Below are 52,620 nucleotides of genomic sequence, written 5' to 3'. Positions count from 1 at the left end.
CGTGTTCCGCGCGCGGTGCGCGGGCGCCCCCGCGCCCCCCCCCCGGCGCCCCCCCGACGCCCTCCCGCCAGGGAAAAGAGGTCGGAGCTCCGCCCAGGTAATAGGCTGGAGGCAGTCAGCCCGTTACCGAACCTGGAAGGACCCCTGTGGAGCTCGCCGCCTACGCCGATCTCGCCGTTCGGCTGGTGAACACCGAGGAGCCCGAGCGCGGCACCGACACGCTGACCTCCGTGGAGGCCGTGCGCGGCCTGTTCTCCGACTCCGCGCGGGCCGCCGCGCTCGCCGACGAGTCCGACCTGCCCCGGCTGCGGGCGGTGCGGACCCGGCTGCGCGGGGTCTTCGAGGCCGCCGCGGAGGGGGACGAGATCCGCGGCGTCGACCTGCTGAACAGCCTGCTGATGGAGTACCCGGTCAGCCCGCTGGTCTCCGGGCACGACTACCTGGACGACGCCGGACGGCCGCGCTGGCACCTGCACCTGGCCGACAACTCCCCCACCGCCACCGCGCACTTCACCGCGGTCGCCTGCATGGGCCTGGCCGTCCACCTGACCGAGCTGGGCGCCGACCGGCTCGGCATCTGCCAGGCCGCGCCCTGCCGCAACGCCTACCTGGACACCTCGACCAACCGCTCCCGCCGCTACTGCTCGGACCGCTGCGCGACCCGCGCCAACGTGGCCGCCTACCGCGCCCGCAAGCGCCAGGAGGCGGAGGCGGCGGCCCGGGGCGACGCGCCCTAAACGTCCTCCACCCAGGCACCGAGCCGGCGGGCGAGGCCCGGCACCCGGGCCAGCCGCGGGGTGAGCAGCAGCCGCTCCAGCCGGCGCCCCGGCGCCAGCCAGACCGGGCTCGGGCGCAGCCGCAGCAGCACCCGGCCGAGCACCAGCTCGTCCGGCACGGCGCCGTAGCTGCGGCTGTCGCTGTCCACCGGGCGGTTGTCGGAGAGCAGCCACCAGCCCGTGGCCCGGCGCTCGGCGACCCGCTTCACCACCAGCAGGTCCTGCTGGAAGGGGTGCCGGAAGACCACCACCGCGCCCGGCCGGATCGGCGCGCCGTAGCGGACCAGCAGCTGGTCGCCCTCGCGCAGGGTCGGGACCATCGACGGCCCCGCCACGTCGACCAGTCCGAACGGCAGCGCGCCGCCCCGGTCCGGCCCCCCGGCCCCGGCGCCCTGCGGTCGCGTGCTCCGCGCCACGACTCCTCCTCCTGCTCCGCCCGCCCCCAGTCTGCCGTACGGACCGTCACCGGTCCGATGTCCGGATTACCCCGGTTCCTGGTCCGTCTTTTGCCCTAGGCCCGCCGCCCGATCGCGAAACGGCGAGGCCGGAAGGGTAATCTCGGGCGCGGGAAGACGATCTAAGGAAGGACTCCCATGTTCTCTCGTCTGTTTGCACCTCGCGCCACCGCCCACGCCCACTGCGACCTGCCCTGCGGCGTGTACGACCCGGCTCAGGCCAAGCTGGAGGCCGAGTCGGTCAAGGCCACCCAGGAGAAGTACCAGGCCAACGAGGACCCGCACTTCCGCGCCCGCGCCATCATCATCAAGGAGCAGCGCGCCGAGGCCGTCAAGCACCACATCTCGGTGCTGTGGAGCGACTACTTCAAGGCCCCGCACTTCGAGAAGTACCCGCAGCTGCACCAGCTGATCAACGACACCCTGAAGGCCGCCTCGGCCGCCAAGGCGTCCACCGACCCGGCCACCGGCCAGGCCCTGCTGGACCTGATCGCCGAGGTCGACAAGATCTTCTGGGAGACCAAGCAGGCCTGAGCCTGACGCGTCGCCACCCGACCGCCCCCGTCCGCACCGCCGGACGGGGGCGGTCGCGCGTTCCCGGCCCCACCCAGGGCCGGTAAGGGTTGCCTGCCCTGAGTGGCTGTTATGCTGCCAGGGCGTCCGAGGGGGAAGTCCGGTGTGAATCCGGCGCTGACCCGCAACGGTGAGCACGGCCCGTACCAGCCCGTACGGCCCGCGCCAGCCCGATCGCCCCCGGCCGCTGAACTCCCGACAACTCGCCGCGGACTGCGAGGGGAACGGCGCCGCGGCACGCCTTCGGCCGGCGCCCGCCCCGGCGCACCCGCGGCCCGAGGCAAGGCGCACCCGTGGACCGTGCAGTCGTGGACCGTGCAGTCGGCCCGCCCACCCGTCGAATACCCGTCGTCCCGCTCGCCGCCGGCCTCGTCGCCGCCCTGCTGCTGTCGCTGCTCTGCGGGGTCGCCCTCGGCTCCTCCGGACTCGGCCTGCCCCGGGTGCTGCGGCTGCTGGGCGCCGGGCTGACGGGCGGACGGCTGGACGCGGGCGAGGCGGCCGCGTACGCGATCGTCTGGGAGATCCGGCTGCCGCGCACCGTGCTGGCCGCCGTCGTCGGCGCCGGACTCGCCGCCTGCGGGGTCGCCGTCCAGGCCCTGGTGCGCAACGCGCTGGCCGACCCCTTCGTGCTCGGCATCTCCTCCGGCGCGGCCGTCGGCGCCAACGCCGTCCTGCTCTTCGGCGCCTTCGCCTCGCTCGGGGTGTGGGCGATCTCCGCCTCCGCCTTCGGCTCCGCGCTGGCCGCCATGACGCTCGTCTACCTCGCCGCCCGCACCGCGTACGGACTCACCCCGCTGCGCCTGGTGCTCACCGGCACCGCCCTGTCCTACGGCTTCTCCGCCGCCACCACCCTGATGGTCTTCGCCGCCGACCGCGGCGAGGCCGCCCGGGGCGCCATGATGTGGCTGCTCGGCAGCCTCGGCGGCGCCACCTGGGGCAAGGTGCCGATCGCCGCCGTCACGGTGGTGGCCGGGCTCGCGTACCTGGCCTGCGCCGCCGGGCGGCTGGACGCGCTCGCCATGGGCGACGAGACCTCCGCCTCGCTCGGCGTGGACCCGGACCGGCTGCGCCGCGAGCTGTTCGTGGTGACGGCCGCCGTCACCGGCACCGTGGTCGCGGTCAGCGGGGCGATCGGCTTCGTCGGGCTGCTGATGCCGCACCTGGCGCGGATGCTGGTCGGCGCCGGGCACCGCCGGGTGCTGGTGATCGCGCCGCTCGCCGGGGCACTGCTGCTGGTCTGGGTGGACATCGCCTCGCGCACCCTGCTGGCACCCGCCGAACTGCCCGTCGGGGTGTTCACCGCGGTGCTCGGCGTGCCCGCCTTCCTGCTGATGATGCGCCGCCGCGGCCAGGCCCTCGGAGGAACCCGGTGACCGACGTGACCACGGCGACCGGCCCGGCCGACCCGACCGACCCGGCCGCGCCCACCCCGGCGCGGGCCCAGGACCTCGCCGTCGACGCCGTCTCGGTGGAGCTGGCCGGCACCCGGCTGGTCCACGAGGTGAACCTGGCGGCCGCCGCCGGGCAGGTGGTCGGGCTGGTCGGCCCGAACGGCAGCGGCAAGTCGACCCTGCTGCGCTGCGTCTACCGGGTGCTGAAACCGGCCGGCGGCGTGGTCCGGCTGGCCGGCGACGACCTGCACGCCCTGAGCGCCCGCGACACGGCCCGCCGGGTGGCCGCGCTGACCCAGGAGCACTCCGCCGAGTTCGACTTCACCGTCGCCGAGGTGGTCGCCATGGGCCGGCTGCCGCACCGCCGCGGCTTCGGCTCCCCGGCCGACGGGGACGCGGAGCGCTGCGCCGGGGCACTGCGCAAGGTCCGGGCCGGGCACCTCGCCGAGCGCGGCTTCCTGAGCCTGTCCGGGGGCGAGAAGCAGCGGGTGCTGTTCGCCCGCGCGCTGGTCCAGGAACCGCGCCTGCTGGTGCTGGACGAACCCACCAACCACCTCGACATCGCCCACCAGTTGGAGGTGCTGGCGCTCGCCCGCGAGGCCGGCCCGACGGTGCTCACCGCGCTGCACGACCTCAACCTGGCGGCCGGCCACTGCGACCTGGTCTACGTGCTGCGGGCCGGGCGGATCGTCGCCTCCGGCCCGCCCCACGAGGTGCTCCGCCCCGCCCTGCTGGCCGAGGTGTTCGGCGTCCGCGCCACCCCGGTGCGGCACCCGGAGACCGGCGCCCTCCAGCTGCTGTTCGACCGGCTCGCCCCCGCCTCCTCCTGACCCGTCCCGTCTGCCCAGAGGAACCACCTTGCGCACCAAGGCCGTTGCCACCGCCGCCCTGCTCGTCCTCGGACTCACCGCCTGCGGCGCCGAGATCGCCCCGAAGGAGGCCGCCACCGCCTCCGCCCACTACCCGGTGACGGTGGACAACTGCGGGCAGAAGCTCACCTTCGCGCAGAAGCCCGCCCGGGTGGTGACCAACGACGTCAACATCACCGAGCTGATGCTCTCCCTCGGCCTCGCCGACCGGATGGCCGGCTACGTGATGCCCGACGACAAGGGCCGGATCGACAAGGTGGCCTGGAAGGACGGCTACCAGCAGACCACCTGGCTCTCCAAGAAGGTGCTCACCAAGGAGATCGCCCTGGACGCCCGGGCCGACCTGGTCCTCGCCGGCTGGCACTACGGCTTCGACGAGGGCTCCGGCGTCACCCCGCAGGCGTTCAAGGCGCTCGGCGTCGACTCGTACGTGCTCAGCGAGTCCTGCCGCAGCGGCAAGGGCACCGAGCGCGGCGTGATGGACCCGCTGGAGGCCCTCTACACCGACCTGGCCAACCTCGGCGAGATCTTCGACGTCAAGGACCGCTCCGACAAACTGATCGCGGACTTCAAGGCGCAGATCGCCGCCGTCCCGCAGCCCGAGCGCCGCCCGTCCGTCTTCCTGTACGACAGCGGGCAGGACAAGCCGTACACCGCCGGGAAGTTCGCCGCCGCCAACGAGATCATCGCCAAGGCCGGCGGGAGCAACATCATGGGCGACCTTGCCGACACCTGGGTCACGGCCGGCTGGGAGGGCGTGGTGCAGCGCGACCCGGAGGTGATCGTGATCAACGACTACGCGACGCCCGGGGCCGAGGAGAAGCGGAAGTTCCTGAAGTCCTTCCCGCCGCTGGCCAACGTCTCCGCGGTCAGGAACGACCGGATCTTCGTCATGGACTACGTCGACCTGGTGGAGAGCCCGCGCAACCCGGCCGCGATCGGCGCGCTGGCCGAGTACCTGCGCACCGTGCCGGCCCGCTGACGGCCCCGGTCCGCTCCTCCGGGGCGGTGGCCGCGGGCGTACGCTCAAGGTACGAGCCGACGGAACCCGACCGGAGGAGCGAGATCATGACCACGATGGCGGCCCCCGGCGCCTTCGACACCCGCGCCCTGCGCGAGGGCATCGAGCGCTGCGACGCCGAGACCCTCCTCGCGCTCTACGCGCAGGACGCCGAACTGCGCATGGTCGATCGCAGGACCCAGCCCAGCCACCCCCTGGTGATGCACGGCCGGGAGGAGATCGGCGCCATGCTGGACGACGTCTACGGCCGCGAGATGACCCACAAGCTGGAACAGGTGGTGGTCCAGGGCGACCACGCCGCATTCCTGGAGTCCTGCCGGTACCCCGACGGCGTCCGGGTGCTGATGTCCTCGATGGCCGTGCTGCGGGACGGCCGGATCGTCGACCAGACCTCCGTCCAGGCCTGGGACGAGACGGGTCCCGAGCAGTAGGCTCACAGGCATGATCCGCACCGCCGTCGCCACCGACGTCCCCGTCATCCATGCCATGATCCGCGAACTCGCGGACTACGAGCAGGCCCTGCACGAGGCGAAGGCCACCGAGGAGCAGCTGCACGACGCCCTGTTCGGCGAGAACCCGGCCCTGTTCGGGCTGATCGCCGAGGACGACGCCACCGGCGAGCCGGTCGGCTTCGCGGTGTGGTTCCGCAACTTCTCGACCTGGCGCGGCACCCACGGGATCTACCTGGAGGACCTGTACGTCCGTCCGCAGGCACGCGGCGGCGGCCACGGCAAGGCGCTGCTGCTGGAGCTCGCCCGGATCGCCGTCGAGCGCGGCTACTCCCGGGTCGAGTGGTCGGTCCTGGACTGGAACCAGCCCTCGATCGACTTCTACAAGGCGATCGGCGCGGTGCCGATGGACGAGTGGACGGTCTACCGGCTCACCGGCGAGGCCCTGGCCGAAGCCGGGCGGCGCTGAACGGCCGTCCGGAGACCGGCGAAAGGGTCTGCCACCCTGCGTCGCAATGCCTTACCATGAGTAACTCCCGAACCGGGGTGCGGAAGGCAGAGCGATGGTGGATGCGTGACGCCGGGCCCCCAACGGGGGTAGCAAGCGGTAACAAGCGGGGTACCAAGAAAGCACAGCGCGCCACCCAGGAGGCAAGGGTGTCCCAGATCGACGGCGATCTCGGTGTTCAGGACTTCGTGGAGGTCCGGCTGCCCGCAGCGGGGGCCTACCTCTCCGTCCTGCGAACAGCGACGGCCGGGTTGGCGGCCCGGCTGGACTTCACGCTCGACGAGATCGAGGATCTGCGGATCGCGGTCGACGAGGCCTGCGCCATCCTGCTCCAGCAGGCGGTGCCCGGGTCCGTACTGTCCTGCGAGTTCCGGCTGGTCGGCGACTCGTTGAAGGTCACCGTCTCGGCCCCGACCACCGACGGCAAGGCCCCCGAGCGGGACACCTTCGCCTGGACGGTGCTCTCCGCCCTGGCCGGCGAGGTCGACTCCTCGGTCGGCGCGGACAAGACCGTGTCGATCAGCCTGAACAAGAAGCGCGGCGGGTCCCCCGTCCACTAGCCGGGCGCCGGACCGAACCGCACGACCGAGCAGCACCGAGCACCACCCGCGCAAGGGCCGTCCGCCGCTCCCCCGACCGGGGTTCCGACGGACGGCTCCCGGTACCGCCACCCACGCGGTACGACCAACGAGACGATTCCGGGGCCACCGGCCCCGGTGCTCCCGGAACGGAACGGGGGAATGGCCGTGAGTGATCTGGACCGTACCGGCCTCGCGACGGCGGGACCCGCCGTACCGACCCAGGCGAGCGTTCCCGGCCTCGCCGCCAACGACGAAGCGCACCCGAAGGACGCCCAGCGGATGAGCCACCCCACCGAGCCGACGTCCGAGCCGACGCCTGCCTCCGTGCCCCCGCCGGACCCGGCGGGCGAGACGGACCCGGCGGTCGAGGCCGAGCCGCACAGCGCCGTGCCCGCCCAGGGCTCGCACCGCACCGGCGCCCCGGACCGGGAGGCCGCCCGCGCGCTGTTCGTCCGGCTGTCCGCACTGCCCGAGGGCTCCCCGGAGCGGGTCGAGCTGCGCAACCAGCTGGTGCGGATGCACATCCCGCTGGTCGAGCACCTGGCCCGGCGCTTCCGCAACCGGGGCGAGCCGCTGGACGACCTGACCCAGGTCGCCACCATCGGCCTGATCAAGTCCGTGGACCGCTTCGACCACGAGCGCGGGGTCGAGTTCTCCACCTACGCGACGCCGACCATCGTCGGGGAGATCAAGCGGCACTTCCGCGACAAGGGCTGGGCGGTGCGGGTCCCGCGCCGTCTCCAGGAGCTGCGGCTGTCGCTCACCACGGCGACCAGCGAGCTCTCCCAGCGGCACGGCCGCTCCCCCACGGTGCACGAGCTGGCCGAGCACCTGGGGATCTCGGAGGAGGACGTCCTGGAGGGCCTGGAGTCCGCCAACGCGTACTCCACGCTCTCGCTGGACGTGCCGGACAGCGACGACGAGTCGCCGGCCGTGGCGGACACCCTGGGCGCGACCGACGAGGCGCTGGAGGGCGTCGAGTACCGCGAGTCGCTCAAGCCGCTACTGGCCCAACTGCCGCCCCGGGAGCAGAAGATCCTGGTGCTGCGGTTCTTCCGGAACATGACCCAGTCGCAGATCGCCGCCGAGGTGGGGATCTCCCAGATGCACGTGTCCCGGCTGCTCGCCCGGACCCTGGCCCAGCTGCGGGAGAAGCTCCTGGTGGAGGAGTAGGACTGACGGCCGCTCAGCTCCGGCTCGGCGGCCGTCCGATCCCCTGCCCCGGCCCTGTACGCCCTACTTTTCGGAGGGGGCGTACAGGGCCGCCGTCGACTTCGGGTTCAGCAGGCAACCGATGCCCACCAGGCCGAGCACGCCGATCAGCACGCCGAACGCGATCGCCGTGCCGCCGCTCTCGAACATGTAGTAGGCGACCGGCAGGCAGATCGAGTTGGTCAGCACCGCCGGGCTGCGGCCCCAGCGGCGCTCCTTGAGCAGTGCGAGGGCGGCCAGCACCGGCAGCACGCCGAGCAGCACGATGACCGCTCCGCCGAACTCGTTGAGGGCCAGCTGCTTGGACTGGCCGGACAGGGCGGCCACCATGTCCAGGACGCCGACGACGGCCAGCGCGATGCCCTCCAGGGCCGTGATGGCGGCGCCCAGGGTCAGGGAGGCCGGGCGGCCGGCGCCGGCCGTGGGTGCGGGTGCGGAGGTTTCTGCGGTCACTCCAGCAGGGTAGCCGCCGGTCGGTCCGTACCGACCCGTAGGCTTTCCCCATGCGCGCTCTCCTGGTCGTGAACCACAAGGCCACCACCACCAGTGGCCGGACCAGGGACGTCCTGATCCACGCCCTGCGCAGCGATCTGAAGCTGGAGGTCGCCGAGACCCAGTACCGGGGCCACGCGCGCGACCTGGCCCGCGGGGCGGCGGAGGACGGCACGGTCGACCTCGTGGTGGCGCTGGGCGGGGACGGCACCGTCAACGAGGTGGTGAACGGGCTGCTGGCGCACGGCCCGGGCGAGAAGGTCCCGCGACTGGCCGTGGTGCCGGGCGGTTCGACCAATGTGTTCGCCCGCGCGCTGGGCCTGCCCAACGATCCGGTCGAGGCGACCGGCGCCCTGCTGGACGCGCTGGAGCACGGCCGGGAGCGGCCGGTCGGGCTGGGCAAGGCGATGACCGACGGTCTGCCGGACCGCTGGTTCACCTTCACCGCCGGCCTCGGCTTCGACGCGGGCGTGGTCGGCCGGGTCGAGGAGCAGCGCCGGGCCGGGCGCAAGTCCACCCACGCCCTGTACGTCGGCCAGGCCCTGCGGCACTACTTCACCCAGCGTGAGCAGCGCCGCTCCGGCCCGATCTCCCTGGAAATGCCGGGCCACGAGCGGGTTCCGGGCCTGGTGCTGTCGATAGTCAGCAACACCTCGCCCTGGACCTTCCTCGGCAACCGGCCGGTCTACCCCTCACCACTCGCCTCCTTCGACACGGATCTGGACGTCTTCGGCATCACCCGGATGACGGCGTTCGGCACGGCTCGAACGGTCCGTCAGATCCTGCGGTCGTACGCGCCTTCGGGTGACGGCGCCCCTCCGATGGGCCCTTCCGGGAAGCACGTCGTCTCCTATCACGACGTCAGACACTTCACCTTGGTTTCGGAGGAACCGGCGCCGTTCCAGGTCGACGGGGACCATCTTGGAGACAGGAGTCGCGTCAGTTTCACAGGCGTACGGCGGGCACTGCGTGTGATTGTGTGACTGGAAGGGGGGTTCCTCCTTCTTCTCGAACGCACAAGCCCCCTTCACTCCATAGAAGTACTGGCTGTGAGCTAGGCGACACCGAAGAATCCAAAATTCCTCCCCGAAGGGGGTTGTATCCGAGCCCGAGGTTTGCGAACCTCTACATGGCGATCGGGACACATCGCAGCGACGGCAACTCCGGAACCACAGGAGCGCCGACCGCGGGGTGTCCCTCGAATCGCCGAATCCCCCCCAGCACAGACCACCCGGGCCCGACGGGCCTTTGGTCTCTTTTGCTGTTGCGGGATTCGTGAAAGCGTTCACATTCACAAGCCATTCGATTGTGCCGATCGGGCCACCCCCCGCGGCAGGAGGAGTTGGACGACCATGGACTGGCGCCACCGCGCTGTCTGCCGCGAAGAGGACCCGGAGCTGTTCTTCCCGATCGGGAACACCGGTCCTGCTCTGCTGCAGATCGAGGAAGCCAAGGCCGTGTGCCGCCGTTGTCCGGTGATGGAGCAGTGCCTCCAGTGGGCGCTCGAGACCGGCCAGGACGCCGGCGTCTGGGGCGGCATGAGCGAGGACGAGCGTCGCGCGATGAAGCGCCGCGCCGCCCGCAACCGGGCCCGCACCGCCTGATCGCGCAGCGATCACACGCCGTAGCACCAGCAGTGACCGCAGTACCGATCGACACATGATCAAAGGCTTCCCTGCACCTCCTGGTGAAGCCTTCCGCACAAAGGACCTTGCCCTGCCGGGTCCCGCGACACCGGACCCGCCCAGACACTTGATACTGTTCACTGAGAGCAATATCGTGGAGCTGTGGCGCTCACCGTGTGCAACGCACCGGCGAGGTGTCGCACCACCCAGAGCCCCCGCTCCGGCCGACTCCCCCCGACGGCCGGAACGGGTTGAGAGGCCCTGTCGACCCACCCCCCCCGGTCGACAGGGCCTCGTTTCTGTTTCCGCACCCGGTCGCGCGCTCTGGTTCCGCACTCCGGAGTGCGGAGCGCGGACCCGGCGCTTGATCCGAGCACGCGCCCCCGCCACACACCTTCGCGCGTGTCCGTACGCCTTCGCGCCACGGATTCCCGGCGGGATCCCGCCGGACCGGGCCACAGCGGACCGGGCCCCGCGGACCGGGCCTCAGCGGACCGGGCCCCGCGGACCGGGCCTCAGCGGACCGGGATCTCCAGGATCACCTTGGTCCCGCCGTCCGGGCCGGCCACCATGTCGAAGGTGCCGCCCAGCTCACCGGTGGCCAGCGTCCGGACGATCTGCAGCCCGAGGTTGCCCGCCGTCTTCGGGTCGAAGCCCTCCGGCATGCCGCGGCCGTCGTCCTGCACCGTGATCAGCAGGTACTCCTCCGGCCGGGCGCCGCCGTTCCAGCTTTCCGACCAGCCCGCGCCGGTCGCCGGCGCGCGCCCGCGCAGGGCACTGACCTCCAGGTTCCCGGAGGCGGTCGGTCCGAACGCGTGTTCCAGGGCGTTCTGGAGCAGCTCGGTCAGCACCATCGACAGCGGGGTGGCCACCTCGGCGGACAGGATGCCGAAGCTGCCGGTGCGCCGGGTCGCCACCCGGCCGTCCTGGGACAGCTCCATCGCCATCGCCAGCACCCGGTCGGCGATCTCGTCGAAGGCCACCTTCTCGTCCAGCGCCTGGGAGAGCGTCTCGTGCACGATCGCGATCGAGCCGACCCGGCGCACCGCCTCGTCCAGTGCGGCCCGGCCGGACTCCGACTCCATCCGGCGGGACTGCAGCCGCAGCAGGGCCGCGACGGTCTGGAGGTTGTTCTTCACCCGGTGGTGGATCTCCCGGATGGTGGCGTCCTTGGTCATCAGCTCGCGGTCGCGGCGGCGCAGCTCGGTGACGTCCCGGCAGAGCACCAGCGAACCGGTCAGGGTGCCCTTGGGCTTGAGCGGGATCGCCCGCAGGGTCACCACTCCCCCCTGCGCCTCCACCTCGGTCTGCCGGGGCGCCCAGCCGCTCGCCAGCTTCACCAGCGCCTCGTGGACGGCCGAGCGGGACGGCGGGGCGAGATCGGCGGTGGCCCGGCCGAGGTGGCTGCCGACCAGGTCGGTGGTGAGGCCGAGGCGGTGGTAGGCGGAGAGGGCGTTGGGGCTGGCGTAGGTGACGATTCCGTCCGCGTCCAGCCGGATCAGGCCGTCGCCGACCCGGGGGGCGGCGTCCATGTCGGCCTGCTCGATGCCGGGGTAGGGGAAGGAGCCGGCCGCGATCATCTGGGCCAGGTCGGAGGCGCTCTGGAGGTAGGTGAGCTCCAGCCGGCTCGGGGTCCGCACGGTCAGCAGGTTGGTGTTGCGCGCGATCACGCCCAGCACCTTGCCCTCGCGCCGGACCGGGATCGACTCGACCCGGACCGGGACCTCCTCGCGCCACTCCGGGTCGCCCTCGCGCACGATCCGGCCCTCGTCGAAGGCGGCGTCCAGCAGCGGACGGCGGCCGCGCGGGACGAGGTGGCCGACCATGTCGTCCTGGTAGGAGGTGGGCCCGGTGTTGGGCCGCATCTGCGCCACCGAGACGTAGCGGATGCCGTCCCAGGTGGGGATCCACAGCACCAGGTCGGCGAAGGAGAGGTCGGAGAGCAGCTGCCACTCCGAGACCAGGTGGTGGAGCCATTCCACATCGGCCCCGGTGAGGGTGGTGTGGCGGCGGACGAGTTCGTTCAGCGAGGGCACATGGCGAGGGTAGCGCCGCTGGTCCGGGCGGGGCGCGGCGGACCGGTGGGCGGGCCCCGCGGGACCCTGCCGCACGTCCTCCTGCGAGCCCTCCCGCGAGCCCTGCCGCACGCCCTTCCGAGCACCCTTCCGGGCACCCTCCGGAGTTGTTTAGACCAATTTTCCGAGAGGCCTGGACAACCGAGATTGGTCTAGTCCACAATGAAAGAGCACCAAGGAGAGGCCCCCGCGCAACTGCCCTGACCGCGCGCGGCCCCTCCTCGGTCGGACGCCGACGATCGAGGACCCCGCACAGTTCTCGACCGGATCCGGTGCCCGACGACAGCTCCGGGCTGCGGTGCCGCATGGGTTGAGGGTCCCGTGTCGGCGCCGTGGCCCGTAGTGTTTTCGGCCCCCTTGAGCCACGTCCGGCCGCTCAGCGATCCGGCCCCGGTCCACAGCCTGTGGACCGGGGCCGGATCGCGTCCGCGGGGCCCTACCTCGTCTCGGTGACCTTCGCCAGGGCGCGCGGGGCGTCCGGGTCCTGGCCGCGGGCGATGGTGACCTCGTAGGCCAGCAGCTGCAGCGGCAGGATCTCCAGGATCGGCTGCACCTCCTCCGGCACGCCGGCCGGCAGCGCGAAGCCCGCCGAGGCGGCCTCCACCTGCGCCTGCTGGCCGATCACCACCAGGTCCGCGCCGCGCCCGCGCAGCCGGTCCAGCACCGGCTGGAGGGCCTCGCCGCCCTTGCCGTCCGGGACGATCGCGATGACCGGCGAGACGTTGTCCACCATGGCCAGCGGGCCGTGCAGCAGGTCGGCTCCGGAGAACGGGGTGGCCGGGATGTAGGTGGTCTCCATCAGCTTGAGCGCCGCCTCGCGGGCGGTCGGGTAGCCGTAGCCGCGCGAGGTGATGACCAGGCGCTGCGCGAAGCGGTAGCGCTCGGCCAGCGCCTTCACCTCCGCCTTGCGGGCCAGCACCCCGGCGGCCAGGTCCGGCAGCTCCTCGGCGGCCGAGCCTCCTCCGGCCCTCGGCCGGGGGTACCCCCACGCCTCCGCGAGGCCCTCGACCAGCAGGTAGAGCGCCAGCAGTTCGGCGGTGTAGGTCTTGGTGGCCGGCAGCGCCTTCTCCGGGCCGGCCAGCACGTCGATGTGGAACTCGGAGACCTCGGCCAGCGGCGAGGCGGCGTTGTTGGTCACCGCGAGCGTGACGGCGCCGGCCTCGCGGGCGGCCTTGGTGGAGGCCACCAGGTCGGGCGAGCCGCCGGACTGGCTGACGGTGACGACCAGGACGTCGGTGAGGTCCGGCTTGGCGCCGTACGCGGTGGTGGTGGACATCGAGGTCAGGCCGGCCGGCTTGCCGAGCAGGATCTCGATCAGGTACTTGGCGTACAGCGCGGCGTTGTCGGACGTGCCGCGCGCGGTGAGCAGGACGAAGCGCGGGTTGCGGGCGGCGATCTGCGCGGCGACCTCGCGGATCTTCGGGGCGCCCTCGTCGAGGATGCGCCGGAGGACGGCCGGCTGCTCGGCCATCTCCGCCGCCATGATCCGGCCGGGGACGGAAACAGTCTGCGGGTCGGACATCTGGGTCTGCCTCCGATGAGACGGTTCGACCCCGTGCGGGCGGCTGCCCGGCGGGGACCTCCACGGCGGCGAGTCCGCACACTCGCTGCGGTCCTTCGTGCGGCAATCCTACGGTCGCGCCTTCCGCCGGGCACCTCCGTCCGCACGCCCGCGCGCACCCGGCGTGCCCCGGCGGCGCACGCCCGCGGCACGCGCCCGCACGGTCGGGAGGGGCGCGTGGCCGCGGGCGCGACGGAAGGTCAGGACGCCTTGTTGATCAGCTGGTCGATCGCGGCGTCGGCCTCCTTGGTGGCCTGGTCCACCGACTTGCCCTTGAGGATCGCGGTCAGCATGTCCGGGATGACCTTCTGCTTCTCGACCGCGGCCCAGCCGGGGGCCAGCGGGGTGAACCAGGCGTCCGGGACGGCGTTGGCCGCGGCGGCAGTGGTCGGCTTGTTCTTCAGCGGGTTCAGCTGGGTCAGGTTGTTCGGCAGGATGTCCTTGTCGGCCAGCGCCTGCTCGGACTTGGTGCTGGTGAACATCCGGATCCAGTCGGTGGCCAGCGCCACCTGCTGGGACTTGGCGGTGACGGCGAGGTCGGAGCCGCCGATGAAGGTCGGCAGCGGCTTGCCGTCGGGGCCGGGCATGGTGGCCACCTTGACGGCGTCCTTGAGGCTCGGGTCGCCGGTGACCGGGGCGGTGACGCTGGCCGCCTCGTAGCCGTTGCCGTAGAAGGACGCGGCGTGCCCGCGGGCCATCGACTCGAACTGGTTCTGCTCGTTCACCGTCAGGTCGCCCTTGTTGTACTTGCGCACCAGGTCGACGAAGTGGCTGACGCCCTGCTGGGACTTGGGGTCGTGCAGGGTGCCGTGCCAGTTGCCGGAGCTGTCGAACTTGGCGATGCTGCCGCCGTACGCGGCCACGTAGCTCATCGCGGCGTACCAGTACGGGCCGGGCAGGTAGAGCGGGGAGTAGGTCTTGTCGGCCTTGTTGCGGTCCGCGACCTTGTCCAGCGCGGCCAGCAGGTCCGCCTCGGTCTTCGGGAAGTCGGCGCTGCCGGTGGCCTGCTGGAAGGCGGCGGAGTTGTAGATGGCGACCCGGGAGCCGGCGTAGTAGGGCACGCACCAGAGCTTGTCCTGGTAGGTGCAGGTGTTGGCGAGCGCCTTGATCCAGCTGTCGGAGTTGTCGAAGGTGCTGCGGTCCACCGGGGCCAGCGCGCCGGAGAGCACGTACTTCATGGTCTCGGTGTTGCCCAGCTCGACCACGTCGGGGGCGCTGCCGTCGGCGATGGCCTTGTCGAGCTTGCCCACCTTGTCGGCCCAGCCCTGGTACACGAGCTTGAGGCTGGCGTTCGGGTACTTCGCCGCGAACTCGTCGTTGACCCGCTGGACCAGGTCCGGCCAGTTCTTCTGGGCGTCGTCCATCAGCCAGACGGTGACGGTGCCCCCGGCGGCCTTCGGGTCCGCGGAGCCGCCCGCGCCGCTGTCGCCCGCCGGCTTCGCGGTCGAGGAACAGGCCGTCAGGCCGACTGCCAGTGCCATGGTCCCGAGCGTCGAGATGAGTTGACGCTTCTTCACGCCGTCCTCCGAGGGTTGTAGAGCCGTCTTGCCCGCCGGCAGCGTGATTGGCGCCCGCGGCGGAGAGTCCGGACAGGGGGCGGCGAAGAGCTTCGGGGTGGGCCGATACCACATCCGGCAAGGTTGAATCTCGAACCGGATGACTGGACTCTGGCCTAGACCATAGGTGGTGTCAACGACCGAAAGCCCTCCTTGGGACGGCCGTTGCAGAGCTGTTGTACCGCGTGGCCGCCAGTTGTCGTTCCGTCACCCTAAGTGGGCCTTAAGGTGGATTTAAGGCCCACTTGAGGGAACACGGTCACTCGACGAACCCGCAGGTCAACGCCGGGGAAACGGAACGGGCCCGCCATGCGACATGCGCATGACGGGCCCGTCGGCCGACGCCCACCGGACACGGCCGGTGACGTCTCGTCGAACGGTTCAGCCGATCGCTCCCGGCTGCCCGGTGAGGACCTCCACGGCCGCCAGTCCGCAGACCCGGGCGGCGCCGTGGGTGGCGATGTGGAGCGCCCCGACCGGCTCGGACTGGGGCAGGCCCATCTCGACCACGGCGGCGTCCGGCCGGGCCGCCACCAGACGGCCCAGCGCCGCGGCCATCCACCCGTGCCGGTGCGCGTCGCGGACCACCAGCACCAGGCGGCGGCCCTCTGCGGCGGCCAGCAGCTCGTCGACCAGCGCGTCCAGCAGCTCCGGCGCGGCGTCGGCCGCCGACACCTCGCGGGTGCGGGTGCCGGGGAAGCGGTCGGCCAGCATGCCCGCCACACCCCACGGGGTGACGTCGCCGACGGCGATGTTCGGCTCGTCCGAGAACGAGGCCACGTACGGGCGCTCGCTCACCGGCGGCACGGTCAGGCCCGGCGCCCGGACCACCCTGAGCGCCCGGCGCGCGGCCCGCAGACCGACCGCCAGGTCCGGCTCGACCCGCTCGCCCTGGGCCGCGATCCGGCCCCAGCTGCCCAGCGCCCGCACCCGCGCGGCCGCGTCCGCCAGCCGCTCCTCGGCGAGCCGGCCGGAGCGCACGCCCGCCACGATGGCGTCGCGCAGCATCAGCACGGTCTCCTCGTCGGCGAGCCCGCCGCCGACGCAGATCGCGTCCGCGCCGGCCGCCAGGGCCAGCACGGTGCCCTCGCCCATCCCGAAGGTGTCGGCGATGGCGCCCATCTCGATCGCGTCGCTGACGATCAGGCCCTGGTAGCCGAGGCCGCCGTCGGCCGGGGCCGCGCGCAGCAGGTCGCGCAGCACGGCCGGGCTCAGGGTGGCGGGCAGCTTCGGGTCCAGCGCCGGGATCATGATGTGGGCGGTCATCACGGCCTTGGTGCCGGCCGCGATCGCCGCCTGGAACGGGATCAGGTCACGGGCCCGCAGCACGTCCAGGTCGACGTCGATGACGGGCAGCCCGTGGTGCGAGTCCACCGCGGTGTCGCCGTGGCCGGGGAAGTGCTTGGAGCAGGCGGCCACGCCGGCCGACTGCAGGCCCTCCACCCAGGCGGCGGTGTGCCGGGCGCACAGCTCGGGGTCGGCGCCGAAGGAGCGGACGCCGATGACCGGGTTGCGCGGGTTGGAGTTGACGTCCGCGGTGGGCGCCCAGTTGTAGTTGACGCCGGCCGCGGCCAGCGCCCGGCCCAGCTCGCGGGCGACGTCCCGGGTCAGCGCCGGGTCGTCGATCGCGCCGAGCGCGAGGTTGCCGGGCCAGGACGAGCCGGAGCCCGCCTCCAGCCGGGTGACGTCGCCGCTCTCCTCGTCGATGGCGATCAGCAGGTCGGGGTTCTCGGCGCGCAGCGCACCGGTGAGCGCGGACAGCTGGTCGAGGTCGACCACGTTGCGGTCGAACAGCGCGACCGAGCCGAGGCCCGCGGCGAGGTGGCGGCGCAGCCACTCCGGCGGCTCGGTGCCGACGAAGCCGGGCTGGAGGACGGTCAGGGCGTCACGGTGCAGCTGGTCGCTGTCCGGCACGGTGGGAACGAGGATGCTCACGTTGACTCAGCCCTTCACTGCGCCGTCGGTCAGTCCGTTGACCGCCTTGCGCTGCAGGAAGATGAACAGGATCAGGATCGGCACGGCGAAGAGGGTGGACGCGGCCATGGTCGCGCCCCAGTCGGTGCCGAACGCGGTCTGGAACGAGGAGAGCCAGACCGGGAGGGTCTGCGCCGTCTCGTTCTTGTTCAACATGTTGACCAGCGGGAACTCGTTCCACGCGGTGATGAAGCCGAACAGCGAGGTCGACATCAGGCCGGGGGCGAGCAGCGGGAAGATCACCTTCACGAAGGCCTGGGTGCGGGTGCAGCCGTCCACCATGGCCGACTCCTCCAGCTCCTTGGGCACGGCGGCGATGAAGCCGCGCAGCGTCCAGATCGTGAAGGGCAGCACCATCATCAGGTAGAAGGCGGTCAGCGGCACCAGGCTGTTGAGCATCTCGCTGTCGCGGACGATCAGGTAGGCCGCGATGATCATGACCTCCCAGGGCGCCATCTGGGCGGCCATCACGACCAGGACGAAGCCCTTGCGGCCGCGGAAGCGCATCCGGGCGATCGCGAAGGCGGCCAGGGTGGCGATCACCAGCGAGCCGAGCACCGCGCCGACGGTGACGATCAGGCTGTTGCCGACGTACGTCCAGAAGTTCGGGACGTGCACGGCCCGGTCGAAGTGCTCGAACGTGCCGTTCAGCGGCAGGAAGACGGGGTCCCGGCTGACGATGTCCTTGTTCTGCTTGAACGCGGTCGAGAACATCCAGTAGACGGGGAAGATGAAGAAGACGAAGAGGACGACCGCGATCAGGTTCGGCCAGGTGCGTCCGATGAGCGAGCGCCTCACAGCTCGTCCTCCTGCTTGAGAATGATGCGGAAGTAGTAGGCCATCAGCGCGCCCAGCATCACGATGGTGAGCACCGCGATCGCGGAGCCGACACCGAAGTGCTGCGACCCGATGCCTTCGAGGAAGGCGTGCACCGGCAGGGTGCGAGTCAGGCCGTCCGGTCCGCCCTTGTTGATCAGGTAGACCTGGGTGAAGGCCTTGAACACCCAGATGACCTCCAGGAAGGTCGTGGCCAGGAGGAAGGGCTTCATGATCGGGAAGATCACCGAGCTCCAGATCTTGCCCGAGCCGGCGCCGTCCATGCGGGCGGCCTCGTAGAGCTCCTTGGGGATCGTGGTCAGGCCCGCGTACATGTTGAACGCCACGAACGGGACCGACTGCCACACGATCAGCAGGATGATCACGAAGAAGGTGGAGTACTGGCCGCTGGTCCAGTTGAAGTGGGCCATGGCGTGCCAGCCCAGCTTGTCCAGGAACCAGTTGACGACACCGAAGTTCTGGTCGAAGAGCCAGGTGTAGACGGTGGTCGCGGCGACCACCGGCATCGCCCAGGCCAGCAGCAGGCCGACCGAGAGCAGCAGCCGCATCCGCTTGCCGAGGGTGTTGAGCAGCAGGCCGACCAGCGTGCCGAACACCATGATCAGCACGACGTTGACCACCGTGAAGACCACCGTGCGCAGGGTGATCGCCCAGAACTCCGAACTACCCAGCTGATCGGTGTAGTTGGAGAAGCCCGTCCACTCGGTCAGGTGCTGGATGAACTGCCGCCTGTTGAGGTTCTGGGCCGAGACCACCACCGTCTCGATCAGCGGCCAGACCAGCAGGACGAGGGTCGCCGCGATGGCCGGCAGCAGCAGGAGGTAGGGGGCGAACCTGGAGGCCGCACTGGGCCCGTCCGACGGTCTGCCGCTCCTCCTCGGGGTGCGCTCGGCACCGGGGGTGGTGGACTTGTCTGTCGACGCCACCACGGAATTCGTTGGTTCCGGGGACTGTGTCTGCACCCGTTCCGACTGCGCAGCCATCGTTCTCTCTTCCTTGCAAACCCGACCACGACGGAAGGCGTCGCTCACCGACCCCCCGCCGGGAGCCGGTGAGCGACGCCGCTCGACTGCCTTACTGCTTCTGGTTGAGACGCTTCGCGATCTCGTCGTCGGCCTTCTTGGCCGCGGCGGCGTAGTCGCCGTTCAGCGCCGAGGTCAGGAAGTCCTTGATCGGGTTCGGCTCGTTCTCGACGTTGGTCCAGGTCGGAACGTTCGGGGTGGTCGCACCGTTGAGCGAGGCCGGCAGGGCGGCCTTGGCGAAGTCGCCGGTGACCTTGCTGTTGAGCGCGACCTTGTTCGGGATGAGACCCGAGGAGGCGATCAGGCCCTCGTTCTTGTCGTTCATGGCGATCTTCAGGAAGCCCTTGGCGAGCTCCGGGTTCTTGCTCTGCTGGGCGATCGCCAGGTTCGAGCCGCCGAGGAAGACGCTGGAGGGCTTGTCCGCGGTCGCGCCGGGGAGCGGGAAGTAGCCGATCTTGTCGGCGGCCAGCTCCTCGGGCTTCGGGACCTCCCAGCCGAGACCGATGATGGTGCCGATGTCACCCTTGGCGAAGACGTCCTTCTGCTGCGGGGTGGCCTCGTCCTTGTCCTTCGGCGCGGTGGTCGAGTGGCTCTGCAGCTTCTTGTAGGTGTCGAAGGCCTTCTGGGCCTCGGGGCTCGACAGGCCGCCGACCCACTTGTCGCCGTCCTTCTTGGCGAGCTTGCCGCCCTCGCTGGTCAGCAGGCCGAAGTAGGCGTACCACTCCTGGCCGGGCATGTAGAGGGCGTCGGTGACGCCCGGGACGGCCTTGACCTTGTCCAGGTCGGTGTAGAACTCGTCCAGGGTCTTCGGCGGGGTGGTGATGCCGGCCTTGGTCCAGATGTCCTTGTTGTAGGTCACCACGCGGTTGGTGAAGTACCACGGGGCGGCGTACTGCTTGCCGTCGATGATCGAGGACTCGTTCAGGTTGGCGGCCCAGTCGGCGCCACCCAGGTCGGCCTTGTCCTTGGTGATGTCGAGCAGACCACCGGTGGCCGCGTAACCCGCGGTCTGGGTGTTGCCGATCTCCAGGACGTCCACCGAACCCTCGGAGAGGGCGGCGGTGACCTTCTGGCCGATGCCGTTCCACTTCTGGGTCTGGATGTCGAGCTTGGCACCCGGGTAGGCGGCGGCGAAGTCGGCCTTGACGCTGTCCTCCCAGCCCTTGGGGGCCGAGCCGTCCATCAGCCACACGGTCAGGGTCTTGCCGTCGTAGTTCTTGGCCGCCGCGGACGAGCCGCCCTCGGTCTTCTTGCCGTCCGAGCTGCAAGCCGCCAGGCCGACGACCATTGCTGCGACGCCGACCGCCGCGATGAGCTGACGCTTCACGCCATCCTCCTGAGGGATGCCTGGGTTGCCCCCGTCGGGCGGCAGCGGCAGACCCACACAAAGCGGGGGGAAAGGTGCCGCGGACCCCATCGAACGGGTGGGGGGATTCATAGTTACCGGTCTAGTGGTGTAGACCAGCTGCCTGGAGCTTGGCCTAGACCAATGGGCCTGTCAACGGCTGTTCGACCGATCTCGACCACCCGTTATCAAGCCGACACCGCACATCGTTCATCGCGTGATGAGGTATTCGTTCCGTAGCCATACATGCAACGATGTGAGCCGTTAACGATGTGGCGGGGTCGCTGGAGGCCTCGCGAGAAGCGGGAGAACAGGTCCGATGAGCAGCGACGGGGGATCCACCGCCCAGGTCAACGACCCCGAGGTGAACAACCTCCCGACGCAGGCCGGCACCGACCCGACCGCGCGCGTCCCCAAGTACTACGGCCTGAAGCGGCACCTGCTGCAGCTCACCGAGACCCAGCCCGCCGGCACCCCGGTGCCGCCCGAGCGCGCGCTGGCCGCCCAGTTCGACACCTCGCGCACCACCGTGCGCCAGGCCCTCCAGGAGCTGGTCGTCGAGGGCCGGCTGGAGCGCATCCAGGGCAAGGGCACCTTCGTCGCCAAGCCCAAGGTCGCCCAGGCCCTCCAGCTCACCTCCTACACCGAGGACATGCGGGCGCAGGGCCTGGAGCCCGCCTCCCGGCTGATCGAGATCGGCTACATCACCGCCGACGACCGGCTCGCCCCGCTGCTCGACATCAAGCCCGGCGGCCGGGTGCTGCGGATCGAGCGCCTGCGGCTGGCCAACGGCGATCCGATGGCCATCGAGGTCGCCCACCTGTCCGCCAAGCGCTTCCCGGCCCTGCGCCGCAACCTGGCCAAGCACAACTCGCTGTACGCGGCGCTGCGCGAGGTGTACGGGGTCACCGTGGCCGAGGCCGAGGAGACCATCGAGACCACCCTGGCCAACCCCCGCGAGGCCGGCCTGCTCGGCTCCGACCTCGGTCTGCCGATGCTCCAGCTGTCCCGGCACTCCTTCGACGCCGAGGGCGATCCGGTCGAGTGGGTCCGCTCGATCTACCGCGGCGACCGCTACAAGTTCATCACCCGGCTGAAGCGTCCGGAGTAGCCGGAGCATCCGGGCCGGCCGCAGCGCCCGGAACAGCCGCACTCCCCCGCCGCACCTCGGGCGCCGGCGCGCAAGACCCGCGCGCCGGCGCCTTTCGCGTTCCGCACCCGCATGTACGGTGACAGCGCCTCACGTCCCGTCGCAGCGTCTTTCCCGGCCACCGCTCCCCGGCCACCGCCCCCGGCCACCGCCCCCGGCCACCGCCCCCGGCCGCAGCGTGCCCGCCCGCACCTTCCCCGGACCGCCTCGACCGCTCGCCCGCCGGCCGCCGGCCGCGGCAGCGCGTTTCCGTCGCCCGGCGGTGAACAATCGGTCGGTTGCGTCCGACTGGCGGGAAGTTACGTCAATTCCGGTGACATGGATCACTCCATGCTCTAGATTGCGCAGCCGTACTGACCTGACTGCCGATCACCGATGGTGCTGCTCGGCGGGCCCGTGCGGCGCTCGGCGCCGACCGGGCTGCGGCGCCGACGGGGAACCCTCCGGAGCGGAGCCGAAGATGCCGTCTGATCCCCTCACCCTCGAAGATGTCATGCCCGAGCCAGCCGGGAGGCCCGTCCCGGCCGTGACGCCCGAGCGGGTGCTGGCCGGCCTCGCCCTGCTGGTGCCGATCGTCGCGATGCTCTGGGTGTCCTCGTACAACAAGAGCGAACCGGCGGTGGCCGGGGTGCCCTTCTTCTACTGGTACCAGCTGCTCTGGGTGCCGGTGTCGGCCGTGTTCACGGTCGCCGCCTACCTGCTGATCACCCGGGACGAGAAGGCCCGCAAGGCGGCCCGGACGGGCGGTGCGCGATGAAGGACGTCAACGTGCCGGCCCTCGTGGTCTTCGTGCTGTTCTTCGCCCTGGTCACCGTGATGGGCTTCCTCGCCTCGCGCTGGCGCCGCGCCGACAACGCCGCACACCTGGACGAGTGGGGCCTGGGCGGGCGCAGCTTCGGGACCTGGGTGACCTGGTTCCTGCTCGGCGGCGACCTCTACACCGCGTACACCTTCGTCGCCGTCCCCGCGGCGGTGTACGCCACCGGCGCGGCGGGCTTCTTCGCGGTGCCGTACACGATCGTCGCCTACCCGCTGGTCTTCCTCTTCCTGCCCCGGCTCTGGTCGGTCTCCCGGGTGCACGGCTACGTGACCCCGGCCGACTTCGTGCGCGGCCGGTACGGCTCGCGGCCGCTGTCGCTGGTCGTCGCGCTGACCGGGATCCTGGCCACCATGCCGTACATCGCCCTGCAACTCGTCGGCATCCAGGCCGTGCTGGACGTGCTGGGGGTCGGCGGCGGGGAGAACGCCAACTGGTTCGTCAAGGACCTGCCGCTGTTCATCGCCTTCGGCGTGCTGGCCGCCTACACCTACTCCTCCGGCCTGCGCGCCCCGGCGCTGATCGCCTTCGTCAAGGACGCCCTCGTCTACATCGTGATCATCGTCGCGGTGATCTACATCCCGATCCGGCTCGGCGGCTACGGGCACATCTTCGACGCCGCCGCGCACAAGTTCAGCGCGCCGGGCGCCAAGGGATCGCTGACCGTCCCGCACGGCAGCCAGTGGACGTACGCCACGCTGGCCCTCGGCTCGGCGATGGCGCTGTTCATGTACCCGCACTCGGTCACCGGCGTGCTGGCCTCCAAGTCCCGCGGCACCGTGCGCCGCAACATGGCGATCATGCCCGCGTACTCGCTGATGCTGGGCCTGCTGGCGCTGCTCGGGTTCATGGCGATCGCGGCAGGCGTGGGCAAGGGCGTCAAGGGCTACAACGCCCAGCTCTCGGTGCCGCAGCTGTTCGCGGACATGTTCCCGGACTGGTTCACCGGCGTGGCCTTCGCCGCGATCGGCATCGGCGCGCTGGTGCCGGCCGCCATCATGTCCATCGCAGCGGCCAACCTGTTCACCCGCAACGTCTACAAGGACTGGCTCAAGCCCTCCGCCACCCCCGCCGACGAGACCCGGATCGCCAAGCTGGTCTCGCTGCTGGTGAAGGTCGGCGCCCTGGCCTTCGTGCTCGGCATGGACAAGCAGGCCGCGATCAACCTCCAGCTGCTGGGCGGCCTGTGGATCCTGCAGACCTTCGTGGCGATCGTCGGCGGCCTGTTCACCCGCTGGTTCCACCACTGGGCGCTGTTCGCCGGCTGGGCGGCCGGCATGGTGTACGGCACCTGGAAGGCGTACGGGATCGCCAGCCCGGCCACCAAGCACTTCGGCGGCAGCGCGGCCGGGATCCCCGGCATCGGCGAGATCGGCTACATCGGCCTGACCGCCTTCGCGCTCAACCTGATCGTCGCGGTGGCGCTCACCCTGGTGCTGCGGGCGCTCAAGGCCCCGGAGCTCCCGGACGAGACCAGGCCGTCCGACTACAGCGCCGAAGCCGGTGACGAAGAGCTGAAGAACGCGCCGGAGCCTGTAGCGGCGCACTGATTCGCGCGGTACGCGCCCTGTGATCGCGCCGCCTTCTCCGTGAACACTGGAGAAGGCGGCGCGATCATATGTATGAACAGGCGTGCACGCCGGGCACCACCAGACCGGACCGGCATCCGGCCGGAACCTGATCGACCACGGGGAGCTCGCGGCCATGGCAGAACTCGGCACCACCCTCAACGGCCAGCACCAGTCCACCCAGAGCCAGCACCACCACGCCACCACCCAGGGCCAGCACGGCGCCGCCCAGGGTCAGCGCGGTGCCGCCCACGGCCAGCACCCCGGCGGGCAGGAGCAGCACCCCGGCGGCCACGAACAGCACGGCAGCACCCACCGCCCGGCCGCCGCCGGCCGGCTGCCGTCCCTGCTGATCGCCACCCGGCACGGGGAGTCCACCGCCAACGTCGAGTTCCAGCTGGCCGAGGCCGCCGGAGCGCTCAGCGTCCCGATCAGCTGCCGCGACGCCGACATCCCGCTGTCGCTGCACGGCCGGCAGCAGGCCCAGGCGCTCGGCCACTGGTGGGCCGGCCTGCCCAGCGCGGACCGCCCGCGCAGCGTCTGGTGCTCCCCGTACGTGCGCACCGCCGAGACCGCCCGGATCGCGCTCGCCCAGGCCGCCGGGCTCGGCGCCGTCCCGGTCACCCTGGCCGTCCGGTACGACGAACGGCTGCGCGACCGGGAGCTCGGCATCCTGGAGATGCTGCCGAAGGCCGCGATCGAGGCCAAGCACCCGGAGGAGGCGGCCCGGCGGCGCAAGATGGGCGAGCTGTACTACCGCCCGCCGGGCGGCGAGTCCTGGGCCGACGTCGCGCTGCGGGTGCGCAGCCTGCTGCGGGACCTCTGCGAGGAGGAGGCCGGGCGGCCCGTCCTGCTGGTCGCGCACGACTGCACGGTGCTGATGCTCCGCTACGCGCTGGACCGGCTCACCGAGGAGCAGCTCACCGCGCTCGGACCGGTGCACAACTGCTCCACCAGCCTGTGGCGGGCCCAGGACGGGCGGCTGCGGCCGGACGGCTGGAACGGGGTCGGGCACCTGGTGCCCGGCGGGGACTGACGCCCCCTCGGCCCGCCCGGGAGTCCCCTCGGCCCGCCCGGGGCTCCGGTCAGCCCGCCCGGGGCTCCGGCTCGGCGAAGCAGCGCCGGTAGGCCAGCGGCGTGGTGCCCAGCCGGCGGCCGAAGTGGTGCCGCAGGGCGGCCGCGTTGCCGAAGCCGCAGCGGGCGGCGATCGCGTCCACCGGCTCGGTGGTGGACTCCAGCAGCCGCTGGGCGAGCAGCACCCGCTGCCCGACCAGCCAGCGGTGCGGGGTGGTGCCGGTCTCCTGCTGGAAGCGGCGGGCGAAGGTGCGCGGCGACATGTGCGCCCGGGCGGCCAGCTGCTCGACGGTGGCCTCCTCCGCCAGGTGGTGGCGCATCCAGTCCAGCAGCGGGGCCAGCGAGGCGTCGGCGGCCTCGGGCAGCGGGCGGTTCACGAACTGGGCCTGCCCGCCCTCCCGGTGCGGGGCCACCACCATCCGGCGGGCGATCTCCCGGGCCACCTCGGCACCCTGCACCTTGCGCACCAGGTGCAGGCAGGCGTCGATGCCGGCTGCCGTCCCGGCGGAGGTGATCACCGGGTCGTCGTCCACGTACAGCACGTCCGGCTCGACCGTGGTCAGCGGGAAGCGCTCGGCCAGCGCCGCGCTGTGCCGCCAGTGCGTGGCGGCACGACGGCCGTCCAGCAGCCCGGCGGCGCCCAGCACGAAGGCACCGCTGCAGATGGACAGCACCCGGCCGCCGCCCTCGACCACCCCGCGCAGCGCCGCCAGCAGCGGCTCCGGGTAGTCGCGGCGGATGCTCGCCGCGGTGACCACGGCGAGGTCCGCCCCGGCGAGGCGCTCCGGGCCGTACGGGACGTCCACCGCGAAGCCGGAGTGGGTGGCGTGCGGCCCCGGACGGGCCCCGGCGATCGCGAAGTCGTAGCCCGGCAGCCCGTCGGCGGTGCGGTCCAGGCCGAACACCTCGCAGGCCACGCCCAGTTCGAAGGGGTGGACCTCCTCCAGCACCACCGCGACCACGTTCTTCAGCATGCCCACCAGGATGCCCCCGGTGCCCGCCCCGGCGGAAGGAACGGAACGGCAGGAGGATGGCAGGATTTCGAGGTGATCGGTCGTTCCTGCCACTCGTGACCGCGGCGCCGCCCGGCCACAGTGGTGCCCATGGACAGCGACACCCTCATCGGCGCACTCGCCATGACCGCGGCCGTCGGCGGTTTCGGCCTGCTCGGCCTCCTGATCGGCCGCGAGACCTCCCGCGGCCCGGCGGCCGGCCGCGACAACTACCACCGCCCGGGCGGCTACCCGGCCGACCCGGCCCGGCCCGAGCGGCTGTACGGCACCGCCGGCCCGGTCCCGTCGACCGGTTCGACCCCGGAGGACCGCCCCGACCAGGGCTCCGGCACACTGGCCCGATGGACTTCCTCATCCGCCAGGCCCTCCCCGAGGACCTCACCGACGCCGGCCGGATCACCGTCGAGGCCTTCGTCGGCGACGGCTTCACCAACCCCACGAGCACCTACGTCGAGCTGCTGGGCGACGCCGGGCGACGGGCCCGGGAGGCCGAACTCCTGGTCGCCGTCGACGCGGCCGGAGCCGGGGTCCTCGGCTGCGTGACCTTCGCCGTCGGCGGCACCGAGTGGGCGGACATCGCCTCCCCCCGGGAGGGCGAGATACGGATGCTGGCCACCGCCGGCGCCGCCCGGGGCCGGGGCGTCGGCGAGGCCCTGGTCCGCGCCTCCGTCGCCCGCAGCCGCGACCTCGGTCTGGCCGGTATGGCCTTCTCCACCCGCCCGGAGATGACCACCGCCCACCGCCTCTACGAGCGGGTCGGCTTCCGCCGCACCCCCGAGCGCGACTGGGCCCCGTACCCGGGGATGGACCTGATGGTCTACACGATGGCGTTCTGACGGCGGGCCCGGGCGCCCGTCACGGCTTCTTGTCGTACCCGGGCGCCACGTAGACGGTGTACCGGCCGTGCTTCCCGCTCGTCACCACGGTGACCACCCGGTACCCGGAGGCCTTCAGGGTGGGCTGGATCGCCTTGTCGATGGCCCCGGTCTGGGTGAAGTCCAGGACCACGACCTTCCACTCGTGGGCCTGGATGCCGGCCTGGATCGCGGGCACCCCGTTCTGCATCTCACCGGTGGCCGGGTCCCGGCGGAAGACGGCCACCAGGTCGTGCCACTGCTGCCAGGTGGTCTGCTTGCGCAGGTAGTACGCGGGGACGTTGTAGTTCTCGACCAGGTACCGGTCGTCGCCCTTGACGATGTACGGCTCCAGGGCGGCGACGAACTCCTTCGAGTTCGACCACTCGCCGTACATCTCCCGGCCCTGGGCCGCGCCCACCCAGGCGAGCGGGCCGACCACCAGGGTGGCGGCCGCCACCCCGGCCACCAGGTGCAGACGGCCCTTCAGCCACAGCACCGCACGGGCCAGGACCAGGCCCACCACGATGCAGGAGAACCAGGCGCCGAAGTCGACGTGCTTCTGCAGCGACAGCCAGGTGTGGATGCGGATCTGGTTCACCGGCGCCATCAGCCCGGCCAGCAGCAGCAACAGCGCCAGCCAGAACTCGGGCCAGGCCGCGCCGCCGCGCCGCCGCCGCGCCCGCACCAGTTGCACCAGCACCCCGGCCAGCGCGACCACCAGCAGCGGGCCCACCCAGCGGGCGGCCTCCGAGGCCACGTAGGAGTACGAGTCGTGGCCCGGGGCGCGCTTGAGGGTGGTGTGGTTGAAGCCGTTGACGTACTTCTCGCCGGCCGCCAGCGCCGCCGCGCCGACCGCCACCACGAAGGTGAGCAGCACCAGCAGTCCGCGCCGCCAGGCCTCCCAGCTGCGCAGCGACCCGCGCGGCCCGGCCAGCACCGCGATGCCGCACACCACCGGCACCCACAGCAGCGCGGCGTACTTGGTGGCGCCGGCCAGGGCAAGCAGCAGCCCGGAGGCGACCAGGCTCGGGTACCCGCCGCCCGTGGTCAGCCGCACCGCGAAGTACCCGGCCCAGGCGAGGACCGCCAGCGCCATCGCGTCGTAGGTGGCCAGGCCGCCGAGGAACTGGGTGGGGCCGAGCGCGACGAAGGCCGCCGCCGCGCAGAACGCCGCGAGCGAGCCGTGCAGCCGCCGGGTGGCCAGGTGGACGGCCGTGGTGGCGGAGAGCATGAACGCCAGGCTCAGCAGCCGGGCGCCGTTCAGCCCGCCGACGAAGTCCGCGACGGCCACCACCACCGGGTAGATCAGCGGGGAGCCGGAGAAGAAGGTCTCGTACGTCGACACCGGGGTTCCGTGCCGCAGGTGCGCGATCTCCTGGTAGCCCGCGTAGATGTAGGTGCCCTCGTCGATGAAGGCGGTGTTGCTGAGGATCAGGTGGTACGAGAGCGCCGCCTGCACCAGCAGCACGGCCAGCAGCGGCAGCCAGTCCGCCCGCAGCACCGGCCGGGCCGGGTGCGGCACCCGGGGCGGCCCGGGCCTGCGGCGGCGCCGGTCGGCCGGGGAGGCCGGTACCGGCCCGGGGGCCGTCCGGCCGCGCTCGCCGAGGGCCACCCCGCCCGGCCGGGCTCCGCCGAGGACGGGCTTGCGGGTGGACTCGGGCCGGATCCAGCGGCCGTCCGCGCTCATCAGTACTGCTCCTCATCTGGGACTTCGCATCCGGACGCGCCGTGGAGCGCGCGCCCCTGGGCGCGCTTCGGCCGCCGCCCCACACTGCCGGGGGCGGCGGCCGGACGTTCACGAGGGCCGGTCGGCCCCGCGGCGGGTCCTGCGGGCCGTCCTCACCGGACTCCCGCGGAACCCGCCCCTGGCGGTGCTAGCCGCCGAGCCAGGCGCCGGTCGGCGCGATGGACGGCGGCGAGCTCGGGCCGGCCACGATCTTGACGATGTCGGCCTCGGGCAGCACCTGATCCCACACCTGGACGTCGGCGACGGCGCCGTGCCAGGGGTCGGCCCACTGCGAGTTGGAGCTCAGCCGGCCGACCTGGAGGGAGTTGGTGCCGCTCGGCTGCACCCCGGCCGACTTGGCCGAGGACTGCGGAGCACCGTTGACGTACAGGGTGAGCTGGCCCGACGGGTCGTCGTACACGCCGGTCAGCAGCACCCACTGGTTGACCGTCGCGTCGCCCTTGGACCAGGCGATCGCCGAACCGCCGCCCGGCACCTGGACCTTGAAGTACCACTGGTCGTGCCCGTTGTTGTTGGCCCGGCCCAGCGCGAACGAGTAGTACTGGCCGTCGCCCTGGCTGACCGCGCTGCGGTTGCCGTTGGGCACGTCGACCAGCACCCGCGCGGAGACGGTGAAGCTCTTGTTGACCTCGACGACCGACGTGGACGTCGAGGCGAACGAGTCCTGGCCGCTGGGCAGTTTGAGGACCTGCCCGGAGACGCCGGCCATCGTCCCCTGCTTGGCGTCCGCCCCCAGGTTGAGCGCGGCCGCGCCCTTCTTGGCGGGCAGCGAGCCGACGGTCGGCGGGCTGTCGATGCCCTTGAGCGGCGGCGCGCTCGTCGTGTTCGACGGTCCGGAGACCGTCGGGCTCGGCGTGCCGGGGCCGTGGGCCGCCGGCGTCTTCTCCTTGCCGTGCTGGTAGTACCAGTACCCGCCGCCACCGGCGGCGGCCACCACGACCACCGCGGTCACCGCGCCGATCAGCTTGAGCCTGCGGCCGCGCTTGGCGGACTGCTCGTTCTGCTCGGCCAGTGCCTCCCAGTTCGGCGTGCCGGCCGGGGAGACCGCCGGGCCGGGCGGGGGGACGGGCGACTGGAAGCCGCCCTGCTGCTGCCAGTGCGCCACGGGCTGGGCCGGCTGCGGGCCCGGCGGGAACGGCTGCGGGCCCGGCGGGAACGGCTGCTGTCCGACGGCCTGGCCGGGCTGCGGCATCGGCGCCTGCGGCTGGACGGGCTGCGGTGCCACCGGGCCGGGTTGCGGCGCCACCGGACCGGGCTGCACCGGACCCTGCGCCACCGGCGCGGGTCCGCCGCCCTGGTGCGGCACTGGCGGCACCGGCTGCGCGACCGGATGCGGCGTCATCTGCTGGGGCTGCGCGGGTGCGGCGGGCGGCGGCCCGTAGCCGGCCGCGGGGCCGAAGGCTCCGCTCGGGAACTGCGGTGGCACACCGGTGGCCGGAGCGGGCCCCCCGGCCGGTGCCTGCTGCGGTGGCGTGGCGGGCTGGCCCGGCTCGCCACTCGGTACCGGTCGATCGCTCATGGCCCGAATGCTAGGGCATCCACCCCGTCACGCCCATGGGGGGTGCGCGGACGAAACGTCAGCGCGGTTGCGGTTTCCGGGGTGCGACGCCGGCTCACGCGACCCCGTTGTAGGGCAGCTTCCAGCGCTGCGAGACGGTGTCCGCGCACGGCCGCAGGAGCACCGTCGTGCCGTCCGCGAGCGCCCCGCCCGCGGTGCCCAGGCACAGCCCGGTGTCCGGGTGCTTCAGCCGCTGCCCGGGGGCGGTGACCCAGCGCTGCGCCGAGCCGCCGGTGCACTCGGCCAGCGTCACCGAGGAGCGGTCGGCGCCCGGCGCCAGGCAGGCCGCTCCACCGCGCAGCGAACCGTCGTTGCCCACCGTCCACCCGGTCGAGACGGCCTGGTCGCCGCAGGATCCGACGGTCACCGGGCTGCCGGCGGTACCGCCGCCGCCGTGCCGCAGGCAGATCCCCGGGGCGCCCGCCGGGACCTCGCCGGCCGGCAGGCCGACCCGGTTGTGGAAGGCGAAGGAGTTGCTGCGCAGGCCGGTCCCGCCGCTCCAGACCTCGAACCCCGCCTGCACCCGGCAGAGGTAGGAGCTCTTCGGGACGTAGCCGCGCGCCATCGCGTCGGCGGTGAACAGCCGCAGGTCGAGGCCGCGGGTGGTGTGGGTGGGTGCCGTGCGGACGTAGCTGATCACACTGTGCGGGCCGGTGATCGGCGCCTGGTAGACGTGGTAGCTCGCGTCCCCGAACGGCAGGGCGTCCGCCACCTTGTCGCCGGCGGGCCGCACATTGTCGGTGGCGTCCAGCCAGATCATCACCTCAGCGCTCTCCCCCGGCAGGCAGTTGTCCGGGCTGGAGCCGTACCAGAGGTCGAAGGAGAGGTTGAAGGAGCCGCTCACCCGGCCGTTGGCGTCCCAGTCGGCGGTGGCGTCGCCGAGCGCGCTGACCGGCACCGGCAGTCCGCTCGCGCCCGGGGCGGTCGAGACGTTGGGGTAGGCGCCCGGGGCGAGCGGGTTCCTGGGGACGAAGTCGTTGATCCGGGACACCGTGAACCCGCTGACCCCGACCGGGTCCACGCAGACCGTGCCCGCGGTGTTCCACGGGTTCGGTTCGAGGACCTTGGCGCCACCGTCCATCGCCAGCTTGGGAAACGGCTCCTGCGCGGTCGAGCAGATGCCCGGCCCGGACAGCGCCGTCGCCGGGCCGGCCGGCGGCTCCACCGCGCCGACGTCGCCGCTGCACCCGGCCAGCAGCGCGGCGACCGCACCGAAGGCGGCGACCGCCCGCAGGCCCCGCGCCACGCGCCCGGCCGCGCAGTCCTCGATGCCCATCGCTCTCCCCCGAACCGTCCTCGCCCGTCGAACGGACAACCGTACACAGGCGCTCCGGCCGCACCCCCGTTCACATCACGATCGGAACTCGATATCGGTTCCGGGCGGCCGGTCGAAGAGGGGAGAGCGGACTCGGAGCGATCGGTCCCGTACGATCCTGGCGTCCCCTGGTGCCCGAGCGACAACGGCCACCACCCGGGGATGGTTCAGTCTCAGTACGGCTTCGGGGGAGTAGAGCACGTGACTGTCACCGAAAGCGCGCGACTCGCGGGAAGCGGTCAGCCGCCGGTCTCACGACGCCGCAGCCGGCGCGGCCCGGCCGCACGCAACCGGTGGGGCCTGCTCCCCCAACCCCCGGACAACACCGAGAAGTACCTCTACGCCCGCACCAACCTGTGGGTGCTGACCTGCTTCTCCCTCATCAGCTTCGCCTGCATGGTGGCCAGCGAGATCGGGCTGCTGAGCGCGACGCCGTGGTTCCTCTTCTTCATACCGCCGCTCGCCTTCACCATCGTCTACTACCTGATATCCCGTTGGGTGCACGGCTTCAACGAGACCTTCGACCTCTCCGCCCACCGGGCCCTGGTCAAGTCCTGGCAGCCCGAGCACCATCCGACCGTCGACGTCTTCCTCCCGGTCGCCGGCGAGCCGATCGAGGTCCTGCACAACACCTGGACGCACGTCGCCCGGCTGCGCGACCAGTACCCGGGCGACGTCACCCCGTACGTCCTCGACGACAGCAACAGCCCGCAACTCGCGCAGATGGCCATCGACTTCGGGTTCGTGTACGGCACCCGCGACAAGCTCGGCTGGTTCAAGAAGGCCGGCAACCTCCAGTTCGGCTTCCGCAACTCCGACAGCGACTACATCCTCATCCTGGACGCCGACTTCGCGCCCCGGCCGGACCTGCTGAACGAGATGCTCCCCTACATGGAGGCCGACCCCCGCCTCGGCATCGTCCAGTCCCCGCAGTTCTTCCGCATCCTGGACTCGCAGAACTGGATCGAGCGCGGCGCCGGCGCCGTCCAGGAGCTGTTCTACCGGACCGTCCAGGTCTCCCGGCAGCGCAGCGAAGGCGCCATCTGCGTGGGCAGCTGCGCGGTGTACCGGCGCGCGGCGCTGGAGGAGAACGGCGGCACCACGCTGATCGGCCACTCCGAGGACGTGCACACCGGGTTCGACCTGCGCCGCCTCGGCTGGGACCTCCAGTACATACCCGTCGCGCTGGCCACCGGCGTCTGCCCGGACAACGTCGGCGGCTTCTTCAACCAGCAGTACCGCTGGTGCACCGGCTCGATGAGCCTGCTCGGCAGCAAGAAGTTCTGGCAGACCAAGCTGCGGCCGATCACCCGGGCCTGCTACCTGTCCGGCTTCTTCTACTACATCCACACGGCGCTGTTCACCGTCGTCTCACCGCTCATCCCGATCGTCCTGCTGCTCGCCCGCCCCGACCTGATCCGCTGGGAGAACACCGCGCTGGTGCTGCCCGGCCTGCTCTACGCGACGGTCGTCTTCCCGCTCTGGCACCGCAACCCCTACCGGCTGGAGGCCTGGGCCGCCCGCATGATGTACGGCTGGGCGCACGTCTTCGCCATCTGGGACATCGTGCGCCGCAACCGGATGGCCTGGCAGCCGACCGGCTCCAGCGGCGCCAAGCGGAACAGGACCCGGCGGTTCTGGATCGGCGTCATCGCCTGGGGCGGCGGAACCGCCCTGCTCTGGGTGCTGCTGAGCATCTGGCGGATGCTCACCATGGGCCCGCTGAACTTCGCCCTCGTCCTCGCCTCCGGCCTCTTCTACGCCACCATCGTGGGCCGGGTCCTCGTCCAGCCCCGCCCGACGGAAGCAGTGTGATCGCCATGACCGCCCACCCGAGACGGGCCGGCCGGCTCCGTCGCCGGCTGGCGCTCCCGCTGCTGGCCGCCGCCGGCCTGCTGCTCACCACCGCGTGCGGCCCCGAGGACCCCGGCTTCGCGATGCAGAAGGACCTCGCCCGGGCCGCCCCGGCCGCCACCCCGGCCCCTGGTGCTCCGGGCACACCGGGCACTCCGGGTGCTCCGGGTGCGACTCCCGCGCCCGCCCGGCCCAAGGCCCTGCCGGCCGGCGTCCCGTACGACGTCACGCCGCTGCTCAGGCCGAGCCACAAGTACCTCGGCGCCGCCCTGCCCGACGTCCCCGCCACGATGGACGCGCTGCCCGGCTACCGCGACGCGATCGGCAAGCAGCCCAACATCCTGGAGTTCTACGCCCACTGGAAGGGCGGCTTCGACACCACGGGCGCCCGCCGGATCCACGACGCCGGGGCGCTCCCCTTCATGGCCTGGGAGCCGCACGACCGCTCGCTCGCCTCGATCGCGGCGGGCGACACCGACGACTACGTGCGCGGCGTCGCCAAGGCCGTCGCCAGGTTCAACCTGCCGATCGCCATCAGCATCGCCCACGAGATGAACGGCGACTGGTACCCGTGGGGCCGTCAGGCCGCCACCCCCGAGGACTTCGTGGCCGCCTGGCGCCACGTCCACGACCTCTTCGACCAGGCCGGCGCCACCAACGTGATCTGGGTCTGGAGCCCCAACATCACCGACCCCGCGCCCAACACCCGCCTGGAGCCGTACTACCCCGGCGACACCTACGTCGACTGGGCCGGCATGACCGGCTACTTCACCAAGACCGGGCCCAAGACCTTCGAGACGCTCTACGGCCCGACCATGGCCGAGATCCGCGGCTTCTCCCAGAAGCCCTTCTTCATCAGCGAGACCGCCTCCGAGCAGGGCAAGCGCCAACGCGCCGACATCGACCAGCTGTTCTCCGGACTGGAGGCGCACGACGACATCGTCGGCTTCGTCTGGTTCAACATCGTCAAGCGGGCGGACTGGCGGGTCGAGGCCGTGCCGGACACCCTCGCCGCGTTCAAGCAGCGCGTGTCCGACCCCCGTTACGGCTTCGACATCCGGAACCCTGATGAGCACTGAGTCCGAGTTCTCCCCCGTCCCGCACGGCCGCTCCGCCCACGACCCGGCCGCCGAGCCGGACCCCGACCCCGACGGGCCCGGGGCCGCGGCGGCGGGCAGCCCCGCCCGGCCCGGCACCGCCGTGGCGGTCGACAACCCCGACGGCGTCGAGCTGGCCCCGTACACCATCCCGCAGGTCCCCGCGATCGGCTGGGACCCGGGCACCAGCCCCCGCCGCCGCTGGATCGCCCGCGGCCTGCTGGGCGCCGTCCTGACCGTCCAGGCCGCCCTCTCGCTGCGCCTGCTGGCCGCCGCGCACCCCGACGAGGCCGCCGCCATGGTCGCCGGCCGTCAGCAGCTGTCCCACCTGCTGCACGGCACCCCGGTCACCACCGACCTGGTCGACCGGGTGCACGGCTCGCCCTGGCTCTACCCGCCGCTGGCCGGCGCCGCCGCCGACGCCAACGGCATCTGGGGCACCCGGCTGCTCAGCCTCGGCTTCGCGCTGCTCACCACGGTGCTGCTGTACTCGCTGACCCGGCGGCTGTTCAACGAGCGGGTCGCCATCTGCGCCATCGCCGGGTACGCCGTCCTCCAGTCCACCGTGGTGGTCGGCTTCTACGCCGCGCCCGAGTCCCTCGCCCTCCTGCTGGTCGCCCTCGCGGCCTGGACCACGGTGTTCACCGCCGGCCGCCATCCGGCCCTGGCCCTGCTCGCCGCCCCGCCCACGGCGCTGGCCTGCGCCACGGCCTACTCCGCGGCCTTCGCCGTCCCCGCCCTGGTCGCCCTCGCCTTCGCCTGCGCCCGGCCGTACCACCGGGTGGGCCCGGCCGCCCTGCGCGCGCTGCTGGCGGCCCTCGGCGCCCTCGTCCTGCTGCTCCCGTACGGCACCCTGGGCAAGGTCGCCGGGTGGTCGCCCTCGCGCGGCAACGCCCCCGGCTCGGCCGGCTCGATCCTGCTCGGCACGCTCCAGTGGGCCGGCCTGTTCACCGTCCTCGCGGTGGCCGGCACCATCGCCTACGCACGCCGCGAACAGATGCCCGAGCACGACGCGCCGGAGAAGGACGCCCTCCCCACCACCCGGGGCCGGCGCGCCCTGCTCGGGGCCGTCCTGACCGCCACCGCCCTGCTGGTCCCCGCCGCCCACCTGTGGACCGGCACCTCCGGCGCGCTGTTCCGCCACCTCGGCTACGGCATGCTGCTCGCCGCCCCGCTCGCCGGGGTCGGCCTGACCCGGCTGGTCGGTGCCCACTTCCGCCACCCCCAGCTCGGCATCCTGGTCTGGGTCGCCCTGCTCGCCCTCGGTCTGGAGCAGTCCGCCCTGCGCTACCAGAACGGGCCCGACTCCGGCCGCCTGCTGGCCGTCCTGCGGGTCCACACGGAGCCCCAGGGCCGCTACCTCACCGAGGTCGACGGACTCGCCGAGTACTACCTCGGCGGCGTCTCCAGGCCCGAGCAGTGGATCTCCGCGCGCGCCGGCACGGACTACCGCGACGGGGCCGGGGTCGAGCACCACGGCGACGACGGCAGCGTGGCCGCGATCCGGGACGGCTGGTTCACCATGGTCGTCCTCGACAGCACCGCGCCGAGGGCCACCGACCGGGCCCTGAGCGAGGCCCTGAGCACCGCCGGACACTACCGGCTGGTCGCCCAGTTCACCTCGCCGACCGGCGATTCGAGTACGTACAAGGTCTATCTGAAGCACTGACCGGCCGCCCGGCCCACGCACATCCGCGACACGACAGGCACAACATATGGTGCCGCCGCAGTCCGGCGGCACTACATGTATGCTCGCTTCTGCTGTCGATGCAGGGGAACCCGGTGCGAATCCGGGACTGCCCCGCAGCGGTGAGCGGGCGGCTCCAGCAGCCGCGCCCCGCGAGTCCGAGTACCTGCCGACGGCGTGCGCCACGGCCCTCCCGCAGAGGCCGCGCCGGCACCAGCAGTACCCCTCCGGGCCTCGCGGGCGGGCCGGGGAGTCACCTCGCGCGACGCTTTTTTGCGTTCGCGCCGTGCTCCCCTGCCCAGATCGGCCCGGTGGCCCCCCGATCACCGCCGCCGATCGCCGCCAGGAGAGAGCGCCTTGACCACCGCTGCCTCAGCCACCCTGCCCGCCCAGGGCTCCGGTACCGCCTTCACCGACCCGACGGTCTCCGACCCCGGGGGCGCGCTGCTGCGGCTGCTCACCGACCGCAGCACCGACCTCACCGAGGTCGACCCCGGCCATGTCGCCGCCGCCGCGCTGCGCGGCCGCCACGCCGGCTCGGACTTCGCCGAGCTGCGCGGGCTGGCCGTGGACGCCGCCGCGTCGATGATCGCCGAGGACCCCCAGTACTCGAAGCTCGCCGCCCGCCTGCTCGCCCTGGAGATCGTCGACGAGGCGAACAGCCAGGGCTCGGTGTCCTTCTCCGCCTCGATCGCCGTCGGCCACGCCGAGGGCCTGATCGGCGACACCACCGCCGCCTTCGTCACCAAGCACGCGGCCGCCCTGGACGCGCTCGTCGACACCAAGGGCGACGACCGCTTCGAGTACTTCGGCCTGCGCACGGTGCAGTCCCGCTACCTGCTGCGCCACCCGATCACCCGCAAGGTGATCGAGACCCCGCAGCACTTCCTGCTCCGCGTCGCCTGTGGCCTGGCGGTCGGCGACAGCGAGCAGTCCGTGCGCGAGGTGGCCGAGCTGTACGGCCTGATGAGCCGCCTGGAGTACCTGACCTCCTCGCCGACGCTCTTCAACTCCGGCACCCGCCACCCGCAGATGTCGAGCTGCTACCTGCTCGACTCGCCGCTGGACAACCTGGACTCGATCTACAATCGCTACGCGCAGATCGCCCGCCTGTCCAAGCACGCCGGCGGCATCGGCCTGTCGTACTCGCGCATCCGCTCGCGCGGCAGCCTGATCCGCGGCACCAACGGCAAGTCCAACGGCATCGTGCCGTTCCTGCGCACCCTCGACTCCTCGGTCGCCGCCGTCAACCAGGGCGGCCGCCGCAAGGGCGCGGCCTGCGTCTACCTGGAGACCTGGCACGCCGACATCGAGGAGTTCCTGGAGCTCCGCGACAACACCGGCGAAGAGGCCCGCCGCACCCACAACCTCAACCTGGCGCACTGGATCCCGGACGAGTTCATGCGCCGGGTCAACGCCAACCAGGACTGGTCGCTGTTCTCCCCGGCCGACGTGCCCGAGCTGGTCGACCTGTGGGGCGAGGAGTTCGACGAGGCCTACCGCAAGGCCGAGCTGGCCGGCAAGGCCGTCCGCACCATCCCGGCGCAGACCCTGTACGCCCGCATGATGCGCACCCTGGCGCAGACCGGCAACGGCTGGATGACCTTCAAGGACGCCTCCAACCGCGCCGCCAACCAGACCGCGCTGCCGGGCCGCACGGTGCACTCCTCCAACCTGTGCACCGAGATCCTGGAGGTCACGGACGACTCCGAGACCGCCGTCTGCAACCTGGGCTCGGTCAACCTGGGCGCCCACGTGGCCCCCGGTGCCACGGCCGACGACCTGATCGGCGCCATGGACTGGGAGCGCCTCGACGCCACCGTCCGCACGGCCGTGACGTTCCTCGACCGCGTGGTGGACATCAACTTCTACCCGACCACCGAGGCCGGCACCTCCAACTCCCGCTGGCGGCCGGTCGGCCTCGGCGTGATGGGCCTCCAGGACGTCTTCTTCAAGCTGCGGATCGACTTCGACTCCGCCGAGGCCGCCCGCCTGTCCACGCTGATCGCCGAGCGCATCATGCTCACCGCGTACGAGCGCTCCGCCGACCTGGCCGAGCAGCTCGGCCGCCACGAGGCGTACGGCGAGACCCGCGCCGCCCGCGGCGAGCTGCACATCGACCACTTCCCGACGGCCGCCCCGCAGTGGGCCGACCGCTGGACGGCGCTGCGCGCCCGGATCGCCGAGACCGGCCTGCGCAACTCGCTGCTGCTGGCCATCGCGCCGACCGCGACCATCGCGTCCATCGCCGGCGTGTACGAGTGCATCGAGCCGCAGGTGTCCAACCTGTTCAAGCGCGAGACGCTGTCCGGCGAGTTCCTCCAGGTCAACCCGTACCTGGTGCGCGAGCTCAAGGAGCTCGGCGTCTGGGACCAGCAGACCCGCGACGCCCTGCGCGACGCCAACGGTTCCGTCCAGGAGCTGAACTGGCTGCCCGCCGAGGTGCGTTCGCTGTACCGGACGGCCTGGGAGCTGCCGCAGCGCGCGCTGATCGACCTGGCCGCGGCCCGCATGCCGTACCTGGACCAGAGCCAGTCCCTGAACCTGTTCATGGCGGCGCCGACCATCGGCAAGCTCAGCTCGATGTACGCCTACGCGTGGAAGGTCGGTCTGAAGACCACCTACTACCTGCGTTCGCGCCCGGCCACCCGCATCGCCCAGGCCGCGTCCGGTGCCGCCCGTGCCGCCGCGCCGGCGCCCGTGCCCGTGAACACCCCGACCCTCACCCCGGAGCAGGAAGCCGCCCTCGCCTGCTCCCTGGAGAACCCCGAGTCCTGCGAGGCCTGCCAGTAATGTCCCAGTCCGAAGACCGCAAGATGCTGCTCGACCCCGGCTTCGAGCTGACCCTGCGCCCGATGCGCTACCCGTCGTTCTACGACCGGTACCGGGACGCGATCAAGAACACCTGGACCGTCGAGGAGGTGGACCTGCACTCCGACGTCGCCGACCTGGCGAAGCTCAGCGAGGGCGAGCGCCACCTGATCGGCCGGCTGGTCGCGTTCTTCGCGACGGGCGACTCGATCGTCTCCAACAACGTGGTGCTGAGCCTCTACAAGCACATCAACTCGCCCGAGGCGCGGCTGTACCTCTCGCGGCAGCTGTTCGAAGAGGCCGTGCACGTCCAGTTCTACCTGACGCTGCTCGACACCTACCTGCCCGACCCGGAGGACCGCAACGCGGCCTTCGCCGCGGTGGAGAACATCCCCTCCATCCGCCAGAAGGCGCAGTTCTGCTTCAAGTACATGAACGCGGTCGACCACATCGACTCGCTGCAGACCAAGGAGGACAGGCGGGCGTTCCTGCTCAACCTGATCTGCTTCGCGGCGTGCGTCGAGGGGCTGTTCTTCTACGGCGCGTTCGCCTACGTGTACTGGTTCCGGAGCCGGGGCCTGCTGCACGGCCTGGCCACGGGCACGAACTGGGTGTTCCGCGACGAGTCCATGCACATGGACTTCGCGATGTCGGTGGTGGACACCGTCCGCGAGGAGGAGCCCGACCTCTTCGACGACGAGATGGCCAAGCAGGTCACGGAGATGCTGGAGGAGGCCGTCGAGGCCGAGCTCCAGTTCGCCCAGGACCTGTGCGGTGACGGCCTGCCCGGCATGAACACCGCCTCGATGCGCGAGTACCTGGAGGCCGTGGCGGACCAGCGCCTCGCGCGCCTCGGCCTGCCGATCCGGTACGGGTCCACGAACCCGTTCGGCTTCATGGAGCTCCAGAACGTCCAGGAGCTGACCAACTTCTTCGAGCGCCGGGTGTCGGCGTACCAGGTCGCCGTCGAGGGCACCGTCGCCTTCGACGACGACTTCTAAGCCACAGATACGACAGAGGTGCCCCGCACGGCCACAGCCGTGCGGGGCACCTCTGTAGGTTCAGCCGGTCGGAAACTCCCCGCACTTGACCCCGGAGAGGAAAGACGACCAGGCATCGGCCGGGAAGAGCAGCGCCGGCCCGCCCGGATCCTTGGAGTCACGAACCGGTACCGCGCCGGGCAGGCCCACAGCCACTTCGACGCAGTCGCTCTGCGCACCCGAGTACGACGACTTACGCCATTCAAGGCCGGCAACAGTAGCAACCGGCGGGAACGTACTCACCATTTCTAGATCTTGTCCTTTGCACGCTCGATGAGTGCGACCGATTCGGTACGCGGCAGCGACTCCGCCAGGGCACGGCGGAACAGGTTGGTGTACTTGAACACTTCCTCCGGCTCCTCGATGTAGAGCGTGCTGAGCAGGCTGTCGACGTACACCACGTCCGTTTCGGTCGCTTCAGGGAAGCTCAAGATGGCGACGGGGCCGAAGAGCGCCGCATGGACATCCGATTCCTCCGGCAGGACCTGGATGTTGATGTTCGGCTGTTCGGCGCTGGCAACCAGGAAGTCGAGCTGCTCCTGCATGACCGCGCGGCCACCGATCCGGTGCTTCAGCACGGATTCCGACAGAACGACCCACATGCGAAGCGGCGCTTCCCTCATCAGCACTGCGCGCCGCTCCTGGCGGACTTTCGTGAGGCGCTCGACCTGCTCCGCACCAGCGTCCTCTATCTGCGCGCGGACCACCGCACGTGTGTAGTCCTCTGTCTGCAGCAGCCCCGGCACCAGGAACGTCTGGATGCTGTACATGTCCGACGCATCGGATTCCAGTGCGATGAAGTCGGCATAGAGCGGCGACAGCGTGTCCGAGTACCGATCCCACCATCCTCGCAGACGGCCTTCGCGCGACAGCGCCTCCAACCGACTTCGAGCCGCTGGGTCCGCCACCCCGTACAGATCAAGCAGCAGCCGGAGATCCACCAACCGGATGCCAGACTGAGCGGCCTCGATACGACTGATCTTGCTCTCGGCGCACGCGAGTTGCCGAGCCGACTGGGCAATCGTCAGATCAGCCCCGGTTCGCAGCTCTTTGAGTGTTCGAGCCAGCCGCCGCTGCCGAACCGTCGGGTTCTTGTTCACGGGCACCGCCGCGACCTCCCCACTTCTGTGAGCTGTCAGTCTGCCCCTGTCAGGCATCGACAACAATCTTTGATCACTTCCAAAGTGGGGACTTGCACTTTGGAAGTTCCCAGGAGCATGCTACTTACCGTAGCTCGCAGGTCGACGCATTGTGATCATGGCGGGCTAGTCACCCGGGCATCCCCATGCCTTCTTCAGTCGCTCTCACCTGCACACTCCAGAGGTGGCCCCGCCATGCCTGAAGACCTCTCCCCCTCCCCCATCCCCGCCGAGCGGACGTGCTGGCTGCCCCGGCACCGCAAGGCCCCCCGCACCGCCCGCTGGGAGCTCCACGACTTCCTCCTCCCCCACCCCTCCGGCGAACTCCTCGTCTTCACCGGGGAGTTGCTGGTCAGCGAGCTGGTCACCAACGCCGTCCGGCACTGCCGCGCCCCGCGTGACCGGCTGATCTTCGTCCGCTTCCAGCTGCTCCCGGACAACATCCTCCGCATCGAGGTGCACGACGCCGACAGCGAGAAGCCCTCCCTCCAGCCCGCCTCCACCTCCGCCGAGACCGGCCGAGGCCTGCGGCTCGTCCAGCAGCTGGCCACCCAGTGGGGCTGCTGCCCGCGCAAGGGCGGAGTCGGGAAGTTCGTCTGGTGCCACGTCTCTCCCGAGGCGGACGCCGCGTGAGCGCCGTCCGAGCCGGGATCGCCGGCGTCATGCCCCCCACCGACTTCCCCAGCCTCGACCACGCCCTCCCCGTCCTCTGGGAGCGCGTCCGCAAGCTCCCCATCCGGGAGGCCCACCGGGACTTCATCCGGATCTGCATCGGGCCGGGCGGCGGCCAGGGCATCGCCACCTGCCTCTCCCGCAACGACAGCTGGAGCGTCACCCTCTACGTCGGCGAGATGACCGACTGGACCTCCCACCTGATCACCATCACCACCCACCAGTCCTGAACTCCCCCGTCCCCGCCCGGCGTTCACGCCGGGCGGGGACGGCCCGGGCTCGTCGCGGGAGTTCGCCCCCCGCCGCGACCGCGCGCGGCGCCCACCGTCACCCGGCCCGCCGCCCGCCGCCCGCCGGTGAGGTCGGCGTCGGCGTCGGCGGCGGCGAGGATGCGGCCGAAGGTGTGGGCGATGAGGGGCTTGGCCAGGGCCCGGGTGAGGGCCGCGCCGAAGGGCAGGCGGACCTGGAAGGTGGTCGTCCACGCGACCTCCGTCCCGCCGGCGACCTCGGTGAAGGTCATCCGGCCGAGTTCGTGCCGGGACGGCGGCAGGCTGCGCTCGACCGTGTAGTCGAAGCCGTGCGGCCGGTCGTAGGTGGTGACCCGCTCGCGGAACCAGCCGATCGCCCAGGTGTGCACCCGTACCGCCCCCACGCCGTACGGCGCACCGGCGCCCGGCCGGGCCAGGCGGGCCCGGAGGATGAGCGGGGAACGGGTGTAGTTGGTGGTGGTGGTGGTGGCACACCAGTCGAAGACGTCCTCGATCGGTGCGGCGATGACGCGTCGGACGGTCAGGGTCTCCATGGTCGTGTCCCCTCTCGGTCGGCAGCGGCGCTGACTGCGGCGGCCGCACTCGACAGGGAGACCGGGGAGCCGCCGGAAACGTGACACCGGAGCCGGCTCCCACTCCGGAGAGCCTCCGACCACACCCTAAAACTATCAAATCTGCTACGGTCGTACCTATGACGAAAGAAACCGGCGCCGAGTCCGCCGTGACCGAGCTCCGGATGCCCCTCGACACCAAGGTGGTCATCTGGGCCTTCTGCGGCGCGGTCGGCGCCGGCCTCGGCTTCGCCGTCCCGTGGCTCCTCCAGTTCGCCGCCCGGCACCCGATCCCCTACGCGGACACCGTGCGGTTCCTGGGCTCGTTCACCTCCCCGGCCATGGTGATCGGCCGACCGGTGGCGCTCGCCGCCGTCGGGCTCGTGGTCGGGATGTTCGTCACCTACCACGCCGCCACGCTGCGCATCTCGGACGAGAGCATCACCGTCGTCGAGGGCGACGACAGCCGGGTGATCGCCCGGGACCAGGTCGGCGGCGTCTTCCGCCACGGCGGCAAGGTGCGGATCGAGTCACCGGTCGGTCGCGTCCTCTTCGACGACGACGTCGAGGGTGGGAAGACGGCCATCGCCTCGGCCTTCCGCCGCCACGGCTACCCCTGGGAAGGCGCCTGATCCCCCGGGTGCCCCATGTGGCAGATTGACCGGACGGCCCCGCCCCGGGCCCCGTGATCGAGAACCGAGGTCTCCCGTGTCAGCAGACAACGCCGCGCCGTACCGACCCGCGCCGCGCACGGTCGTCGAGGCCTGCTTCGACCCGCAGGGCACCGCCCCCCTCGACTACGTCTACGACGTCGCCGCGGCGGTCGGCCTGTCGGACCAGCCGGTGCGGCTGGCCGTACGGCGGCTGGAGGCGGCGGGCGTCCTGCGGCAGGAGGGGCGGGGCCGCAAGGGCCGGCTCGTGCTGACCGACGCGGGCAGGCTCCGCTCGGACATGGACGTCCGGTTCGTCGCGCTGGCCTACGCGCAGGACGCCGGCCTCGCCCCTTGGGACGGGCTCTGGCGCCTCTACACCTTCTCCGTCCCCGAGCGGCACCGGTCGGAGCGCGACGCCCTGCGTGCCGCGCTGACCCGGCTCGGTGCCGTGCCGCTCGCGCCCGGCGCCTATGCGAGCCCGCACGACCTCCTCGACGAACTCACCGACGAGGCCTCGGCGGCGACGGTCGGCGCCTACCTGATCACGGCGGAGGCCACCCGCCTGACCGGTCCCGGCTTCACCGATCCCGCCTCCACCGCGGAGCACCTGTGGCCCTCGGCCGAGACGGTCGAGGCCTACCGGCCCCTCGCCGACGCGCTCGCCGCGGAATCTCTCGGCCCCGACCGCGGGTCCGTCGAACTCGTCGCGGTCGCACTGCGGCTGGCCGAGGCCTTCACCCACGCCCTGGAGCGCGACCCGCTCCTCCCTCCGGAGCTGAGGCCCGCCCCCTGGCTCCCGTCCCGGATCCGGCGCGACTTCCACGAGGCCTGGACCACGATCCGCGGCCGTACTCCCGACCTCTCGCTCTTCCGCGCCTTCGACACCGGGCCGGCGGCCGCCCACCGGGCCTGAACTCCGTCCCGGGACAAACCCTGCTCGCCCGATATTCACCCGGACGGACGCGATTTCGAATTCCCGGATCGCCCATATGTTCTAGGCCTGATATATCGATTATATGCTCGAAGAATACGACAAGGTATTGGTGTCGGGCGGATTGGGTTTCGTCGGAAGACACCTGACCAGCGCTCTTCTCTTCCTGGGGAAAGAGGTGTCGATCATCGACAACGCCCGGACGGCCACGAGCATCTCGGCGCCGTCCGGGACCACCCTGCACCTGCTGGACATCCGCGAGGTCGACGCCGTCGCCGAGGCCGTGGACGACGCCGACCTGGTCTTCCACGTCGCCGCGAACGCGAACGGCACGTTGTCGGTGACGCAACCGCGCCTCGACTTCGAGATCAACGCACTCGGCACGCTGATCTTCGCCGAGGCCCTCCTCAAGGCGCCCGTCCGCCGGGTCGTCTACGTCTCGTCCGCGTCCGTCTACGGAACGCCCCGGAAATTCCCCATGGACGAGGACCACCCGACCCGCCCCTTCGTGCCGTACGGCGCGTCCAAACTCAGCGGCGAGATCACCTGCCTGGCACTCCACCGCGCCTGCGGCCTCCCGGTGGTGGTCGGCCGCCCCTTCTGCGTCTACGGACCGGGGGAGAACCCGCACGAGGCGATGGTCGAGGTCGGCCGCTTCCTGCGCTGGCACCTCAACCACCGACCCATCCAGATCGTGGGCGACATCGACCGGAAGACCCGCGACTTCGTCCATGTCACCGACCTGGTCCAGGGGTTGCTGACGATCGCCGACCGGGCCGACCTGGGCGAGGTGTTCAACATCGGCTCCGGCACGGAGGTGTCGATGCGCCGGCTCGTCGACACGATCGGGGAGGCCACCGGCAAGACTCCCGAGGTCAGCGTGATCCCGGAGATCGAGGACGACACCTACCGGCTGGTCGGCGACATCTCCAAGCTCCAGGGCCTGGGATACCGGCCGTCGGTCTCACTGGTCGAGGGGGTGCGCGACCTGGCCGACCACCTCGGCGCGAATCCGGAGCTCCCCGGCAGCCCGACCATCTTCTCCCGCGGCCAGCACGGCGAATCCTGATCCGCCGCCCGCACGGGACCCCCTGTACGGGACCACCACCCCGCCCCGGACGTCGTCGGCGTCCGGGGCGGCAGACCGGCCACCCGTGCTCAGCCCTTGACCGATCCCGCGGTCAGCCCCTGGGCCAGGTAGCGCTGGAGGAACTGGTAGACCACGATCACCGGCAGCGAGGTCACCAGCGCCCCGGCGGCGAACAGGCCGTAGTTCTGGTCCTGTTGGCCGGAGATGATCCCGTAGAGGCCGACCGCGACCGTCTTGGAGTCGTTCGAGGTCAGGAAGATGTTCGCGAGGATCACGTCGTTGAGCGCGGCGGTCAGCGACAGGACGGAGATCACCACCAGCATCGGCGCGGCGAGCGGCAGGATCAGCCGGAAGAAGATCTGGGCGTGCCCGGCGCCGTCCACCTTGGCGGCCTCGTCGATCTCGCGCGGGATGGTGTCCAGGTAGCCCTTCATCAGCCAGGTGTTCACCCCCATCGCGCCGCCGAGGTAGACCAGCACCAGGCCCCACGGGGTGTCCAGGCCGATCGCCGGCAGCACGTCGCCGATCTTCGCGAACATCAGGTAGAGCGAGATCACCGCGAGGAACTGCGGGAACATCTGCACCAGGAAGACCGCCATCAGCCCGAACCGCCGCCCCCGGAAGCGGAACCGCGAGAAGGCGTACGCGGCCAGCACCGTTGAAGTTGAAGGCGAAGGACGAGATCAGCACCGGTGCGGCGGCGACCAGCAGCAGCGGGAAGGTGACCGCCCGGAACGCCCGCCACGGCCCGGCGCCGTCGATCCGGGCGGCCTCGTTGAGCTCGGCGGGCATCGCCTGCAGCACGCCGGTGCAGATCAGCAGCATGTTGGGGAAGCCGAGCCAGAGGCTGGTGAGCACCACCGCGAACCGGGCGCTCCAGGCCTCGCCCAGCCAGTCGATCCGGGTGTGCAGCAGCTGGTTGAGCAGCCCGAAGTCCCGGTTGTACATGCTCTGCCAGATCAGGATGCCGATGAACGCGGGCATCGCGTACGGCAGCAGCATCAGCGAGCGGTAGACCCGCTGCCCGCGCAGCCGAAGGTCCAGGCGAGGACGCCGAGGAAGGGGCCGCGGATGGCGGGGCTGGTGAGCACGGAGGTGAAGTTGGCGAAGCCGACGGTGCGGTGCCAGCCGGTGGGCAGGGTCCGCCCGGAGCCGTCGGCGGCGGTGTACCGGCCGTCCTCCGGGTGGTAGACGGTGCCGTCGCGGGTGTCGGTAAGGGTGTCGGCCGCCCGGTCGTGGACGAGGGTGGGCCGGGCGGTGGTGGCCATCGAGAGCCCCTGGCTCACGAGGAAGGCGCCGACCGGCCGGGTGTCTCCGACGACACCAGGCTCAAGGTCGCCGAGGCCATGCGCGAGCTCGGCTGGCAGCCCGACCAGGGCTACGACCCGCACCAGGGCGCGCTCATCGGCATCGTCGTCCCCGAGCTCGACAACCCGGTCTTCCCCCTGCTCGCCTCCGCGATCGAGGTGCAGCTCGCCAAGCACGGCCTGACCGCCGTGGTCGGCACCTCCACCCGCCAGGGCACCGCCGAGCTGGGCTACATCGACGTCCTGCTGCGCAAGGGCGTCTCCGGGCTGGCCCTGGTCTCCGGCCGGCACGCCAACCCGCACGCCGACCACGGCTTCTACCGGCTGCTGCACGAACGCGGCATCCCGATGGTGCTGGTCAGCGGCCGGGTCGAGGGCCTGGCCGTACCCACCGTCGCCACCGACGAGGCGCTCGGCGCCCGGATCGCCGTCGCGCACCTGCGCGAACTCGGCCACCGGCGGATCGGACTGGCCGGCGGCCAGGGCTACCTGCGGCCCTCGATCAACCGCCTGGAAGGCTACCGGCGCGCGATGCGCGAACTGCTCGGCGAGGAGGCCCCCGCCGACTGGTACGCCGAGTCCTCCTACTCGATCGCCGGCGTCGCCCAGGCCGCCCGCGAGGCCGGCCGCCCGGTGCCCGGCGACCTCTCCGTGGTCGGCTACGACGACTGCTACCTGGCCGCCCACAGCAACCCGCCGCTGACCACCGTGCGCCAGCCGATCCAGGAGATGGCCGCGGCCGTCGCCGAGGCCCTGTGGCGCCAGCTGGAGGGACACGGCGGCCAGGTCAGGGACTACCTGTTCAGCCCGGAGCTGGTCGCCCGCGAGTCCACCGGCCGGCTGCGGCACGGCTGACCTCACGCCGAGGGCCGGGACACCAGCGGTGTCCCGGCCCTCGCACGTACCGAACCGTCAGGCGTTCGACACCGTGGCGTACTTCGGGGTGCCCTCGGCCATCTGCTGCAGGGCGTCCTTGCGGTCCCGCTTCGACAGCTTGTCGATGTAGAGGGTGCCGTACAGGTGGTCGGTCTCGTGCTGGAGGCAGCGGGAGAAGAAGCCGGTGCCCTCGACGCGGATCGGCTCGCCGTCCTTGTCGACGCCGGTGACCGCGGCGTAGTCCGGGCGGGCCAGCTCCGCGTAGGCGGTGGGGACCGAGAGGCAGCCCTCGTTGCCGTCGTCCAGGACGCGGCGGCGGTCGGCCGGGTACTCCTCCAGCACCGGGTTGATCACGTGGCCGATGTGGCGCACGCCCTCGTCGTCCGGGCAGTCGTAGACGAAGACCTTGAGGTCGACGCCGATCTGGTTGGCGGCGAGGCCGACACCCTCGGCGGCGTACATCGACTGGAACATGTCGTCGATCAGTGCGGACAGCTCGCCGTCGAAGACGGTGACGTCCTTGACCTCGCGGTGCAGCACCGGGTTGCCGACGACGGTGATCGGACGCGCGGTGCCCCTGCTGAGGTCGGGCTCCTCACCGATCACCTTCACGGGCGTCTCGGGCGCCGTCCCCTCCACGTCGTGCTCGTGCTCGTGCTGCTCGGCCTGCTCCGCCATGTCTTCCGCTTCCGTCGGTGTACGCGTTACCTCACCAGGGTACTCAGCACACTTCTTCGAGATCCCGGTACGCCCGGCTTCCCGGGGCGGCCGCGACCCAGCGGTCCAGCAGGGTGCGCACCAGGTGGGCCGGGGCGGCGATCCCGCACTCGCGCTCGACCAGCCAGGACATCCCGGCCGCGCCGCCCTGGCTGAGGTGGCTGAGGTGGCCGGGGTGGGCGGCGTCGCCGTCGTCGTGCGGGTCGTGGTGGGCGGCGACGCCGTCGTCGGAGGCCATCCGGCTCTCCGAGCAGGCGCGGCACAGCAGCCGCACCGAGGAGGTCCAGTCCTCGGCCGCGTAGCCGGCGTCGGCGACCAGCCGCTCCAGCGCGTCCCGGTCCCCGGCGGTGGCGGCCTGGAGCAGCACCACGTAGGTCGGCACCGGGGAGGGCGCCCACAGCTCGATCTCGTCGAACACCGGGTAGGCGACGCCGTCGGTGACGCGCTCGCCGTGCGGGGCGCCGTCGTGCAGCACCACCTCGCCCCAGCGGCGGCCGGAGGAGGGCAGCGGGATGGACAGCACCTCGATCCGGGCCGGGTCCAGCCGGCGGCCCCAGACCACCTCGGACTCGCCGTCCGGGGAGAGCCGTACCGGGGTGGTGCCGAGGTCCAGGCTGACCGGGCCGTCCTGCTGCCCGCCGGGGCCGCCGGGCAGCTTCAGCCCGTACGCCTGCCAGGCGCGGCGGGCCAGCGGCCAGTCCTGAAGGGCGGTGGCGGTGATGCCGAGGTTCCACCAGTCCGGGGCGCCGTGCTCGCGGTCCAGCAGGGCTACGGCGCGCAGCCCGGCCGAGCGGGCCTGCTCCCAGTCCCGGCGGAACTTGTGCAGCAGGGCGAGGTTGAACCAGGAGTCGGAGAGCCACGGCTCCAGGTCGGCGGCCATCACCAGCAGCGCGCCGGCGTCCTCGTAGCGGCCGTCGCCGATCAGCGTGAAGGCCCGGTCGGTCGTCTGCCGCCAGGTGGCGGACGGCCGGTGCCGTGCCCGGTGGAAGATCCTCACGTTCGTCCCTGCCGTCGTCGTCCGCTCAAGTCCCGTGCCACCGTGCCCGTACCGCCTCGGACGGTGTTCGGGGCCCGGTGCCCCGGGTCGGTGTTCCACGCTACGACCGCATCCAACCACGCCCGCCCCCGCCCGCGCTCCCCACCGCCGAGGTTGGGGTCCGCCCCTCCCCAGCCTGCCCGCCCGATCCCACCCGCTCAACCCCTGACGGCCGGAACCCGGTTTTCCCGGTCCCGCGATGCCGGCGCACGGCCCGTACCGTGCGAGCCCCGCGCGCCCGGGCCCACCCCTCAGCGCCGGGCCTGGCCGCCCACCCTGGCGAGGGCGTCCACCACGCGGGGGTCGTAGACCCGGCCGCGGCCCAGCCGCAGCACCTCCAGGGCCTCCAGCCGCCCGACGGCCTCGCCGACGCCCCGGCCGCGGGCCGACGTGAGCAGGTCGTCGTGGGCGTTGGCGACCCGGATGATCCGGGACGCGAGCGGCACCGGCCCCTCGCCGGGGGCGGGTCCGGTGTACGGGTCGGCCAGCCGGGCGACCTGCTCGGCGACCTGCCGGGGCACTCCGGTGCGGCTGATCACCTCGCTGCCGAGGCGGGCGATCCGCTGCTGCTCGGCGTACGGCAGCAGGGCGGTGGCGCCGTCCGGAACCGGTTCGACCAGGGAGAGCTGGCCGACGTCGTGCATCAGTGCGGCGTACTCCAACAGGGCGAGCTCGCGGGTGCCCATACCCAGCTCGCGGCCCAGCGCGCACGCCGTGTCCGCGACCCGGCGCGCGTGCCCGTGCGGGGTGTAGCCGGCCACCTCGGTGGCCCGGGCGAGGCTGGCGATGGTCTGCCCGGTGGTGGCCCGCACGGCGGCGGCGCGCCGGAAGGACACCTGGGCGAGCAGCAGCGGGGTGCAGAACAGCGGCAGCGCCCACAGCCCGACCTCGCCCGCCGCGAGGCTGACCAGCATCCCGGTGGCGACGATCGCCGAGCCGATGCCGAACAGCGAGCGCAGCTCGTCCTCCAGCGCCGCCGGGAACCGCAGCCCGCCGCCGGAGCGGCGCAGCAGCGCCGCCAGGGTCGCGTCGCAGAGCGCGGCCAGCGCGGCGACGGCGGTCAGGAACACCCCGTACGCCGGGCCCTCGGGCGAGAAGCGGTCGACCGCGCCGCCGTTGTAGAGCGGCTGGAAGACGGCGGCCGCGAAGCCGACGGCGAGCAGCCGGCGGGCGGCGCCGTCGCGGCGGGCCGGGTCGGCCCAGGGCGGACGGCCCGGCGGACGGCCGGGGCCGCCCGGCAGGACGCGGCGGGGCAGGACGAGGCAGGCCAGCCAGCCCAGCAGCAGGCCGGCCCCGGTCACCGCGACCACCTGGAGCGTCCCGTGCGCGGTCGGCACTCCGCGCAGCGGCCCGAGCAGCGCGTACGCCAGCGCGCCGGCCGCCCCGATGGGCGCCTGCTCCCGATCCCCCGGAAGGGTGATCCGGACGCACTCGCCGAGCGCGATCAGCGCGGTGAACGCCAGCACGACCCCGGGCTCCGCGACCCCGCGCACCGCGACGGCGCCCAGCGCGAGCGCCAGCAGCGCGGCGGCCACCGCGTGCACCGCGCGCGCGGTGCGCCCGCAGGGCGTGCGGCCGAGGAGCACCCGCCGCAGCGCCCGGGGCCCGAACGCCCCCGCTCCGCACACCGCACGCCCGAACGCCCCCGCTCCGGGCACCGCACGCCCGGAAGCCGCGCGCCCGGGGGCCCTCACGGCTGCCCGGCCGCGGGGACGCTCCCGCCCTGGGGCGGCACCCGGCCCGGCGCCGCCCGGACCGGCTCGGGCACCCCGAGCGGGATGTCCGGCACCGCCTCGATGCCGTCCTCGGAGTGCACCACCGGCTGCCAGTCGTGCCCGGCCAGCGCGTCGATCAGCGCCCGCACCATCACCGGGTCGAACTGGCTGCCCGAGCAGCGCTCCAGTTCCGTGACCGCCTCGCCGACCGGGCGGCCGCGCCGGTAGGAGCGGGTGGAGGTCATCGAGTCGAAGGCGTCGGCGACCGAGATGATCCGGGCGAACTCGGGGATCCGCTCGCCGGCCAGCCCGCTCGGGTAGCCCCGGCCGTCCATCCGCTCGTGGTGGTGCAGGATTCCGGCGTGCGCCTCGCCGAGGAAGTCGATCCCGCGCACCAGCTCGTACCCGTACACCGGGTGGATCTCCACCGCCCGGCGCTCCGCCTCGGTCAGGGGACCGTTTCTGCGCAGCAGCTCGGTGGCCACCCCGAGCTTGCCGACGTCGTGCAGGATGCCGGCGAAGCGCAGGGTGCGCAGCCGCTCGGCCTCCATGCCGAGCTGAGTGGCGATCAGCACCGAGGCCCGGCCGACCCGTTCGCTGTGGCCCCGGGTGTAGGAGTCCTTGATCTCCACGGCCTGCACCAGCGACTGCACGGTGGCCTGGTGGGCGTCGCGCTCGCGCTGGCCCTGGGCGAACACCCAGGCCGAGATGGACAGCGGCAGCAGGGCGAGCAGCGCCGCGAACGCGCCGTACGGGCCCTGCCAGAGCACCGCGACCATCAGCCCGCCGGCCGCGTGCACCAGCACCGGCAGCCCGCACACCGCGTGCGCCCCGCGCAGCAGCACCCCGGGGCGGCGCCCCTCGCCGAGCATCAGCATGACGCCCACCACCACCCCGTTGACCAGGCAGAACACCGCGACGGCGGCGAATCCCGGCAGCAGCGCGGCCGGGAAGCGGGAGCCGAGCAGCAGCTGCGGGCCGCGCAGCAGGTGGAAGGCGGCCGAGGAGGCGAAGGCGCACAGCGCGAGCTGGGAGCCGTTGAACAGCTGGCGCGGGCGGCAGCCGCGCCCGTTCGGGCCGCCGAGCAGCGCGGCCGGGGCGGCGACCAGGGCGGCGGCGGACGGCGGGAGCATCAGCACCCCGGCGAACAGCACCGGGAAGAAGGCGTTCACCCCGGGCCGGGCCGGCGTCCGCTCGGGCAGCGCGGGCCGGTGCAGCAGCCGGCGCACCAGCACCAGGCAGGGCGTGGGCAGGCCCTGGGCCAGGGACTCCCAGCAGCCGTGCAGGAAGGCCAGCAGCCCGACCTTGGGCCAGTCCACCGGAGCGCCCAGCCAGTGCGGCACCCCGGGGACGGCCGCTGCGGGCAGCAGCGGCACCAGGCAGCACAGTGCCGCCACCGGGACGGCCACCAGGTAGCGCGCCGCCCCTCGCGGCAGGGTCGATCCTCCACAGTCGGTAGCGATCTCGACCTCCCCGCCGTACGGACCCCGTCTTGCCTCAACGCGTCGGGCGGACCGACGGTGAGTGTCCGTCAGGAGAATAGGCCGCCGTCCGGACATGGGGACGCATGATGGCGCAATGGCGCAGTTGGCGCACCGCCAACTCACTCGAACGAGTGAGGGCACGTGCGAGCGGAACGGGAGCGGCCCCGGGAGCACACGGCGGTTTCCAGGGGTCGTAGCAACACGTGGTTGGTTTGATCAGGCCGCGATGAGTTTATGCAGGCGCTCGGCTGGGGTTTCCCAGCCGAGCGT

General features: G+C 72.1%; 49 protein-coding genes, 1 pseudogene and 2 riboswitches. Of the genes and pseudogenes, 27 read left to right on the top strand and 23 right to left on the bottom strand.

Annotation, left to right across the window (positions count from 1 at the left end):
- Nucleotides 1–146 precede the first annotated feature (146 nt).
- Entirely contained in the window at nucleotides 147–737 is a 591-nt protein-coding gene (locus ACFVVA_RS37680) for a CGNR zinc finger domain-containing protein (RefSeq protein WP_387695211.1), read from the top strand.
- On the opposite strand, the gene sodX is transcribed toward ACFVVA_RS37680, so the two are convergent.
- On the bottom strand, nucleotides 734–1,096 hold the full coding sequence (gene sodX / locus ACFVVA_RS37675) for a nickel-type superoxide dismutase maturation protease (RefSeq protein ID WP_387695226.1): 363 nt from the start codon (nucleotides 1,094–1,096) through the stop codon (nucleotides 734–736). The two genes, ACFVVA_RS37680 and sodX, sit on opposite strands and share 4 nt — an antisense overlap.
- Before the next feature lie 273 nt (nucleotides 1,097–1,369).
- Here sodX and sodN point away from each other — a divergent pair, with 273 nt between their 5' ends.
- The 8 genes from sodN to ACFVVA_RS37635 all read left to right on the top strand — a co-directional run bounded on the left by sodN (nucleotide 1,370) and on the right by ACFVVA_RS37635 (nucleotide 7,796).
- On the top strand, nucleotides 1,370–1,765 hold the full coding sequence (gene sodN, locus ACFVVA_RS37670) for a superoxide dismutase, Ni (RefSeq protein WP_045699892.1): 396 nt from the start codon (nucleotides 1,370–1,372) through the stop codon (nucleotides 1,763–1,765).
- 89 nt (nucleotides 1,766–1,854) lie between these two features.
- Nucleotides 1,855–2,005, top strand: a riboswitch (cobalamin riboswitch).
- A gap of 107 nt (nucleotides 2,006–2,112) precedes the next feature.
- Nucleotides 2,113–3,177, top strand: a complete 1,065-nt coding sequence (locus ACFVVA_RS37665) for a FecCD family ABC transporter permease (RefSeq protein WP_387695210.1) — start codon at nucleotides 2,113–2,115, stop codon at nucleotides 3,175–3,177.
- Between the two features lie 95 nt (nucleotides 3,178–3,272).
- Nucleotides 3,273–4,025, top strand: a complete 753-nt coding sequence (locus ACFVVA_RS37660; RefSeq protein ID WP_387695225.1) for an ABC transporter ATP-binding protein — start codon at nucleotides 3,273–3,275, stop codon at nucleotides 4,023–4,025.
- A gap of 28 nt (nucleotides 4,026–4,053) precedes the next feature.
- Nucleotides 4,054–5,046, top strand: coding sequence for an ABC transporter substrate-binding protein (locus ACFVVA_RS37655; protein WP_387695209.1), 993 nt, complete (start codon nucleotides 4,054–4,056; stop codon nucleotides 5,044–5,046).
- Between the two features lie 86 nt (nucleotides 5,047–5,132).
- Complete coding sequence (locus tag ACFVVA_RS37650) at nucleotides 5,133–5,516, top strand: nuclear transport factor 2 family protein (RefSeq protein ID WP_387695208.1); 384 nt, start codon at nucleotides 5,133–5,135, stop codon at nucleotides 5,514–5,516.
- Between the two features lie 10 nt (nucleotides 5,517–5,526).
- Nucleotides 5,527–6,003 (top strand): GNAT family N-acetyltransferase, encoded by a 477-nt coding sequence (locus ACFVVA_RS37645; RefSeq protein WP_380548207.1) that lies wholly within the window; start codon nucleotides 5,527–5,529, stop codon nucleotides 6,001–6,003.
- 188 nt (nucleotides 6,004–6,191) lie between these two features.
- A complete protein-coding gene (locus ACFVVA_RS37640; RefSeq protein WP_387695207.1) occupies nucleotides 6,192–6,602 on the top strand; it encodes an anti-sigma regulatory factor in 411 nt (136 codons plus the stop codon).
- Nucleotides 6,603–6,782: 180 nt separating this feature from the next.
- Nucleotides 6,783–7,796 carry a SigB/SigF/SigG family RNA polymerase sigma factor gene (locus tag ACFVVA_RS37635; RefSeq protein WP_380355824.1) on the top strand — a complete coding sequence of 338 codons (1,014 nt, stop codon included), beginning with the start codon at nucleotides 6,783–6,785 and terminating at the stop codon, nucleotides 7,794–7,796.
- Nucleotides 7,797–7,859: 63 nt separating this feature from the next.
- Here the strand turns inward: ACFVVA_RS37635 and ACFVVA_RS37630 are convergent, their stop codons facing one another.
- Complete coding sequence (locus ACFVVA_RS37630) at nucleotides 7,860–8,288, bottom strand: hypothetical protein (protein ID WP_387695206.1); 429 nt, start codon at nucleotides 8,286–8,288, stop codon at nucleotides 7,860–7,862.
- 50 nt (nucleotides 8,289–8,338) lie between these two features.
- Here ACFVVA_RS37630 and ACFVVA_RS37625 point away from each other — a divergent pair, with 50 nt between their 5' ends.
- Both ACFVVA_RS37625 and ACFVVA_RS37620 read left to right on the top strand, forming a co-directional pair.
- Nucleotides 8,339–9,310: a diacylglycerol/lipid kinase family protein gene (locus ACFVVA_RS37625; RefSeq protein WP_387695205.1), complete on the top strand. Its 972-nt coding sequence runs from the start codon at nucleotides 8,339–8,341 to the stop codon at nucleotides 9,308–9,310.
- Between the two features lie 369 nt (nucleotides 9,311–9,679).
- Nucleotides 9,680–9,931 carry a WhiB family transcriptional regulator gene (locus tag ACFVVA_RS37620; protein WP_014138019.1) on the top strand — a complete coding sequence of 84 codons (252 nt, stop codon included), beginning with the start codon at nucleotides 9,680–9,682 and terminating at the stop codon, nucleotides 9,929–9,931.
- Nucleotides 9,932–10,467: 536 nt separating this feature from the next.
- On the opposite strand, the gene ACFVVA_RS37615 is transcribed toward ACFVVA_RS37620, so the two are convergent.
- From ACFVVA_RS37615 to ACFVVA_RS37585, 7 genes are all read right to left on the bottom strand, one after another.
- Nucleotides 10,468–11,988, bottom strand: coding sequence for a sensor histidine kinase (locus ACFVVA_RS37615; RefSeq protein WP_387695204.1), 1,521 nt, complete (start codon nucleotides 11,986–11,988; stop codon nucleotides 10,468–10,470).
- Between the two features lie 475 nt (nucleotides 11,989–12,463).
- Nucleotides 12,464–13,549 (bottom strand): SIS domain-containing protein, encoded by a 1,086-nt coding sequence (locus tag ACFVVA_RS37610; RefSeq protein ID WP_387695203.1) that lies wholly within the window; start codon nucleotides 13,547–13,549, stop codon nucleotides 12,464–12,466.
- A 239-nt stretch (nucleotides 13,550–13,788) separates the two neighbouring features.
- Nucleotides 13,789–15,069 (bottom strand): extracellular solute-binding protein, encoded by a 1,281-nt coding sequence (locus tag ACFVVA_RS37605; RefSeq protein ID WP_387695202.1) that lies wholly within the window; start codon nucleotides 15,067–15,069, stop codon nucleotides 13,789–13,791.
- 456 nt (nucleotides 15,070–15,525) lie between these two features.
- Nucleotides 15,526–17,079: a glycoside hydrolase family 3 protein gene (locus ACFVVA_RS37600; RefSeq protein ID WP_387695201.1), complete on the bottom strand. Its 1,554-nt coding sequence runs from the start codon at nucleotides 17,077–17,079 to the stop codon at nucleotides 15,526–15,528.
- Between the two features lie 6 nt (nucleotides 17,080–17,085).
- Entirely contained in the window at nucleotides 17,086–17,916 is an 831-nt protein-coding gene (locus tag ACFVVA_RS37595) for a carbohydrate ABC transporter permease (protein WP_387695200.1), read from the bottom strand.
- Entirely contained in the window at nucleotides 17,913–18,938 is a 1,026-nt protein-coding gene (locus tag ACFVVA_RS37590; protein ID WP_387695199.1) for a carbohydrate ABC transporter permease, read from the bottom strand. Before ACFVVA_RS37590 ends, ACFVVA_RS37595 begins: the two co-directional genes overlap by 4 nt.
- A 91-nt stretch (nucleotides 18,939–19,029) precedes the next feature.
- Nucleotides 19,030–20,304, bottom strand: a complete 1,275-nt coding sequence (locus ACFVVA_RS37585; protein ID WP_380548227.1) for an extracellular solute-binding protein — start codon at nucleotides 20,302–20,304, stop codon at nucleotides 19,030–19,032.
- A gap of 337 nt (nucleotides 20,305–20,641) precedes the next feature.
- On the opposite strand from ACFVVA_RS37585, the gene ACFVVA_RS37580 reads away from it, so the two are divergent.
- The 4 genes from ACFVVA_RS37580 (at nucleotide 20,642) to ACFVVA_RS37565 (ending at nucleotide 24,893) form a co-directional block, all read left to right on the top strand.
- The gene (locus ACFVVA_RS37580; RefSeq protein WP_355261095.1) at nucleotides 20,642–21,433 is read left to right on the top strand and encodes a GntR family transcriptional regulator; all 792 of its coding nucleotides are present in this window, start codon (nucleotides 20,642–20,644) and stop codon (nucleotides 21,431–21,433) included.
- Between the two features lie 532 nt (nucleotides 21,434–21,965).
- Nucleotides 21,966–22,229 (top strand): DUF3311 domain-containing protein, encoded by a 264-nt coding sequence (locus ACFVVA_RS37575; protein ID WP_387695198.1) that lies wholly within the window; start codon nucleotides 21,966–21,968, stop codon nucleotides 22,227–22,229.
- A complete protein-coding gene (gene mctP, locus ACFVVA_RS37570; protein WP_387695197.1) occupies nucleotides 22,226–23,839 on the top strand; it encodes a monocarboxylate uptake permease MctP in 1,614 nt (537 codons plus the stop codon). The genes ACFVVA_RS37575 and mctP overlap by 4 nt, the downstream gene beginning before the upstream one ends.
- 154 nt (nucleotides 23,840–23,993) lie before the next feature.
- Nucleotides 23,994–24,893, top strand: coding sequence for a histidine phosphatase family protein (locus tag ACFVVA_RS37565; RefSeq protein ID WP_387695196.1), 900 nt, complete (start codon nucleotides 23,994–23,996; stop codon nucleotides 24,891–24,893).
- A 49-nt stretch (nucleotides 24,894–24,942) separates the two neighbouring features.
- Here ACFVVA_RS37565 and ACFVVA_RS37560 read toward each other — a convergent pair whose 3' ends face one another.
- Nucleotides 24,943–25,905: a helix-turn-helix domain-containing protein gene (locus ACFVVA_RS37560; protein WP_387695195.1), complete on the bottom strand. Its 963-nt coding sequence runs from the start codon at nucleotides 25,903–25,905 to the stop codon at nucleotides 24,943–24,945.
- A gap of 380 nt (nucleotides 25,906–26,285) precedes the next feature.
- Here ACFVVA_RS37560 and ACFVVA_RS37555 point away from each other — a divergent pair, with 380 nt between their 5' ends.
- The gene (locus ACFVVA_RS37555) at nucleotides 26,286–26,780 is read left to right on the top strand and encodes a GNAT family N-acetyltransferase (RefSeq protein WP_387695194.1); all 495 of its coding nucleotides are present in this window, start codon (nucleotides 26,286–26,288) and stop codon (nucleotides 26,778–26,780) included.
- Nucleotides 26,781–26,799: 19 nt separating this feature from the next.
- Here ACFVVA_RS37555 and ACFVVA_RS37550 read toward each other — a convergent pair whose 3' ends face one another.
- The 3 genes from ACFVVA_RS37550 to ACFVVA_RS37540 form a co-directional block, all read right to left on the bottom strand.
- The gene (locus ACFVVA_RS37550) at nucleotides 26,800–28,488 is read right to left on the bottom strand and encodes an ArnT family glycosyltransferase (protein ID WP_387695193.1); all 1,689 of its coding nucleotides are present in this window, start codon (nucleotides 28,486–28,488) and stop codon (nucleotides 26,800–26,802) included.
- Between the two features lie 187 nt (nucleotides 28,489–28,675).
- Nucleotides 28,676–30,067, bottom strand: coding sequence for a LamG-like jellyroll fold domain-containing protein (locus tag ACFVVA_RS37545; RefSeq protein ID WP_387695191.1), 1,392 nt, complete (start codon nucleotides 30,065–30,067; stop codon nucleotides 28,676–28,678).
- 94 nt (nucleotides 30,068–30,161) lie between these two features.
- Nucleotides 30,162–31,382, bottom strand: a complete 1,221-nt coding sequence (locus tag ACFVVA_RS37540; protein WP_387695190.1) for a ricin-type beta-trefoil lectin domain protein — start codon at nucleotides 31,380–31,382, stop codon at nucleotides 30,162–30,164.
- Between the two features lie 435 nt (nucleotides 31,383–31,817).
- On the opposite strand from ACFVVA_RS37540, the gene ACFVVA_RS37535 reads away from it, so the two are divergent.
- From ACFVVA_RS37535 to ACFVVA_RS37515, 5 genes are all read left to right on the top strand, one after another.
- Nucleotides 31,818–33,236, top strand: a complete 1,419-nt coding sequence (locus tag ACFVVA_RS37535) for a glycosyltransferase family 2 protein (protein ID WP_387695224.1) — start codon at nucleotides 31,818–31,820, stop codon at nucleotides 33,234–33,236.
- A gap of 5 nt (nucleotides 33,237–33,241) precedes the next feature.
- Complete coding sequence (locus tag ACFVVA_RS37530; protein WP_387695189.1) at nucleotides 33,242–34,354, top strand: glycoside hydrolase family 26 protein; 1,113 nt, start codon at nucleotides 33,242–33,244, stop codon at nucleotides 34,352–34,354.
- The gene (locus ACFVVA_RS37525) at nucleotides 34,344–36,041 is read left to right on the top strand and encodes a glycosyltransferase family 39 protein (protein ID WP_387695188.1); all 1,698 of its coding nucleotides are present in this window, start codon (nucleotides 34,344–34,346) and stop codon (nucleotides 36,039–36,041) included. Before ACFVVA_RS37530 ends, ACFVVA_RS37525 begins: the two co-directional genes overlap by 11 nt.
- A gap of 72 nt (nucleotides 36,042–36,113) precedes the next feature.
- A riboswitch (cobalamin riboswitch) is annotated at nucleotides 36,114–36,248 on the top strand.
- A gap of 192 nt (nucleotides 36,249–36,440) precedes the next feature.
- Nucleotides 36,441–38,852, top strand: a complete 2,412-nt coding sequence (locus ACFVVA_RS37520) for a ribonucleoside-diphosphate reductase subunit alpha (RefSeq protein ID WP_387695222.1) — start codon at nucleotides 36,441–36,443, stop codon at nucleotides 38,850–38,852.
- Nucleotides 38,852–39,871 carry a ribonucleotide-diphosphate reductase subunit beta gene (locus ACFVVA_RS37515; RefSeq protein WP_387695187.1) on the top strand — a complete coding sequence of 340 codons (1,020 nt, stop codon included), beginning with the start codon at nucleotides 38,852–38,854 and terminating at the stop codon, nucleotides 39,869–39,871. Before ACFVVA_RS37520 ends, ACFVVA_RS37515 begins: the two co-directional genes overlap by 1 nt.
- 60 nt (nucleotides 39,872–39,931) lie before the next feature.
- Here the strand turns inward: ACFVVA_RS37515 and ACFVVA_RS37510 are convergent, their stop codons facing one another.
- Both ACFVVA_RS37510 and ACFVVA_RS37505 read right to left on the bottom strand, forming a co-directional pair.
- Nucleotides 39,932–40,156, bottom strand: a complete 225-nt coding sequence (locus tag ACFVVA_RS37510) for a DUF397 domain-containing protein (protein ID WP_387695186.1) — start codon at nucleotides 40,154–40,156, stop codon at nucleotides 39,932–39,934.
- A 2-nt stretch (nucleotides 40,157–40,158) separates the two neighbouring features.
- A complete protein-coding gene (locus ACFVVA_RS37505) occupies nucleotides 40,159–41,016 on the bottom strand; it encodes a helix-turn-helix domain-containing protein (protein WP_387695185.1) in 858 nt (285 codons plus the stop codon).
- 228 nt (nucleotides 41,017–41,244) lie between these two features.
- Here ACFVVA_RS37505 and ACFVVA_RS37500 point away from each other — a divergent pair, with 228 nt between their 5' ends.
- Complete coding sequence (locus tag ACFVVA_RS37500; RefSeq protein ID WP_387695184.1) at nucleotides 41,245–41,682, top strand: ATP-binding protein; 438 nt, start codon at nucleotides 41,245–41,247, stop codon at nucleotides 41,680–41,682.
- Nucleotides 41,679–41,951, top strand: a complete 273-nt coding sequence (locus ACFVVA_RS37495) for a hypothetical protein (protein ID WP_387695183.1) — start codon at nucleotides 41,679–41,681, stop codon at nucleotides 41,949–41,951. The genes ACFVVA_RS37500 and ACFVVA_RS37495 overlap by 4 nt, the downstream gene beginning before the upstream one ends.
- A 23-nt stretch (nucleotides 41,952–41,974) precedes the next feature.
- On the opposite strand, the gene ACFVVA_RS37490 is transcribed toward ACFVVA_RS37495, so the two are convergent.
- The gene (locus tag ACFVVA_RS37490; protein WP_387695182.1) at nucleotides 41,975–42,523 is read right to left on the bottom strand and encodes an SRPBCC family protein; all 549 of its coding nucleotides are present in this window, start codon (nucleotides 42,521–42,523) and stop codon (nucleotides 41,975–41,977) included.
- Between the two features lie 158 nt (nucleotides 42,524–42,681).
- On the opposite strand from ACFVVA_RS37490, the gene ACFVVA_RS37485 reads away from it, so the two are divergent.
- The 3 genes from ACFVVA_RS37485 (at nucleotide 42,682) to ACFVVA_RS37475 (ending at nucleotide 45,194) form a co-directional block, all read left to right on the top strand.
- Nucleotides 42,682–43,173: a hypothetical protein gene (locus tag ACFVVA_RS37485; protein WP_387695181.1), complete on the top strand. Its 492-nt coding sequence runs from the start codon at nucleotides 42,682–42,684 to the stop codon at nucleotides 43,171–43,173.
- Nucleotides 43,174–43,249: 76 nt separating this feature from the next.
- Nucleotides 43,250–44,107 carry a transcriptional regulator gene (locus ACFVVA_RS37480; RefSeq protein WP_387695180.1) on the top strand — a complete coding sequence of 286 codons (858 nt, stop codon included), beginning with the start codon at nucleotides 43,250–43,252 and terminating at the stop codon, nucleotides 44,105–44,107.
- Nucleotides 44,108–44,210: 103 nt separating this feature from the next.
- A complete protein-coding gene (locus ACFVVA_RS37475) occupies nucleotides 44,211–45,194 on the top strand; it encodes an NAD-dependent epimerase/dehydratase family protein (RefSeq protein WP_387695179.1) in 984 nt (327 codons plus the stop codon).
- 89 nt (nucleotides 45,195–45,283) lie between these two features.
- Here ACFVVA_RS37475 and ACFVVA_RS37470 read toward each other — a convergent pair whose 3' ends face one another.
- The 3 genes and pseudogenes from ACFVVA_RS37470 to ACFVVA_RS37460 form a co-directional block, all read right to left on the bottom strand.
- Complete coding sequence (locus ACFVVA_RS37470; protein ID WP_387695178.1) at nucleotides 45,284–45,871, bottom strand: sugar ABC transporter permease; 588 nt, start codon at nucleotides 45,869–45,871, stop codon at nucleotides 45,284–45,286.
- Nucleotides 45,872–45,926: 55 nt separating this feature from the next.
- A pseudogene (locus tag ACFVVA_RS37465) lies at nucleotides 45,927–46,199 on the bottom strand (carbohydrate ABC transporter permease); the annotation flags it as partial.
- A gap of 17 nt (nucleotides 46,200–46,216) precedes the next feature.
- Nucleotides 46,217–46,483, bottom strand: coding sequence for a hypothetical protein (locus tag ACFVVA_RS37460; RefSeq protein WP_387695177.1), 267 nt, complete (start codon nucleotides 46,481–46,483; stop codon nucleotides 46,217–46,219).
- A gap of 78 nt (nucleotides 46,484–46,561) precedes the next feature.
- On the opposite strand from ACFVVA_RS37460, the gene ACFVVA_RS37455 reads away from it, so the two are divergent.
- Nucleotides 46,562–47,377: a LacI family DNA-binding transcriptional regulator gene (locus ACFVVA_RS37455; RefSeq protein ID WP_387695176.1), complete on the top strand. Its 816-nt coding sequence runs from the start codon at nucleotides 46,562–46,564 to the stop codon at nucleotides 47,375–47,377.
- Nucleotides 47,378–47,434: 57 nt separating this feature from the next.
- Here the strand turns inward: ACFVVA_RS37455 and def are convergent, their stop codons facing one another.
- From def to ACFVVA_RS37435, 4 genes are all read right to left on the bottom strand, one after another.
- Nucleotides 47,435–48,076: a peptide deformylase gene (gene def / locus ACFVVA_RS37450; protein ID WP_387695175.1), complete on the bottom strand. Its 642-nt coding sequence runs from the start codon at nucleotides 48,074–48,076 to the stop codon at nucleotides 47,435–47,437.
- 43 nt (nucleotides 48,077–48,119) lie between these two features.
- Nucleotides 48,120–49,112: a hypothetical protein gene (locus ACFVVA_RS37445; protein ID WP_359908447.1), complete on the bottom strand. Its 993-nt coding sequence runs from the start codon at nucleotides 49,110–49,112 to the stop codon at nucleotides 48,120–48,122.
- A 290-nt stretch (nucleotides 49,113–49,402) separates the two neighbouring features.
- The gene (locus tag ACFVVA_RS37440) at nucleotides 49,403–50,737 is read right to left on the bottom strand and encodes an HD-GYP domain-containing protein (RefSeq protein WP_380540019.1); all 1,335 of its coding nucleotides are present in this window, start codon (nucleotides 50,735–50,737) and stop codon (nucleotides 49,403–49,405) included.
- Nucleotides 50,738–50,841: 104 nt separating this feature from the next.
- On the bottom strand, nucleotides 50,842–52,275 hold the full coding sequence (locus tag ACFVVA_RS37435) for an HD-GYP domain-containing protein (protein WP_387695174.1): 1,434 nt from the start codon (nucleotides 52,273–52,275) through the stop codon (nucleotides 50,842–50,844).
- Nucleotides 52,276–52,620: the final 345 nt, after the last annotated feature.

The organism is Kitasatospora sp. NPDC058048 (genome assembly GCF_042885555.1).
Lineage (GTDB): Bacteria > Actinomycetota > Actinomycetes > Streptomycetales > Streptomycetaceae > Kitasatospora > Kitasatospora lactacystinica.
This window is presented reverse-complemented; position numbering and strand designations above follow the sequence as displayed.

Excerpts from the sequence above, each read along its gene's own strand:
- ACFVVA_RS37460 (WP_387695177.1), bottom strand. The coding sequence starts at position 46,483 with ATGGCCACCACCGCCCGGCCCACCCTCGTCCACGACCGGGCGGCCGAC.
- ACFVVA_RS37620 (WP_014138019.1), top strand. The coding sequence starts at position 9,680 with ATGGACTGGCGCCACCGCGCTGTCTGCCGCGAAGAGGACCCGGAGCTG.
- def (WP_387695175.1), bottom strand. The coding sequence starts at position 48,076 with ATGGCGGAGCAGGCCGAGCAGCACGAGCACGAGCACGACGTGGAGGGG.
- ACFVVA_RS37475 (WP_387695179.1), top strand. The coding sequence starts at position 44,211 with ATGCTCGAAGAATACGACAAGGTATTGGTGTCGGGCGGATTGGGTTTC.
- ACFVVA_RS37575 (WP_387695198.1), top strand. The coding sequence starts at position 21,966 with ATGCCCGAGCCAGCCGGGAGGCCCGTCCCGGCCGTGACGCCCGAGCGG.
- ACFVVA_RS37500 (WP_387695184.1), top strand. The coding sequence starts at position 41,245 with ATGCCTGAAGACCTCTCCCCCTCCCCCATCCCCGCCGAGCGGACGTGC.
- ACFVVA_RS37565 (WP_387695196.1), top strand. The coding sequence starts at position 23,994 with ATGGCAGAACTCGGCACCACCCTCAACGGCCAGCACCAGTCCACCCAG.
- ACFVVA_RS37540 (WP_387695190.1), bottom strand. The coding sequence starts at position 31,382 with ATGGGCATCGAGGACTGCGCGGCCGGGCGCGTGGCGCGGGGCCTGCGG.
- ACFVVA_RS37555 (WP_387695194.1), top strand. The coding sequence starts at position 26,286 with ATGGACTTCCTCATCCGCCAGGCCCTCCCCGAGGACCTCACCGACGCC.
- ACFVVA_RS37515 (WP_387695187.1), top strand. The coding sequence starts at position 38,852 with ATGTCCCAGTCCGAAGACCGCAAGATGCTGCTCGACCCCGGCTTCGAG.
- ACFVVA_RS37550 (WP_387695193.1), bottom strand. The coding sequence starts at position 28,488 with ATGAGCGCGGACGGCCGCTGGATCCGGCCCGAGTCCACCCGCAAGCCC.
- ACFVVA_RS37485 (WP_387695181.1), top strand. The coding sequence starts at position 42,682 with ATGACGAAAGAAACCGGCGCCGAGTCCGCCGTGACCGAGCTCCGGATG.
- ACFVVA_RS37610 (WP_387695203.1), bottom strand. The coding sequence starts at position 13,549 with ATGTCCGACCCGCAGACTGTTTCCGTCCCCGGCCGGATCATGGCGGCG.
- ACFVVA_RS37605 (WP_387695202.1), bottom strand. The coding sequence starts at position 15,069 with ATGGCACTGGCAGTCGGCCTGACGGCCTGTTCCTCGACCGCGAAGCCG.
- ACFVVA_RS37510 (WP_387695186.1), bottom strand. The coding sequence starts at position 40,156 with ATGGTGAGTACGTTCCCGCCGGTTGCTACTGTTGCCGGCCTTGAATGG.
- ACFVVA_RS37635 (WP_380355824.1), top strand. The coding sequence starts at position 6,783 with ATGGCCGTGAGTGATCTGGACCGTACCGGCCTCGCGACGGCGGGACCC.
- ACFVVA_RS37645 (WP_380548207.1), top strand. The coding sequence starts at position 5,527 with ATGATCCGCACCGCCGTCGCCACCGACGTCCCCGTCATCCATGCCATG.
- ACFVVA_RS37545 (WP_387695191.1), bottom strand. The coding sequence starts at position 30,067 with ATGAGCGATCGACCGGTACCGAGTGGCGAGCCGGGCCAGCCCGCCACG.
- ACFVVA_RS37525 (WP_387695188.1), top strand. The coding sequence starts at position 34,344 with ATGAGCACTGAGTCCGAGTTCTCCCCCGTCCCGCACGGCCGCTCCGCC.
- sodX (WP_387695226.1), bottom strand. The coding sequence starts at position 1,096 with ATGGTCCCGACCCTGCGCGAGGGCGACCAGCTGCTGGTCCGCTACGGC.
- ACFVVA_RS37590 (WP_387695199.1), bottom strand. The coding sequence starts at position 18,938 with ATGGCTGCGCAGTCGGAACGGGTGCAGACACAGTCCCCGGAACCAACG.
- ACFVVA_RS37535 (WP_387695224.1), top strand. The coding sequence starts at position 31,818 with ATGGTGGCCAGCGAGATCGGGCTGCTGAGCGCGACGCCGTGGTTCCTC.
- ACFVVA_RS37560 (WP_387695195.1), bottom strand. The coding sequence starts at position 25,905 with ATGCTGAAGAACGTGGTCGCGGTGGTGCTGGAGGAGGTCCACCCCTTC.
- ACFVVA_RS37650 (WP_387695208.1), top strand. The coding sequence starts at position 5,133 with ATGACCACGATGGCGGCCCCCGGCGCCTTCGACACCCGCGCCCTGCGC.
- mctP (WP_387695197.1), top strand. The coding sequence starts at position 22,226 with ATGAAGGACGTCAACGTGCCGGCCCTCGTGGTCTTCGTGCTGTTCTTC.
- ACFVVA_RS37580 (WP_355261095.1), top strand. The coding sequence starts at position 20,642 with ATGAGCAGCGACGGGGGATCCACCGCCCAGGTCAACGACCCCGAGGTG.
- sodN (WP_045699892.1), top strand. The coding sequence starts at position 1,370 with ATGTTCTCTCGTCTGTTTGCACCTCGCGCCACCGCCCACGCCCACTGC.
- ACFVVA_RS37455 (WP_387695176.1), top strand. The coding sequence starts at position 46,562 with ATGCGCGAGCTCGGCTGGCAGCCCGACCAGGGCTACGACCCGCACCAG.
- ACFVVA_RS37530 (WP_387695189.1), top strand. The coding sequence starts at position 33,242 with ATGACCGCCCACCCGAGACGGGCCGGCCGGCTCCGTCGCCGGCTGGCG.
- ACFVVA_RS37490 (WP_387695182.1), bottom strand. The coding sequence starts at position 42,523 with ATGGAGACCCTGACCGTCCGACGCGTCATCGCCGCACCGATCGAGGAC.
- ACFVVA_RS37625 (WP_387695205.1), top strand. The coding sequence starts at position 8,339 with ATGCGCGCTCTCCTGGTCGTGAACCACAAGGCCACCACCACCAGTGGC.